The 41,714-nt window shown below is 51.7% G+C and carries 39 protein-coding genes, 1 other RNA gene and 1 pseudogene (1 of these 41 cut by a window edge); 15 read left to right on the top strand and 26 right to left on the bottom strand.

Translation table 11 applies throughout. From position 1 onward, the window contains the following. The first annotated feature begins 113 nt into the window (after positions 1 to 113). Positions 114 to 425, top strand: coding sequence for a tyrosine-type recombinase/integrase (locus tag CFK45_RS05940; RefSeq protein WP_096085495.1), 312 nt, complete (start codon positions 114 to 116; stop codon positions 423 to 425). Between the two features lie 46 nt (positions 426 to 471). On the opposite strand, the gene CFK45_RS05935 is transcribed toward CFK45_RS05940, so the two are convergent. From CFK45_RS05935 to CFK45_RS05910, 6 genes are all read right to left on the bottom strand, one after another. Continuing rightward, the gene (locus tag CFK45_RS05935; protein ID WP_096085494.1) at positions 472 to 1,617 is read right to left on the bottom strand and encodes a DNA cytosine methyltransferase; all 1,146 of its coding nucleotides are present in this window, start codon (positions 1,615 to 1,617) and stop codon (positions 472 to 474) included. Further along, positions 1,607 to 2,305: an MAE_28990/MAE_18760 family HEPN-like nuclease gene (locus CFK45_RS05930; protein WP_096085493.1), complete on the bottom strand. Its 699-nt coding sequence runs from the start codon at positions 2,303 to 2,305 to the stop codon at positions 1,607 to 1,609. The genes CFK45_RS05935 and CFK45_RS05930 overlap by 11 nt, the downstream gene beginning before the upstream one ends. A 1-nt stretch (position 2,306) precedes the next feature. Continuing rightward, entirely contained in the window at positions 2,307 to 3,359 is a 1,053-nt protein-coding gene (locus CFK45_RS05925; protein ID WP_096085492.1) for a DUF262 domain-containing protein, read from the bottom strand. Positions 3,360 to 3,482: 123 nt separating this feature from the next. Further along, positions 3,483 to 3,837: a transfer-messenger RNA gene (gene ssrA, locus CFK45_RS05920) on the bottom strand. Positions 3,838 to 3,942: 105 nt separating this feature from the next. Further along, complete coding sequence (locus tag CFK45_RS05915; protein ID WP_096085491.1) at positions 3,943 to 4,209, bottom strand: putative antibiotic biosynthesis monooxygenase; 267 nt, start codon at positions 4,207 to 4,209, stop codon at positions 3,943 to 3,945. 23 nt (positions 4,210 to 4,232) lie between these two features. Next, positions 4,233 to 4,931 carry a pirin family protein gene (locus tag CFK45_RS05910; RefSeq protein ID WP_096085523.1) on the bottom strand — a complete coding sequence of 233 codons (699 nt, stop codon included), beginning with the start codon at positions 4,929 to 4,931 and terminating at the stop codon, positions 4,233 to 4,235. A 143-nt stretch (positions 4,932 to 5,074) separates the two neighbouring features. Here CFK45_RS05910 and CFK45_RS05905 point away from each other — a divergent pair, with 143 nt between their 5' ends. The 3 genes and pseudogenes from CFK45_RS05905 to CFK45_RS18680 all read left to right on the top strand — a co-directional run bounded on the left by CFK45_RS05905 (position 5,075) and on the right by CFK45_RS18680 (position 8,137). Then, on the top strand, positions 5,075 to 5,971 hold the full coding sequence (locus tag CFK45_RS05905) for a LysR family transcriptional regulator (protein ID WP_096085522.1): 897 nt from the start codon (positions 5,075 to 5,077) through the stop codon (positions 5,969 to 5,971). Positions 5,972 to 6,121: 150 nt separating this feature from the next. Further along, positions 6,122 to 7,696 (top strand): annotated as a pseudogene (locus tag CFK45_RS05900) (alkyl/aryl-sulfatase); the annotation flags it as partial. Beyond that, a complete protein-coding gene (locus CFK45_RS18680; RefSeq protein WP_275655681.1) occupies positions 7,673 to 8,137 on the top strand; it encodes an alkyl sulfatase C-terminal domain-containing protein in 465 nt (154 codons plus the stop codon). The pseudogene CFK45_RS05900 and the gene CFK45_RS18680, both read left to right, overlap by 24 nt. Before the next feature lie 54 nt (positions 8,138 to 8,191). Here CFK45_RS18680 and CFK45_RS05895 read toward each other — a convergent pair whose 3' ends face one another. From CFK45_RS05895 to CFK45_RS05860, 8 genes are all read right to left on the bottom strand, one after another. Continuing rightward, positions 8,192 to 9,379 (bottom strand): GAF domain-containing sensor histidine kinase, encoded by a 1,188-nt coding sequence (locus tag CFK45_RS05895; RefSeq protein ID WP_096085490.1) that lies wholly within the window; start codon positions 9,377 to 9,379, stop codon positions 8,192 to 8,194. Positions 9,380 to 9,454: 75 nt separating this feature from the next. Beyond that, positions 9,455 to 9,868 (bottom strand): CBS domain-containing protein, encoded by a 414-nt coding sequence (locus CFK45_RS05890; RefSeq protein WP_096085489.1) that lies wholly within the window; start codon positions 9,866 to 9,868, stop codon positions 9,455 to 9,457. Continuing rightward, entirely contained in the window at positions 9,865 to 10,215 is a 351-nt protein-coding gene (locus CFK45_RS05885) for a P-II family nitrogen regulator (RefSeq protein ID WP_096085488.1), read from the bottom strand. The genes CFK45_RS05890 and CFK45_RS05885 overlap by 4 nt, the downstream gene beginning before the upstream one ends. Beyond that, positions 10,205 to 10,996 carry a DUF1538 domain-containing protein gene (locus CFK45_RS05880; protein WP_096085487.1) on the bottom strand — a complete coding sequence of 264 codons (792 nt, stop codon included), beginning with the start codon at positions 10,994 to 10,996 and terminating at the stop codon, positions 10,205 to 10,207. The genes CFK45_RS05885 and CFK45_RS05880 overlap by 11 nt, the downstream gene beginning before the upstream one ends. A gap of 17 nt (positions 10,997 to 11,013) precedes the next feature. Continuing rightward, positions 11,014 to 11,727 (bottom strand): DUF1538 domain-containing protein, encoded by a 714-nt coding sequence (locus tag CFK45_RS05875; RefSeq protein WP_239923576.1) that lies wholly within the window; start codon positions 11,725 to 11,727, stop codon positions 11,014 to 11,016. A 175-nt stretch (positions 11,728 to 11,902) separates the two neighbouring features. Then, the gene (locus CFK45_RS05870; protein WP_096085485.1) at positions 11,903 to 13,045 is read right to left on the bottom strand and encodes a response regulator; all 1,143 of its coding nucleotides are present in this window, start codon (positions 13,043 to 13,045) and stop codon (positions 11,903 to 11,905) included. Beyond that, the gene (locus CFK45_RS05865; RefSeq protein ID WP_096085484.1) at positions 13,038 to 15,392 is read right to left on the bottom strand and encodes a response regulator; all 2,355 of its coding nucleotides are present in this window, start codon (positions 15,390 to 15,392) and stop codon (positions 13,038 to 13,040) included. Before CFK45_RS05865 ends, CFK45_RS05870 begins: the two co-directional genes overlap by 8 nt. 17 nt (positions 15,393 to 15,409) lie before the next feature. Beyond that, positions 15,410 to 15,955 (bottom strand): heme NO-binding domain-containing protein, encoded by a 546-nt coding sequence (locus tag CFK45_RS05860; protein ID WP_158224613.1) that lies wholly within the window; start codon positions 15,953 to 15,955, stop codon positions 15,410 to 15,412. A 129-nt stretch (positions 15,956 to 16,084) separates the two neighbouring features. Here CFK45_RS05860 and CFK45_RS05855 point away from each other — a divergent pair, with 129 nt between their 5' ends. Next, positions 16,085 to 17,191 carry a GGDEF domain-containing protein gene (locus tag CFK45_RS05855; RefSeq protein ID WP_096085482.1) on the top strand — a complete coding sequence of 369 codons (1,107 nt, stop codon included), beginning with the start codon at positions 16,085 to 16,087 and terminating at the stop codon, positions 17,189 to 17,191. Positions 17,192 to 17,223: 32 nt separating this feature from the next. Here CFK45_RS05855 and CFK45_RS05850 read toward each other — a convergent pair whose 3' ends face one another. The 3 genes from CFK45_RS05850 to smpB form a co-directional block, all read right to left on the bottom strand. Next, positions 17,224 to 18,768 (bottom strand): alanine/glycine:cation symporter family protein, encoded by a 1,545-nt coding sequence (locus CFK45_RS05850; protein ID WP_239923574.1) that lies wholly within the window; start codon positions 18,766 to 18,768, stop codon positions 17,224 to 17,226. Between the two features lie 269 nt (positions 18,769 to 19,037). Next, complete coding sequence (gene eno, locus CFK45_RS05845; protein WP_096085481.1) at positions 19,038 to 20,309, bottom strand: phosphopyruvate hydratase; 1,272 nt, start codon at positions 20,307 to 20,309, stop codon at positions 19,038 to 19,040. Between the two features lie 188 nt (positions 20,310 to 20,497). Then, positions 20,498 to 20,977, bottom strand: coding sequence for an SsrA-binding protein SmpB (smpB, locus tag CFK45_RS05840; RefSeq protein WP_096085480.1), 480 nt, complete (start codon positions 20,975 to 20,977; stop codon positions 20,498 to 20,500). A 93-nt stretch (positions 20,978 to 21,070) separates the two neighbouring features. On the opposite strand from smpB, the gene CFK45_RS05835 reads away from it, so the two are divergent. Together CFK45_RS05835 and CFK45_RS05830 are read left to right on the top strand one after the other, a co-directional pair. Then, on the top strand, positions 21,071 to 21,505 hold the full coding sequence (locus CFK45_RS05835) for a type II toxin-antitoxin system RatA family toxin (RefSeq protein WP_096085520.1): 435 nt from the start codon (positions 21,071 to 21,073) through the stop codon (positions 21,503 to 21,505). Positions 21,506 to 21,562: 57 nt separating this feature from the next. Then, positions 21,563 to 21,877: an RnfH family protein gene (locus tag CFK45_RS05830; RefSeq protein ID WP_096085479.1), complete on the top strand. Its 315-nt coding sequence runs from the start codon at positions 21,563 to 21,565 to the stop codon at positions 21,875 to 21,877. 97 nt (positions 21,878 to 21,974) lie between these two features. On the opposite strand, the gene waaA is transcribed toward CFK45_RS05830, so the two are convergent. The 6 genes from waaA to CFK45_RS05800 all read right to left on the bottom strand — a co-directional run bounded on the left by waaA (position 21,975) and on the right by CFK45_RS05800 (position 30,774). After that, the gene (waaA, locus tag CFK45_RS05825) at positions 21,975 to 23,240 is read right to left on the bottom strand and encodes a lipid IV(A) 3-deoxy-D-manno-octulosonic acid transferase (RefSeq protein WP_096085478.1); all 1,266 of its coding nucleotides are present in this window, start codon (positions 23,238 to 23,240) and stop codon (positions 21,975 to 21,977) included. Next, complete coding sequence (gene msbA, locus CFK45_RS05820; RefSeq protein ID WP_096085477.1) at positions 23,240 to 25,021, bottom strand: lipid A export permease/ATP-binding protein MsbA; 1,782 nt, start codon at positions 25,019 to 25,021, stop codon at positions 23,240 to 23,242. The genes waaA and msbA overlap by 1 nt, the downstream gene beginning before the upstream one ends. A 113-nt stretch (positions 25,022 to 25,134) precedes the next feature. Further along, on the bottom strand, positions 25,135 to 26,064 hold the full coding sequence (locus tag CFK45_RS05815) for a branched-chain amino acid transaminase (RefSeq protein ID WP_096085476.1): 930 nt from the start codon (positions 26,062 to 26,064) through the stop codon (positions 25,135 to 25,137). A 66-nt stretch (positions 26,065 to 26,130) separates the two neighbouring features. Further along, positions 26,131 to 28,968, bottom strand: coding sequence for a bifunctional [glutamate--ammonia ligase]-adenylyl-L-tyrosine phosphorylase/[glutamate--ammonia-ligase] adenylyltransferase (gene glnE / locus CFK45_RS05810; protein ID WP_096085475.1), 2,838 nt, complete (start codon positions 28,966 to 28,968; stop codon positions 26,131 to 26,133). 210 nt (positions 28,969 to 29,178) lie between these two features. Further along, the gene (locus CFK45_RS05805; protein WP_096085474.1) at positions 29,179 to 30,141 is read right to left on the bottom strand and encodes a sensor domain-containing diguanylate cyclase; all 963 of its coding nucleotides are present in this window, start codon (positions 30,139 to 30,141) and stop codon (positions 29,179 to 29,181) included. Then, positions 30,142 to 30,774 (bottom strand): histidine kinase, encoded by a 633-nt coding sequence (locus tag CFK45_RS05800; protein ID WP_239923572.1) that lies wholly within the window; start codon positions 30,772 to 30,774, stop codon positions 30,142 to 30,144. It abuts the gene before it with no gap. A gap of 67 nt (positions 30,775 to 30,841) precedes the next feature. Between CFK45_RS05800 and CFK45_RS05795 the strand changes: the two genes are divergently transcribed. From CFK45_RS05795 to CFK45_RS05780, 4 genes are all read left to right on the top strand, one after another. Continuing rightward, complete coding sequence (locus tag CFK45_RS05795) at positions 30,842 to 31,489, top strand: MBL fold metallo-hydrolase (protein WP_096085473.1); 648 nt, start codon at positions 30,842 to 30,844, stop codon at positions 31,487 to 31,489. Between the two features lie 27 nt (positions 31,490 to 31,516). Beyond that, positions 31,517 to 31,885 carry a DUF2750 domain-containing protein gene (locus CFK45_RS05790; RefSeq protein ID WP_096085472.1) on the top strand — a complete coding sequence of 123 codons (369 nt, stop codon included), beginning with the start codon at positions 31,517 to 31,519 and terminating at the stop codon, positions 31,883 to 31,885. Between the two features lie 455 nt (positions 31,886 to 32,340). Further along, complete coding sequence (parC, locus tag CFK45_RS05785; RefSeq protein ID WP_096085471.1) at positions 32,341 to 34,590, top strand: DNA topoisomerase IV subunit A; 2,250 nt, start codon at positions 32,341 to 32,343, stop codon at positions 34,588 to 34,590. 180 nt (positions 34,591 to 34,770) lie between these two features. Continuing rightward, positions 34,771 to 35,016 (top strand): PilZ domain-containing protein, encoded by a 246-nt coding sequence (locus CFK45_RS05780; RefSeq protein ID WP_096085470.1) that lies wholly within the window; start codon positions 34,771 to 34,773, stop codon positions 35,014 to 35,016. Between the two features lie 32 nt (positions 35,017 to 35,048). On the opposite strand, the gene CFK45_RS05775 is transcribed toward CFK45_RS05780, so the two are convergent. After that, positions 35,049 to 35,675: a replication protein P gene (locus CFK45_RS05775; RefSeq protein WP_096085469.1), complete on the bottom strand. Its 627-nt coding sequence runs from the start codon at positions 35,673 to 35,675 to the stop codon at positions 35,049 to 35,051. After that, positions 35,641 to 36,906: a DnaT-like ssDNA-binding domain-containing protein gene (locus tag CFK45_RS05770; RefSeq protein ID WP_239923571.1), complete on the bottom strand. Its 1,266-nt coding sequence runs from the start codon at positions 36,904 to 36,906 to the stop codon at positions 35,641 to 35,643. The genes CFK45_RS05775 and CFK45_RS05770 overlap by 35 nt, the downstream gene beginning before the upstream one ends. Positions 36,907 to 37,053: 147 nt before the next feature. On the opposite strand from CFK45_RS05770, the gene CFK45_RS05765 reads away from it, so the two are divergent. From CFK45_RS05765 to radA, 4 genes are all read left to right on the top strand, one after another. Further along, positions 37,054 to 37,578: an RNA polymerase sigma factor gene (locus CFK45_RS05765; RefSeq protein WP_096085468.1), complete on the top strand. Its 525-nt coding sequence runs from the start codon at positions 37,054 to 37,056 to the stop codon at positions 37,576 to 37,578. After that, positions 37,571 to 39,652 (top strand): vWA domain-containing protein, encoded by a 2,082-nt coding sequence (locus CFK45_RS05760; RefSeq protein WP_096085467.1) that lies wholly within the window; start codon positions 37,571 to 37,573, stop codon positions 39,650 to 39,652. Before CFK45_RS05765 ends, CFK45_RS05760 begins: the two co-directional genes overlap by 8 nt. A gap of 103 nt (positions 39,653 to 39,755) precedes the next feature. After that, complete coding sequence (locus CFK45_RS05755) at positions 39,756 to 40,223, top strand: NADAR family protein (RefSeq protein ID WP_096085517.1); 468 nt, start codon at positions 39,756 to 39,758, stop codon at positions 40,221 to 40,223. A gap of 32 nt (positions 40,224 to 40,255) precedes the next feature. Then, on the top strand, positions 40,256 to 41,620 hold the full coding sequence (radA, locus tag CFK45_RS05750; protein WP_096085466.1) for a DNA repair protein RadA: 1,365 nt from the start codon (positions 40,256 to 40,258) through the stop codon (positions 41,618 to 41,620). A 74-nt stretch (positions 41,621 to 41,694) separates the two neighbouring features. Here radA and CFK45_RS05745 read toward each other — a convergent pair whose 3' ends face one another. Then, positions 41,695 to 41,714, bottom strand: the end of a protein-coding gene (locus tag CFK45_RS05745) for a hypothetical protein (protein ID WP_096085465.1). The gene runs 262 nt beyond the window's last position; 20 of the gene's 282 nt are visible here — the last part of the coding sequence; the start codon falls outside the window, past its right edge — the gene reads right to left on this strand; the stop codon is at positions 41,695 to 41,697.

Raw genomic sequence — 41,714 nt, 5'->3', positions numbered from 1 at the left:
GGGGGAATATCCGGGTCTCTTGTTCATAGGCTAATTCTCTCAAGAAAGTTAGCCTCCGACAAAACCGGTACGATTCAAGCGGTAAGGTTCGCGCGGTACCAGTATCAAAGGATTTGGAGGGTGAGCTTCAAGAACATCTAGAGGAGTTTGGTGAATTCTCCAGTTCTATCAGTGCTTTCAGGAGAGCGTTGAATAAATCTGGTATTCAGTTGCCGAAGGGGCAGGCTGCTCATGTTTTACGTCATACGTTTGCAAGTCACTTTATGATGAATGGAGGAAATATCCTGACATTGCAAAAAGTCCTTGGGAATTCGACGATTAACATGACAATGCGCTATGCCCACCTTTCACCAGATCATTTGGCAGATGCTGTGAGGTTCAACCCTCTAAAGTGTGTACGCCTAACCCCATTACCAAAGCACTAATTTAGAGGGGGTAGTTGGTTCTGACGTTCAGAACATTTAAGTTTCGTTAGATCTCTCCTTGTAGAAATAGTTTTGTTATGCAGTATGTCAATTGAGGTGGGACAGCATTGGCGATCATTTTTCTTAGTTCAGTAACCTTGGTAATGTGATCGAATGAGAAGTAATCGGGAAATCCTTGAATTCGTGCTGCTTCTCTTGGGTTGATTGTCCTTTTTTTTCGCGGATGAATATATCTCCCTTGCCCCATGGATCCAAACCCTGAAGTAATTGTTTGAGCTGGCTTATCCCAGTAGAGTCTTCCGTATATGGAGTTATATGAGTGGGCTTTATTTCTGTGGCATGGAGGTCTTTGCTCGTCGGGCAAGTTGTACAAATTGTTGTCAAACAAATAATTCATTCTTCTGATGTTCTCAGCTGACAAATTGCCCGAGCGAAACTCGATTTTGTTGCTTTGTATATCTTCCAAGTCTTTTATGAAGTCTCCTAGCTGAAGAGTTGGCTTTTCGTTGGATGCTTCAAGGTTTATTGGTGTTCTGGGGGCGTCACTTTTCTTTGCAATAATTACATGACGCCTTCTGGTTTGGGGGACAGATAATGTCTGAAAGTCAATGGTGAGTTCTTTGACAGAGTACCCTAGATTCGATAGGTATGAAGTGGCTTTTTGTGTCACTTTCTCCTGGGAGTGAACGACTGTAGGAACATTTTCAATAATGGCCAGTTTAGGTTCTAGCGACTTAATTGCTCGTAAAGTTGATAAGTAGAGCTTATTTCTAGGGTCATTTCGGCGAGTGGAGTTATTTAGGTCTGAATGGCCTTGGCAGGGAGGTCCCGCCAGCAATATGTCAACTTTACCGATGCTTTTGGATAAGCCTTTTTCAATTTTGGTTAGTTTGATATTAAGGTCTTGGGGGAAATACTCCAAAATGTCAGTGTTTATTGCATTAGGGTTGTAGTTGCTAAAGTTTTTTGTGTAGGTTTCAAGTGCGGCAGCATTAAAGTCAATTGCCAAGTTTATTTTTACTTGGATGTTTTGTTCGTGAGCAGCTTTTACTGCGCCTAAAGTCATGCCTCCGCAGCCCGAGAAGAGGTCAACTAATGTGATCGCAGATTTAGGGTGCGTCACACTCGGCGATTCTGCGCTACGTAACCAATCAATGACGTGTGATTGATTGAGTTGAATTTTATTTGGCATACTGAGTTTTGTCGGCGTATCGATTTATATTTTTCAAAGTACTTTTTAGGTATGTTACGACTTGCTTTTTTATTCTTTGCAAGTCATCTACGGTGTACATGTTTCCGACCTCGGTGAATGTAGAATTGCCGTGTGATAGCGAGTTTCTTTGGTTTTTAACTGTTAAAAGCTCCGCGCCTTCTCTAGCTTTGTAGTGAATAGGGTTGTGAATATTGTGCCTTTCTGCGAGTTTTCTAACTTGTCTGGCGTCTATATTGCCGCTGATCGGAAGCTTTTCTGGGTCAAAGTGTAATGCTTCATTTCTAAGTACCTCGTTGATTATTTTGAATGTTAAATCTCGGTAGGTGACTTGGTTTGACGAGATGGGTTCAACATTAACAAATTGTTGTTTTATCCATTCGTTTTGAATTTTTGTTGTCACATCTTCTAGGGTTTTTTCGCTGCTGTTTATTTCTTCATAAAGGAAAGAAAATGAGGATCGAATACTTGACTCTACGAGGTTGTAAAGCATTAGCATTACTGTGGCGCGCATAACTTTTAGCGCTTCTCTATCAACTTGTCGCTCTCGTCTCCGGAGTTGACCGGTCTTTACAACTCTTGTGCAGTTTTCAGAAAGGAGCGCTATCACCTTTAAATAAGAGTCAATCTCTGAGACTCTTTGATTGAAGTCTTCAACGATGTGATCCATCTTATTTCCCTAGGAGATGATCACGTACAAATTCGACGCGGCCCGTTAGCTTTGGTCGTGAATTGCTCGCGTGAGTGGTGACGTGGCTAAAAAACTCAGGAGATTCAAGCCAAGACATTGGCCCTGGTATTAGGTTGGGATCATTCCTAAGGGCGAGGTTAACTCCTACGGAAATTGCTTCAAATCGTACTCTCGGTGTTGACTTGGCTGAAGGGGTCTTGGCAAAGCCGCTACTGAAGTACCTGGAGACAAATTGAAGCATGGTTTTGAACTCCTGTTCTTTGGCCTTAACGTCGATAGACGATTTGTTGTCCTCAATGTACTTATCTAAAAACTTCTGTACATCGTGTCGGAATTGCTTATACCTATCAGAGTATGCAAAAAACCTTAAGACTAACTCTTCTCTTTCCCTTCTGTTTTCCAGCGCTGAGCTCATTGGGCAAAGCTTTTCGAATTGCTTGTCTTTTGAGCATTTAATGACGAGCTTCATCAAAGGGCTTTCATAGGATCCCCTACGTACCTCGCTCGGTTTGGCCTTAACCGCGCCAGTATTAATTCGGTTAAATATTTCCTGCCTCCGTCCTAAGGATGTTGAGTCCTCAAGCACAATTAGGCGAAGTGCTTTCGTTGCAAATTTTCGCTGTTGGGCAGTGGGTAGGTCAGAATACTTAAATCCATTTAAGGCAGGAAGGAGTTTTAATTCTTTAAGCACTAAATCGTCATTAGTAAATTGCTCAAGAGTTTGTATGCGTTGAGCTCCGTCAACGATTTCTAATCGTCCATCTTCGAGATCAGCGACAAACATCATAGGAATTGGTAGCCCTAGAAGTATTGACTCAATGAAGTTGATTCGATGTTGGTCGAGCCAAATGAACTCTCTTTGATACTCGGGAATGAAAAAAAGTCCTTCATTAAATTGACTAACGATATAGTCGATCGTGAAGTCCCTTAAGTCATACTTTGTTTCTTTTTGCTGTTTCTTGATTTGCTCTTCAGCAAGCTTCTTCAGCTCAGAGGTGATTTCTATTGTTTTTTTTGTTTTAGATCCTGCCATGATCGCTTTTCCTAGGCTCGAAATAGGGAGTTGCTATGTGGACACTAATTGGACAATTCTATGCTTGTGATAATAAAAAAGCGTATAAGTTAATGCAAATTCAATAACTTATACGCTTATATTTGGTGGAGGCGGGGGGATTTGAACCCCCGTCCGTCAGCACTACTTCTTCGGCTCTACATGTTTAGGTCCGTTAATTAATTTAACTCAGTGCAGCCCAACGGGCAGGACGCAAGAAGCGAGTTTGTTTAAGGTTTAGTCCGCCAGCCACAAACATACTCTTGGACGATCCTGTTCTGATTGACAGTTATCTACGCGGTACAGGCACCTTGTAGTTAACCGCTAGCGGGCTTAAGCCGCTAGAGCGTAGTTATCGTCGTTTGCGACTATAACAAGTACAGCTTGTATTAAGGTGATTCGCTGTCATCACCACATGCACCTCGGACCTCGTTACCGGCGTCGAATCCTAATCGCCCCCAGTGGCCGTTCAATACGCTGGGCGTATGTGGCGGGGCGATTGTTTGCCCCGTGGCCAGTCCAGCCGCACAGTATACTTGCTCGCTCCTCGCAGGCCAAGTGGAGCTTAGCGCTCGGCCTGCTTGTTTTTGCTGAGTTTGTCGCCGAGCTTCAAAAGCCAGGGCATGCCCAGGGGCTGAATAATATAAACAATCAGCGGCACGATAATGGCCACGGCGGCAGTGGTTTGCAGCAGCTTGTTATCTGGCAGCAGTGGCTGGATAAACTCGGGAATAAAATAAACCAGCGGCACCAGCGCAACAAAGGTGAACAAAGCGCCGAGATGGCGCTGTTTGCGGTGTTGTTTTCGGTGTTGTTTGCTGAGTTGTTTCATTGTTTTCTTTGCCTTGCTTGGTTTTAGCCTTGCTCTTGCATCAGTGTTACCGAGATCAGTTCACAGTCGCTTAACGCGGTAATGCTGACCTTATTGGCGCGCACCAGGCTGCCGTCTCCGGCCTGTTGGCTCTGGCCGCTTTCGCTGAATTCGGCTTTGCCGGCGGTAATGTAGTGCAGGCTGTCGCCGTCTATGTCGATGCTTTGGCCCTGCTTCAGGCGCACGATGTCGATCAGGGTGTGGCTGTCGAAGCTGTGTTGTTGCTGTTTGTCGCCGCCATAGATACGTGTTTTGCCCTGGTTTTGCGGTTTGTAGTAGTGGTAGCCGGCCGGGCGACCGCTTTCTTCCGGTACAACCCACAGCTGGATCATGCGGTTGCGGCTGCTGTCGGGGTTGATTTCGTTGTGGGCAAAACCTTCTCCGCCGGCGCGCTGGGCTTGCACGTGCCCCTGTTCCAGGCTGGTACCGTGTTCGAGCGAGCCCTCGTGGCTGACGCGGCCTTCGACCATGACCGAAATCACGTCTATCTCTTTGTGTGGGTGCATGCCGGTTTCACCGTGGGGCTGAAAGCGGGCGTCGGCGAGGTAGACAAAGTTGCCGAGGCCTTCAGAGGCCTGTGGGTTCTTGCGCGCGCCAAATACGCGGCTGTCGGTGACGATACGGTGTTCTTTTAAACCTGCAAATCCACCGAGGGGCAGGCTGTCTCTTTGTAAAATTTGCATGGGTGCCTCCATTGTTGTGTGTTGCTGCTTGTTGTTGTGTGGCTGCAGCGAATCGATGACTACATAGTAGGCTCAGGTCTTTGTTTAATAAATCCTGATATGTGGTTAATATAATTCCATTAATAACAACAAAGGCGGTTGCTGTGCTGCAAGATTTAAACGATATGATGGTGTTCTTAGCGGTGGTTGAGAGCGCAAGTTTTACCCGCGCCGCCGACAAGCTCGGCATGCCCAAAGCCAATGTCAGTCGCAAAGTCAGCAAGCTTGAGCGCGAGCTGGGTGTGGTGTTGCTCGAGCGCTCAACCCGCTCGCAGCATTTAACCGAGGCCGGGCGTAAATACCTTGCGCACTGCAAGCGTATACAAGAGGAGCTCAGCCTGGCCGAGGTCTCGCTTGAACAGTTAACACATCAAATAAAAGGCCCGCTAAAAATAGGGGCTTCTGTGGGCGTAGGCCAGCAGCTGCTGAGTCCGGTGCTGCCCGAGTTTTTGGCCGCTTACCCTGAGCTTCAGCTGGAGCTAAAACTGATCAACGAGCGTGTCGATCTGATCGAGGGCGGTTATGACTTGTTGATCCGGGTTGGTCAGCTCGACGATTCTCGCCTGTTGGCCAAGCGTTTGGGCACGATTCAGCGCAGTTTATTTGCAAGCCCTACATGGCTTTCGAGCAACGCCAAACTTGTCAAACTCGAAGAGCTCTGCGGGTGTGATTTTTTATATATGAGTCGTATGAGCGAGGGCCGTGAACTGCGCTTGCATAAAGCCAAGTCGGAACGGCGTTTAAAGATACAGCCTCGTATGCACGTCGATGATTTTTCGGTCATCAAGCACGCGGCTCTAAGTGGCCTTGGCATTGCTGTGTTGCCGGACTATATGGCCACAGAGGCTTTGGCGCGGGGGGAGTTACAGCGGGTATTTGTTGACTGGCGGCTTGAGCCTATTGAACTGTACGCACTCTACCCAAAAAATCGCCTGAAAATCCCCAAAGTGCAGCGTTTTGTTGAGCATATTAGCCAATCTATTGGTTCGCGTTTAGCGTAAAGCTAAGCTGCAACTTAATTGCTGAGCCAGTTCGCTATAGTGAATGTTTGCTTCAGTGAAAATATAGTGAAAGCCCGGCAACTATGTAGCTGTGTTTCTCTGTTTACTGTGGCTCTGTATATCATTTTTTGTTTTTAGGATAAATCGACTATGAAAGTCCCGAACAACGTTTTAGCTTGCCTATTTCTGGCCTCGTCGTTTGCGCTTGCCGATGAGCATGCGCTTAATTTAAGTGATGCCGGTGGTAAGCCGGCAACGGCTGAGACCATCAAAGCCAATGCGGAATTTGCCAAAACACTCAACTTCGCCGATGTCAGGGCTTTTGAAAATGATAAGCTTGGTTTGATTGCCGAGTTTGATGATGAAACCGGGAATATTATTCGCAACAGTTTTTCGTTTATAGACCTTAGCAGTGCCGATAAAGCGCCAGATACCGTAAACCCCTCGCTGTGGCGTCAGGCGGTTTTAAATCAGGGTGCACAGGGGCTCTATGAAGTAATCCCCGGGAAGATTTACCAGATTCGCGGTACAGATTTGGCATCGGTGTCGTTTATTCGCGGCAAAACCGGCTGGATAGTCTACGATGTCTTGACCACAAAAGAAGCCGCCGCCCAGTCTTTAAAGTTCTTTTTTGCCAATGTGCCAGAAGGCAAAGACCTGCCGATTACGGCGATGCTTTATTCTCACTCGCATGCCGATCACTTTGGCGGCGCGCGCGCTGTTCAGGAATTATTTCCGAAGGTTAAAGTATACGGCTCAAAAAATATCACTAAAGAAACCGTGGATGAAAATGTTTTGGCTGGCAACGCCATGTCTCGCCGCGCCGCATATCAATACGGCGCAACGCTCGGCCGCCACGAGCACGGCATTGTTGATGCCGCGTTAGCTAAAGGTATTTCTAGCGGTGAGATTACCTATGTAAAGCCGAATTATGAGCTCAACTGGAAAGGCGATATTGAAAGCTTAAATATCGATGGCCTGAAGATGATTTTTCTCGATGCTTCCGGTACCGAGGCACCGTCTGAGATGATGACTTATATTCCGTCGATGAAAGCACTTTGGACCGGAGAGGTCACTTACCAGGGCATGCACAATGTTTATACCTTGCGCGGCGCCAAGGTTAGGGACTCACTGCTTTGGTCGAAAAAAATCAACGAAATGATTTATCTTTGGGGCGGCGAAGTTGAAACGATGTTTGCATCGCATTCGGCGCCGATTTGGGGCAACAAAGAAATTGTTGAGTACTTGAAAATGCAGCGCGATGCCTACGGTTTTACCCACAACCAAACACTGCGTCTAGCCAATAACGGCTACGTGCTGCAAGACCTAGGCGATGCAATCTACGAGGTAATGCCCGAGAGCATTCAAAAAAGCTGGCATACAAACGGTTACCACGGCACTTACTCACACAATGCTCGCGCCGTATACAACATGTATCTGGGCTATTTTGATATGAACCCCGGCAATTTAAATCCACTGCCAATTAAACAATAGTCTGCAAAGTTTGTTGAATATATGGGCGGCGCGAAGGCTATTTTAAAGCGCGCTAAAAAAGATTTTGCCAAAGGTGAATACCGCTTTGTGGCAACGGCACTGAATAAACTGGTTCAGGCACAGCCAGATAACCTAAATGCGCGGGCTCTGCTTGCGGATACTTACGAGCAGCTCGGCTACCAAGCCGAGGGCGCAGGCTGGCGCAATATCTATTTAACCGGCGCTCAAGAGCTGCGCACCGGCAAAGTTAGCCCCGGGGCCCCTAAGTCGGCCTCTGCCGATGTGATCTCAGAAATGGACCCGGGTATGTTGCTCGATTACATTGCCGTTCAGGTTGATTCGCTTAAAGCGGCCGATACGCCATTTAGTTTTAATGCCATTGTCGGTAAAAATAATTTTTATGTAGAAATGTCCAATGGCAATCTAAGTAATATTCAAACCATAAAACCTGTGGCCAATGCGGAGGCAAGCATTACAGTAAGTGAGGCCGGTTTTACCAAGATCTTACTTGGCCAGGCGCGCCTGCCTGAATTGATTGAAGCGGGTGAGGCGTCGCTTGATGGTGATGCCGAGGTCTTGCAGAAGCTGGCAGCGTCAATGGTGCAGTTTGATCCAGCCTTTGAGATTGTTCCATTCAGTGAAAAGTCGGTCGATGCGGATTTGTATCACTAAGTGATTTATTAAGTACTCGACTATAAAAACGGGCCCGGCGATGTCGGGCTCTGTTTACGCGCACTGAAAACTTACGCAAAAATAATTGCCTTGTTCATTGCTGCGTTCAAGCCAGATTTCCCCACCCTGTTGTTCAATAAACTCTTTGCACAAGTTTAGACCGAGGCCTGTGCCGCCTTCACCAGCGGTGCCCAAAGCACTGTCCACCGGACTATTAAACAACTGCTGTTGTTTCTCTTCGCTGATGTGTTCACCGCTGTTAAATACCTGCAGCACAACTGAGCTGTCTTTTTTGTAGGCGCTGACCTGTATTTGGCCCTGCTCTGGGCAGAATTTAATGGCGTTGTTCAGCAGGTTGCGAATAACGGCTTTGCTGAGGGTTTCATCTACCAGAACGTTGTATTCGCCCACATCGTTTTGAAATTCAATACTTTTTAGCTGCAAAGCTTCGTGCAGCAGGTCGTAACTGTTGTTCAGCAGCGCTTTCAGTGAGTGTTCCTGAACGATAATGCCGGAGCGGCCGACCCGCTGCGTGGCCCACTGCAGCATTTCATCGAGCAGCTGATAAACACGCAAGCTCGAATCCAGGATCATATGGCTGCTCTTAACGATGCGCTCCTGGCTCATTTGCCCTGCGCCTTGATTTAGTTGCTGGGCGAGGCCGAGGATGCCGTTAAACGGCGAGCGTAGGTCGTGGCCGATGGAGCTCAGCATGTTTTGCTGCTGTTTGTTGCTGCGCTTAAGTTCCAGGCTGTGCTTGCGCAGTTCGAGCTGGCTGATCACCTGGTGGGAGAGAATCGTCAGCGCTTTAAGTTGGTTGCTGTCGAGTTTTTTGGGTTCGCGGTCGATAACGCAGAGGGTGCCTATCGGGCTGCCGTCGGGGGCAATTAGCGGGGCGCCTGCGTAAAAACGAATATCGGGCGCGCCGGTAACCAGTGGGTTGTCGAAAAAACGCTGGTCTTCAAGTGCATTGCTAATTTCAAAAACATCGTTCTGCAAAAGCGCGTGAGAGCAAAAGGCGATGCTTTTTGGGGTTTGCTCGGCATCGAGGCCAACCTTGGACTTAAACCACTGGCGCTCTGCGTCAACCAGGCTAATCAACGAAATCGGTGTGCCGCAAATTGCGCTGGCTAGCTCGGTTAACTCGTCAAAGGTTTTTTCTGCGTCGCTGTCCATAACCTCGTAGTAGTCGAGGCGTTTAAGGCGCTGTTTTTCCAGCGGGTGCTCGGGCGCGCTCTGCATGGTGTTCTCCGTGTTCGGCAGGCATGTTGTTAACTATAGGTAATGCCGGCGCTCATGCAGAGCAAACTACGTGTATTAACTGTCGCTGGATTCTAGGTAGTCGAGCCAGCTCAAGACGATATCGTTATAAGAGCATATGCCTATTACGTCTTCGTTTTCTATTACCGGCGCAGAGCTGAGCCCAAAGCGGGTAAATAAGCGCGCGCAGTATTTGATGTCCATATCTGGCCGGACGGCGATCACCGGCTTGGCCATGATCTCGTAGAGGTTGACGCGGTCGGGGTTGCGGTCGAGGGCAATGACCTGTTTGGCGATATCGCTCAGTTGCACCTGGCCGTATTCATCGCCGCTGTCGCGCTTTTCAATAATGACCTTTTTGTAGTTATTTTTTTTCATAATCGCCAGCGCTTCGGCGACGGTCATCAGGCCGTCGACAATGGCAAAACGCTGGTTCATTACATCGCGACAGCGCACTTTTTTATGGCTCATAGTTCCCCCTCAATTTTACTGCTCAACTCTTGAATTTGATGGCTGACCCCGACGGCGTCTTCAACATCAATTTGAATGGCTATGCCGGCGCTTGAATCGCGTTCAAAACCGCCGACCTCGGCGATGGTCTCGAGGATGTGGCGACTTAAGTGCTCTTCAACTAAAAACAAGCAGACATCGCGCTGAGTCTCGAGGCTGAGGCCAAAAAAAGTACTTTTGGGTTTTAAGCCTTCGCCGCGCGCGTGGTTGATAATGGTCGAACCGGTTGCTCCGGCAGAGCGCGCGGCGTCGAGCACATCGTCGGTACGCTCGTCTTCAACAAAGGCGATAATTAGTTTAAAACGCATTGCTGTTGTCCTCCGCTTGAGTGTTTGTGGCTGAGGTAGTTAGGTTGGCCGCTTGTCGCGCGCGTTTAAATTCGGCGAACTGGGCGTAGGCCATTACCGTAATCATTGGAAACAGCGACGCAAAAGCAATCAGGCCAAAACCGTCGATCAGTGCGCTGCGCCCGTCAATATTTTCCGCCAGGCCAAGCCCAAGTGCTGCCACCAGCGGCACGGTAACGGTTGAGGTGGTGACACCGCCGCTGTCGTAGGCCAGCGGAATAATCAACTTCGGTGCTAGCAGAGTTTGAATCACGACAACGATGTAGCCTGCGATAATAAACCAGTGAATGGGATAACCGCTGACAATGCGCCAGGCGCCCAGGGCAATGCCGATGGCCACCCCGATGGCGACGGCGATACGCAGGCCCCAGACACCGATGGCACCGCCACTGACCTGGTTGGCTTTCATCGCCACGGCAATTAAGGACGGCTCGGCAATGGTTGTGCTGGCGCCGATCGCAAAGGCAAATAAATACACCCATAAAAAGCCACCGCTGCTTTCGCCAAGCTCAATCAGTTGGGTGGCCATTAAGCGGCCAATAGGAAATAGTGCACGCTCAAGCCCGAGCAGGAAAAAACTGAGACCGACGATCACCAGAATAAAACCGCCAAGCAAGCGCGGCCAGGCCGGCAGCTTTTTGCGAATAACAAATAGCTGAAAGCCGAGAATAATGGCGGCGATAGGTAGTACATCGCGCACGGTGCTGGCAAAGGTCGTTAAAAAGTCGCTGATAAAAAGCATTGTTATGTGCCCACCGCCTATAAAACCATGCCGTAAATCATCACAAATATCATCGGCGTCAGCGATGCAAAAGCGATCAGGCCAAAACCGTCGAGCATGGGGTTGCGGCCTTTAATGGATGAGGCGAGGCCAACGCCGAGTGCGGTAACCAGCGGCACAGTGATGGTTGAGGTGGTGACACCGCCACTGTCATAGGCGATGCCGATAATTTCTTTGGGCGCAAAAAAAGTCAGGCTGACAACAATGATATAGCCAGCAATGATCAGGTACTGTATTGGCCAGCCTTTTAGTATGCGCCACACACCGATAACTATGGCGAGGCCAACGCTGAAGGCAACTGTCATGCGCAGCCCTGTTGCATAGGCACTTTGGGCCTGTTTGCTCGATTCTATTTCTCCGGCGGCAGCGGCGACTTTGGCAGCTTCGGTCGATACCGCAATCAATGCAGGTTCGGCGACGGTAGTGCCAAAGCCGAGGCAAAAGGCAAAAGCCATTAACCAAAAAGCGCTGCCTTTTTTGGCAAAGGCGTAGGCCATGCTTTCACCGATGGGAAATAGGCCGAGTTCGAGGCCGCGGATAAATAAGCTAAGACCGACGGCAACCATAAACACGCCGCCGAGCAAAGATAATATATCGGGCAGCATGCTGCGCAGCACCACTAGCTGGAAAAAGGCGATGACCGCGATAATTGGAGCCAGGTCGCGCAGGCTGCTGATAAAAGAGTGGAGCATGGCTTTCATACGCCTAATCTAAGAGCACAGGCAGGAGCTTGTCTAGCGCTTACTTAGCTATGTTTGTGTGCGGCTTAGGATAAAATTGATAAGGCGCAAATAGCCGCGGAATCCATTGATGGCCTGACTAGCGTATTGCTTGTTTCTATGTCTGCTTCTGTGTCTGGTTTTGTAGTTAGTTCAGCGCATCCGTTGCCGCCTTTGACAACTGAATAACACAGCGCTTCACACGCTCGTCGAGTTCGAGGCCAAGCTCCATGTGTTCGAGCTGCAGCTGGCCGGTGCGCGATAAAATCGCCAGCAGCTCTCTCTCCTGCGCGTCACTTAAGCCCATGCTGAAAAAACTTTTTTCCATTTCGGCAATCATGTCATCAACCAGGGCCATGCTGCGTTTTTTGTGTTGCTCTTCCTGGGCTTGAATATCCACTAGTGTGCGCTGAGCCTCGGCAATGGCACGCTTGATTTTTTGCAGCTTTTGGCCAGATGTTTCGTTGAGTTTACTAAAGTGTGCAAGTTTGGCACTGCAGCCTTCGAGCAGAGTCATTAAGTGATCTTTGAGAGAGCCGCGCTTGTCGCTGTCTGTCGGCATATTTTTTATTAAGACAACTAGTTGTTTTTGAACAATAAACAAGCGTTCACCCTGTTCAAAAAAGGGCTCTTGGGCACTGCTGAAGCGTTTTAACAGTTCTTTTTCCAAGCTGGTTATTTCACCATTACACGAGCGCATAAGTTGCTCTGCACTGATATGGAAATACAGTACGGCGTTAAGATTAATACTGTTAAAGGCATTGATGGTTGCATCGGCCAGGTTGTCTAAAGTACCGGCCGAAAAGCAGTCGCGAAAGTAGTTGATGGTGGTGCTAAGACCCGCACTTTCTCCGAGCATGGTATAGACAATTTGATTGGCCTCCTGGGCTTGCTGTTGAAGCTGCTTGGTTGACTCGAGCCGATCGACAGCTGCTTTGATTTTATGTAACAGAAGCTCCGTATCGTAGGGTTTGACAATGTAATCCAGTGCACCAAGCTCTAGGCCTTTAATGATTTCGTCAGTGTGATCATTGGCCGATAAAAAAATGATATCGATGTGCTTGAGTTCTGAGTTGTCTTTTAGCTGGCGGCACGCTTCGTAACCGTCGATGTCGGGCATATTAATATCCAGCAGAATTAGGTCTGGTTGCTGCTGCTGGTACTGGGCAAAGGCTTCTTTGGCGCTTAAGGCTGCGTTGACTTGATAGTTGTCTTTAAGTGTGTCGATCAGCAGTTGGATGTCGCTGGGGTTGTCGTCGATAATCGATATGATCAGTTTATTGTTAGCCATGGCTGTAATCTGCGAGTAACTGTTGTAATTGGTGCTCGGCAAGTTCGCCGACTTTTTTGGTGTCGAGGTTTTCGAAAGCCTGTTCCAGGTCTTCGCTAAATGCCTGCAGTGCGCTGCCTTGGCACACTTGTTTCAGTTCTTCGATTGCTGTCATCGTCTGGGCCAGATCAAAAGCGACCGAGCTATGAATGCTTTGCAGTAGTTCGCAAAGTACTTGCTTGTTGGCACTGTTTTCTACCGGGCGTTTTTTTTCATCGTGTTCACTGTTGTTCAGCAGCTTGGCCTGTAGTTGCTTTAGGCGCTGAATTTCTAAACTTAGCTCATTGAGCAGGCTGTACGCTGCGCCGTGATTATTTTCTTTCAAGAACTGTTCGATACTCGCTGCGAGCTGACTTAAGCCCTCGGCGCCTAAGTTGGCACCGGCGCCTTTTAGTTGGTGGGCGAGGCGCTCTGCTTTTTCGTAATCGCCGCTGTCTAACAGCGTTTGCATGCGCTGATCGGCATCGCTATTGTTGTTGATAAATGACAGCAGTAGCTTTTTTAGCCGCTGCCAGTTACCGCGCAGGCGCTTAAGCGCCGCTTCTAAATTAAAGCCCTCGAGCGCGGGCAGCTCGCTGTTATCACCGCGGCTTAAGGTGCTCGCTTTGTTTTCACTCATGGTCTTCACTTTGAGCAGCGCCGCCAACGTTGGCAGGGCAAGCTCGGGCTCTATCGGTTTAGTTAGATGTTCGTTCATGCCGGCATCAAGGCTTTTTTCCCTGTCTTCGGCCATGGCGTGCGCAGTCATAGCGACAATGGGTAGCTGCTGGTGTCGCTCACTGAGTTTGCGAATTTTTTTACATGCGCTTAAACCATCCATTTCCGGCATCTGGATATCCATTAGTACAAGATCGACGTCCAGGTGCTGCAGCATTTCAATGGCATCGATACCACTAAGTGCAAACTCCACTTGAAAGCCGACACTTTCAAACAGTTCTTTGGCCACCTGCAGATTGATGTAGTTGTCGTCAACCACAAGCAGGCGCTTGCCAAAAAAATTGTAGTGCTGCTGGCTTGTGTGTTCGTTGTCGAAGCTTTTACCGGTCAGGCACTGGTAGAGTTCAGCGTGACAGACGGGTTTGCACAGGTGTTTAAGGCCGCGCTTATTGCTCTGTTCATTGTCGTGATAGCGGCTGATATTAATAACATCAACATTGCTCAGTTCGAGTTGTTCGAGTGCCGCAAGGCTGATGTCCAGGTCTTTGAGTTCATCGTGGTCAAGCAAAATCAGATGGGCTTGGTTTTTTAATTCAGGCGCCGGTTGAAATTCACCCAGTGAACTTATCGATATAAAAGCGCGAGCGCCGAGCTTAACAAAGCAGCGCTGATAAAATTGCTTGCGAGCCTTGCTCAGGCTGACAAAAACCACAATGTGATCTTGCAGCTGTTCGCCATAAAGGTCGACGTAGCTGTCGGTATTTGTCGTTACCAGGTCGAGGTCAAACAAAAACGTTGAGCCTTGGCCGGGCTTGGAATACAGCTCTATACGCGAGCCGAACTGGCGAACGATTTTGGCGCTGATACTCAAACCCAGGCCGGTGCCGCCGTACTGGCGGGTTGTCGATGTATCGGCCTGGCCAAAGGCTTTAAAGATGTTTTTCTGTTGGGTTTCATTCAGGCCAATACCGGTATCGGAGACAAAAATGCGCGTGTAGCCCTCTTCGGTGTAGTGGGCGCCGATACATATTTCGCCGTGTTCGGTGAATTTAATGGCGTTGTTTATTAAATTGCCGACGACTTGTTTAATGCGCGTGACATCGCCTTTGACTTGCATAGGCAGGTCTGGGTCTATGGCGGTAATGACATCCAGGCCTTTGATATGGGCGTTTGCAACAAAGCTGTGCACAACATCTTCAATCGCGCGGCCGAGATTAAAATCGATGTCTTCAAGCTGTAGTTCAACACTGTCGAGTTTGGAAAACTCGAGAATGTTATTGATGATAGAAACCAGCAACTCGCCACTTTGCATAGCGGTGGCAATCAGTTTGTTTTGTTTGTTCGGGTCTGTGCAGCCTTTAAGCGCGCGCAGCATGCCGAGTACGCCGTTCATCGGCGTGCGTATTTCATGGCTCATATTCGCCAGAAACAAACTTTTGGCTTTGACGCTGGCGAGGGCTTCATCGCGGGCGACTTCAAGTTCTTTGGTGCGCTCTTGCACCTGGCGCTCGAGGTTTTGCGCAAGTTCATGTTCGTGTTCGTGAATGACAAACAGCTCGCGGCTTTTTTCTTCAAGCAGGGCTTCGGCCTGCAGGCGGGCTTGTTTTTCGCGCTCGAGGCGCCGCTGAAGGCGAGTAATTCTTTCTTCCACCCGGCCGCCCCAAATCCTTAGCTGAGTTTGCTCAGCACAAAATCTTCGCGGCTAAGGCCGTCGACTAAGCTACCACTGCGTTCAATCTTAAGCTGTTCGCCGTAGTGCCGGGCACAGCCCTCGATTAACCCGTGGGCCAGATCTGCAAGCTGGCGGCTGCTTTCGTAGTGCAGAATTAGGCTGCTGTCACTGGCTTGTTCGTAGCTGAACTTCGGCAGTTCGGCGTCTGGGTAAAGCTTGCGCACTTCTACGTGAATGTGATCGTCGATTTTTTTTAGCAAGCTGAAGCAGTCGCCGGCTTCATCAAAAAAACTGCGGAACTTTTTTACAAACGAAGCCGCTAAAAAGTTGCCAAAGGCGTGTACTAGTGCCGGCGCTTGCTGCTGGGTTCGTTTTGACAACTCGGCAACATAGGCGACCAGCTCTTCGTAGTCGTAGCTGGCAACACTGGTGTAGGCGCCGCCGGATTCGGGGGCGACACTGTCGATCAGATCGTCGACCATGTCCACACCCCAGTTTTGTTCGACCATCTCCATAAACTCGGTGAAGACTATGCCTTTCATGTCGGCGCCCATCGTGTAAGTTAGCGTGTTTTTAGTATAGAAGTGATTAACTGTTGTGAGCACATTTGCCAAGTGTATGCACATCAATCATAGTTAGTGCATTACAAAAAAGATGTGGCTAGGACGCCCATGAAAGCTCTGTTAGTTGATGATCACAGCCTGTTCCGTCACGGCCTTGAGATGCTGCTTAAAATGCGCCTGCAGTTTAGCGAGGTGGTGCACGCCCAAAATGCACAAGAAGCGCTCGCGGCGCTTAATCTTCACGGCGATATCGACATTGTTGCTCTCGATCTGCACCTGGGCGATGACAATGGCCTGCAGCTTATGGCCCAGATCAAAAGCAGTTGGCCGACGCTGCCGGTGATCATGATCAGCGGCGAGAGCGATGTGAAACAAATTCTTACCGCGCTCGGTGAAGGCGCAGCCGGTTTTGTGCCCAAAACCTTGAACCCAAGTGAGTTGGCCGGGGCCGTGGCCGAGGTAATTGCCGGTAAAGTTTACGTACCGCCGCTGCCGGCGCAGGCGGAGCACGCACTGGTGCTCGCCGCCGCCAAGAAAGTACAGGCTCAGCGCATGGCCGATCTTGAGGAAGTCGCCCGCGCAGTTGCCAGCGAGCACGACCTTGCTCACCGGGTTGAGGTGGGCGATGAGCAGCTGGTGTCGGCGCTGAGTAATTTGCTCGATGAACTGGCGCAGGAGCGACAGAGCTTAAGCAACCTGGCGTTTACTGATGAGCTGACCGGCATTGCCAACCGCCGCTGTTTTGTTGACCGCGCTGAGGCCGAGCTCAGTCGCTGTCGTCGCAGCGGCGAAGCCTGTGCGCTGCTGTACATGGATGTCGATGAGTTTAAAAACCTCAATGACAGCTGGGGCCACGACGTTGGTGACCTGGCTTTGCAGCATGTGGCTAAGGTACTGCAGAAGCAGCTGCGCGAAGTTGATGTGGCGGCGCGCCTGGGCGGCGATGAATTTACCGCAGTTTTACACAGCCCGGCAGAGCTAGAGGGTTTACAGCTATTGCTCACACGCTTGCACACGGCCCTGACTGAGCCTGTGCAACTGACCGCGGAGTGTTTTTGGCAGCCGCGTATTAGCATCGGGGCGAGCCTGAGTGTCGGCGACGAGCGCCTGACACAGGCATTGCGCCGGGCAGACGCGGCGCTGTACAAAGTCAAAGGGGCGGGCAAAAACAGCTTTAGCATTGCCCCCGCTCGCGGCGCCCGGGCAATGCATTGATGCTGTTGATAATACAGCAAGTGGGCGGGCAGTTAGTCGCTGCCGGCTTGGCCCATGCGCTGTTTGTAGCTTTGCACTTCTTGGCGTATGACCGGTGCGAGTAAATAGAGGCCGGCGATATTAAATAAGCTCATCAAAAATACCATCGAGTCGGAAAAGGTGATGACATTGCCGAGACTCGCCATCGCACCGAGCACAATAAATAAGCAAAATAATACTTTAAAGCTGTATTTGGCTACCTTGCTGTGACCAAATAAAAAGCCCCAGCTGATAGAGCCGTAATACGACCAGCTCAGCATGGTCGAGATTGCAAACAGCACAACGGCTATTGCTAATACGACTTCGAACCACGGGAACACCGACGAGAAAGCCGAAGCGGTTAAAGCCACGCCGCTGAGCTCTGCGCTGCTGTTTAAGCTGCCGGTAATAATAATGACCAAAGCCGTCATGGTGCAGATCACCACGGTATCAATAAACGGCTCAAGCAGGGCAACAAACCCCTCAGTGGCCGGCTCTTTGGTTTTAACGGCACTGTGGGCGATGGCGGCGGAACCAAAACCCGCTTCGTTGGAAAAACCCGCGCGCTGAAAACCCTGAATCATTGCGCCGATAAAACCGCCGACAACGCCCTCGGGCGCAAACGCGCCTTTGATAATCAGGCCAAAGGCATCGGGGATCTGGCTGAAGTTACTCAGCAATATAACCAGCGCGGTGAGCACATAGATGCTAGCCATCAGCGGAACCAACCTGGCGGTAACGCGCGCGATTGAGCGAATGCCGCCAATAATCACAAAGGCCACCAGGATTGCAATCACCAAACCAAATAACCAACCTTTGCCGGCCAGTGGGCTGGCATCGCCACCAGTTGCCTGCAAGGTCATCGCAAAAGCCTGGTTGGACTGAAACATATTGCCGGCACCGATAGCGCCGCCGATGCAACAGATCGCAAAAAAGAACGCCAGTACTTTGCCGACATTCGGCAGGCCGCGCTCGGCAAGGCCCGTGGTTAAGTAGTACTTGGGGCCGCCGCTGACGGAACCGTCGCTGTGGTACATGCGGTATTTAACACCGAGTGTGCACTCGGCGAATTTGGAACTCATACCGAGCAGGCCGGCTAATATCATCCAAAAGGTCGCGCCGGGGCCGCCGAGGCTGATGGCGACGGCAACGCCGGCGATATTGCCGAGGCCGACAGTGCCAGACAGCGCGGTGGTTAAGGCTTGAAAGTGGCTGACTTCACCGGGGCTGTGCGGATCGGCATATTTGCCTCGCACTAAGTCTATGGCGTGTTTAAAGCCCCAAATACTGACAAAACGCAGGTAGAAGGTAAAAAACAGTGCACCAAATATCAGCCAGATAACAATCCAGCGGATCTTAATATCGTCGCCGATCGGTATTTCGTAAAAAACTTTGCTGGCGATCCAGTTACTCACCGGTGCCACGGCTTGGTCGGCGCAGTAGTCGAGGCCCTGGCCTTCGATCTTCATGCACTCGCTAAAGCTTTGTTCGGCGTGCGCGGCGCCACTAAAAAACAAACTTGCGCCGACGATAAGCGCGATACGTATGAAATAAGACATGAATTCCCTATGCTGCAAAAAGTGGCCGAGACGTTGGCTTCTTATGGTTTGGGCTTGCGTTTGTTACGCATAGTGCGTGCCACGGTGCGCGATTGTAGCGTGTTGTTGGGTAAAAATCCTTTGCTAGGGCTTGTTGTACTCAGGGTGTACACCAAGAGAAATATACTGGTGGGAATAGGCGCAGGCAAAGGCAGCCGCTAAGAGTAGATAAGAGCAGCCAGCCCCCCCTTAGCTTCTCGGCTACTTAATGAGGGGGCTGGCTTGGTGAATTACTGCCAATAATACTCGGCGGCATCGTCGAGCTCGCGCTCAATCTCAAGTAGGCGATTGTATTTGACCAGGCGCTCACCGCGGCTCGCGGAGCCGGTTTTCAGGTGGCCGCTGTCCATCGCCACAGCAAAGTCGGCGAGAAAGCAGTCTTCGGTTTCGCCCGAGCGATGGGAGTGAAAAGCGCGCCAGCCGGCGTTACGGCACAGGCGCACGGCGTTTGCCGCTTCGCTGACTGTGCCGATTTGATTGAGTTTGATCAGCGAGCTGTTGGCCGTGTTGTTATCGATGCCGCGCTGAATGTAATTGGTATTGGTGACAAAAATATCGTCGCCAACCACCTCGATCTTATCTCCAAAGCGCTCGGTAAAAGCTTTAAAACCGTTCCAGTCTTTTTCCGCAAGTGGGTCTTCCCAGAGCACGATGGGGTACTTTTGTATCCACTCGCCGCTGAGCTCGATCAGTTCTTCGCTGCTCATCGCGCCCCGGCCCGACCACTTTAAGTCGTAGTTTTTTTCTAAATCTTCACAAAATGAGTTGGCGGCGCTATCTAGGCCGATAGCAATATCTTCACCTGGGCGGTAACCGGCGGTTTCTATTGCCTGAATAATGCTCTCGATGGCCGCTTCATTGCTGCCAAAATTCGGTGCAAAACCGCCCTCGTCGCCGACACTGGTGGCCAGACCTTCGGATTTTAATAGGCTTTTGAGCGCGTGAAAGGTTTCAGCGACGTAGCGCAGGCCTTCGCTAAAGCTCGGAGCGCCTAAGGGTATTGCCATAAACTCCTGAAAGTCGACGCTGTTGTCGGCGTGCTCACCGCCGTTGACAATATTCATGCACGGCACCGGCAGGCGCACAGCGGCACTGCCACCAAGGTAGCGATATAGCGGCTGCTGGCAGGCGCGAGCGGCCGCGCGGGCAATGGCCATCGAGCAGCCGAGAATGGCATTGGCGCCGAGGCGGCCTTTATTCTTGGTGCCGTCGATATCAATCATCAGTTGATCGAGCAGGGCTTGATCAAAGGGGCTGCGGCCTTTCAGTACCGGGCTAATTTCTTCGCGTACGTTGTGCACGGCTTTTTGCACGCCGAGACCGCCGTAGCGAGAGCCGCCGTCGCGCAGCTCCACTGCTTCGTTGGCGCCAGTGCTGGCACCAGAGGGCACCGAGGCCGCGCTGATACTGCCGTCACTGAGCTCGATATAGACCCGCACGGTGGGGTTTCCGCGAGAATCGAGGATTTCCTGGGCATCTAACTTATTGATTGTAATGGGCATAGTGCTCTCCATCGCAGCTGCACAAAAGCCCAACTCTAACAGCGTCGGCGTGACAGTTTTAGAGCAAACAAATAATCGACGCCACTAATTCAGCGGCTGTGTGTAAACGGGTTTATGGGTGTTGCAGGGCGCGCCAGCGCAGAGCTGGCGTGCGGTGAGTTTGGGCCGAAGATGAGAAGGGGAGCTTCTTAGCGGGCGCGGTGTAAGGCGCGCTGCATTTCGCGATTGGTATCGCGCTCTTTCGAGGCTTCGCGTTTATCGTGCTGCTGCTTGCCTTTGGCGATACACACTTCGACTTTAATCATGTGCTTTTTCCAGTACAAGGCCGTGGCGACAACGGTATAGCCTTTTTGATCTGCGTGACTGGCCAGTTTGTCGATTTCGCGGCGGTGCAGCAGCAGTTTGCGATAGCGGGTGGGCTCGCAGACAAAGTGGGTTGAGGCTGTTGGCAGTGGCTGAATCTGGGCGTTGAGTAAAAACGCTTCATTGTTTTTGAAAAACACGTAGGAGTCTGTCAACTGAGCCTTGCCCGCGCGGCAGCTCTTGACTTCCCAGCCCATCAGCTCGATGCCCGCTTCGTATTTTTCAACCAGGTGGTAATCAAAACGCGCTTTTTTGTTCTGCGCGATATTGTTACTCGGTGTTTTACTTTTGCCTTTCTTTGCCATGGCGGCGGATTATACGGACTCGTCGAGCGCTTGTCCCCTGTTGTCTGCAAGCTGAAAGCGCTAGAATGCCCGCTTTTTCTAAGCGAGGCCGCTTTGCCGACTATTGAGCGCAGCGCACTGGTGAGTTTCAGTTGCGAGCAGATGTATGAACTCGTCGCCGATTTTGCGTCCTACCCGCAATATATGCCGGGGGTGGCCAGGGCTGAACTGTTGGCCGAGGGCGAGGGGTGGCTCGAAGCGAGGCTGCACATCAACCGGCTCGGGGTAAAGCAGAGTTTTTCAACCCGCAATACGCTCGAACCGCCTTATCATATGGGCATAACCATGCTCGAAGGGCCGCTTAAATCTATGACTGGGGGCTGGCAATTTCAGCCGCTTGGCGATGCTGCCTGTAAAGTCATTTTTAAACTCGACTTTGATGTTAAACCCGGGCTTGCCGGTTTGGCTTTGCCTAAGCTGATGGAGCTTAGCGCGTCGGAGCAAGTCGATGCGCTGTGCCGGCGGGCAAAGCAGTGTTACGCCAGTTAAGCGCGCTTAAGCTTGAATTAGAGCGAGCAAATTAGGAACAAATTAGGAGAGAGCAGCATGACTGATATTGAACCGATTGCCGTCGAAGTCGCTTACGCAACACCTGAAAAACAAAAGATTGTTGAGCTGATGGTTGAGCCGGGCACCAGCGCCTACGACGCGGTGATTAAATCCCATATCGTCAACGACTTTCCCGAGATTGATATTGAAAATGCCAAGCTCGGCATTTTTGGCAACGCTCTCGGCTCAAAAGGCTTGGCCCCGGCCAGGGACTACGTTTTACAAGAGGGCGATAGGGTTGAGATTTACCGCCCGCTGATTGCCGACCCGAAAGAAGTGCGCCGCAAGCGCGCGGCGGCAAAAAAAGCTTAAATCAGCTTTAACTTTTGACTAAAAGCGCAGGCTACCAAGCACAGGCTATAAAAGTGCTTACTAAAGTCAGTACTTTAAGCGCTGCTTTTAAACTGGCTTACAGCGCACTTAACTGTTTGTCGATCAGCGCAATAAGTTTGTCCAGTGCGCCTCTGTTTTTCTCGGCGACGGCCAGTGCTGCCCGGCCCTGTGCTAATGCAGCGTCCGGTTTTTCTAACAGTTGTTCAAGAGCTTTGCTCAGTTGCTGCTCATCGTCGACGATGAGCAGTGCCTTCGCCTGTTGCAGCTCTTCGGCAATGGTGCGGAAGTTATAAGTACTTGGCCCGCTTACTATGGGCAGCGACCAGGCGGCAGGCTCTATATAGTTGTGGCCGCCATTGTCGATAAATGAGCCGCCGATAAAAGCAAAGTCACTGGCACCTAACATAATCAGCAGTTCCCCCATGGTGTCGCCGAGTAGAATGTCAGCGGCCTGGGTTTGCATATCACTGCGGCGCGCAACACTGTAGCCGCTGGCCAGGCAGAGCTTGTAGACAGCGTCGAAGCGCTCGGGGTGGCGCGGCACTAAAATTAATTTTAGATGTTTGTGTTGTTGGCGCAGCTGCTTAAATGCAGACAGAATAATCTCGTCTTCGCCTTTGTGTGTGCTGGCGGCGATAAGGATCTGTTCGCCCTGTGCTGTGAGTTGTTGTTTTAATTCGGCGGCCGCGCTGCGGGCTGTGTCACTAATGTTTAAGTCAAATTTAATATTGCCGATCACGTGAGCGCGTTCGGGTTTTAGGCCCAGAGAAACAAAACGCCCGGCGTCGCCTTCGTTTTGTATGGCCGCGACATCGATCTTTTTAAGCATGCGGCGGCTGAGGTTGCGCAGCATTTTATAACCCCGCGCGCTGCGCTGACTGAGGCGCGCATTGGCAACCATGATTTTAATGCCGCGCTTGTGGCAGGCGTGAATCAGGTTGGGCCACAGCTCGGTTTCGAGACAGACAAAAATTTTCGCTTGGCTGCGCTCTAAAAAACGCCTGCTTGCGCCGGGTAAGTCGTAGGGCAGGTAGCAGTGTTTGACGCGCTCACCAAAGGCTGCGCGCACTCGCTCTGAGCCTGTTGGTGTCATGGTTGTTACGAGAATTTCATAGCGCTGTTGCTTGACGTAGTGTTCGATGAGCGGCCTTGCCGCGATAAATTCGCCGACACTGACCGTGTGAAACCACAGCACTTCTTTATCACTTTGTATGCGCGGGCAAAAACCAAAGCGCTCGCGCCAGCGTTGCCGGTACGCGGGCAGCTTGCGGCCGCGCAGCCACAGGCGCACAAAAGCAAAAGGTAGCAGCAGATAAAACAGCAGGGTGTAAAAAGCGCGCATTATTGAGAGGCCTTTTCGGAGCTGTCATCCTGGCTGTGATAGAGCTGGGCGTAGTGGCCGTTTTGCTCTAACAACTGCTCGTGGCTGCCCTGTTCTACAATGTGGCCGTGATCGAGTACAACAATTACGTCGGCATCGCGCACGGTACTCAAGCGGTGCGCGATAACGAGTGTGGTGCGGCCCTGTTTGAGGCGTTCGAGGGCTTGCTGAATCAACTTCTCACTCTGGTTGTCGAGTGCGGAAGTGGCTTCATCGAGAATTAAAATTGGCGCATCTTTGTAGAGTGCTCGGGCGATGGCCAGGCGCTGGCGCTGACCGCCGCTGAGCTTGCCGCCGCCTTCACCGACATCGGTTTTAACGCCGTCTTCGAGCTCCTGGACAAAATCCCAGGCATTGGCGTTTTTGAGGGCATCGAGCAGTTTTTCCTGGCCGTGTTCGCTGCTGCCGTAGACAACATTGTCTTCGACACTAGCTTCAAAAATAACCGGGCTCTGGCTGACAAAACTAATATTGCGGCGCAGCTCGGACAACTTGATATCGTTAATATCTTGGCCGTCGATAAGAATGGCGCCGTCTGCGCATCGATATAGGCGCATCAACAGTGAGGCGATGGTGCTTTTGCCGCTGCCACTGTGGCCAACAAGGGCAACGGTTTGCCCGGCGTTGATATCCAGGTTTAAGTTTTTGATAACAGCTTGTGAGCTGTCGTAGCCAAAGTTGAGCTGCTGAAAGGCTATATTTCCGTTGGCGCGATCGAGTTTGATATTGCCGTCGTTTTTCTCCGACTCTTCATCGATAACGGCAAAAATAGTTTCCGCCGCGGCCAGGCCGGTTTGGATAAGAGAAATAATGCCGCTCAGAGCTTTAATCGGGCGGCCGAGGGCTCCGGCGGCGGTCAGGTAGGCTACGGCGGAACCGGCTTCACCCGCCGGCCAAAAAAGTAGCACCAGGTAGAACAGCGTCGCCAGCGCGATGGCGATAACAAAGTGCATAATCGGTGTCTGCAAGGCACTGACACGAGCGTATTTGTTTTTGTAGCGTAGGTTTTCATCGGCGGCATCGTGAAAGCGCCCGGCCTCAAACTTTTCTGCGTTGTAGCTTTTTACAACCTGTATGCCCTGGATGGCTTCATTGGTGACGTGGGTGACTTTGCCGACGCTGGCCTGAATTCTGCGGCTGGTTTTGCGAAAGTAGCGCGCGGCGATAAAGACCAGGCCTGCGAGCACCGGCGCGGCCGCAAAAAATACCAGGGTTAGCTGCCAGTTTTCGGAAAACAGCATATACAGCAAGACAACTAAAAACAGCCCCTCTTCAAACAGGGTCTTCACCGCTTTGGTGACGGAGCTACTAACCTGTTCAATATTGTAAATAACCAGTGAAATTTGTTTGCTGCTGTTGTTTTTATCGTAGTAACTTTGCGGCAGAGTCAGCAGTTTGTCGAACACCTGTTTGCGCAGGTCGTTGACCACATGCAGGCCAACACGGCTGATAAAATACGAACCAAAGTAGGCTCCGATGCCGCGAAACAAACTGAGCACAAGCACTACTGCCGGCAATAAAAATATGCTTTGCACCAGAAATGCGGGCATGTGTTTGACCCACTCGGTGGGTTTGCCTTCTAGTTCATTTAAGAACAGTTCTATGCACTTAATCAGCGCGCCCTGGCTGGCCCCAAATATTAAAAAGCCTACAAAGCTAATAAAAAAGAAACCTTTGTAGTTTGAGGTGTAGGAGAACAGGCGGAAATAGAGTTCGCGAGAATTCACGGCCGGTTTGTTCATCGTTAGTCCATTTGTGGCGCTGGGGTTAGGGGATACAAAAAGGGCATTCTAACTGCTATTAGAATGCCCTTGAAACGGCTCGAGGCGAATGATCGCCGCTCGTTTTACCGGACTCAGCTTTTTACCGGGCTGAGCCAGGCACTGTGCTGATCGAGCTCACCGCGCACGGCTTTAAAGTACAGGTCTTGCAGCTTAGTAGTGATCGGCCCGCGTTTGCCTTCGCCAATCTTGCGGGCGTCGAGTTCGCGGATCGGCAGCACTTCAGCGGCGGTACCGGTAAAGAAAGCCTCATCGGCGACATAGACTTCATCGCGGGTGATGCGCTTCTCGATAATTTCGTAACCGCAGTCTTCAGCCAGCTGGAAGATCGTGGCGCGGGTAATACCGTCGAGGCAGGAAGTCAGCTCGGGCGTGTAGATTTTGCCTTCGCGAACGATAAAGATGTTTTCACCAGAACCTTCGGCAACATAACCTTCGTTGTCGAGCAGCAGCGCTTCTTCACAGCCGCACTGAAGCGCTTCTTTTAACGCCAGCATTGAGTTGATGTAGTGGCCGTTGGCTTTGGCTTTACACATGCTGATATTGACGTGGTGGCGGGTGTAGCTCGACGTGCGAACCTTGATGCCGACATCGCGGGCTTCAGGGCTCATATAGCTAGGCCAGTTCCACGCGGCGACAATAACGTGAGTTTTAAGGTTGTCGGCGCGAAGGCCCATGCCCTCAGAGCCGTAAAAAGCCATCGGCCGCAGGTAAGCTTCGTGCAGGTCGTTTTCACGCACGACCAGCTTTTGTGCCTCGTTGAGTTCTTCGATGCTGTAGGGCATGGCCATATCCATGATATGGGCAGAGCGGAACAGGCGCTTGGTATGTTCTTCAAGTTTAAAAATACTGGTGCCGTGCTTGCCTGCTTCGTAGGCGCGCACGCCTTCAAAAACACCCATGCCGTAGTGCAGGGTGTGGGTCAGTACATGCACGCGGGCATCGCGCCAGTCAACTAACTCGCCATCAAACCATATAACGCCGTCGCGGTCGGCAAAAGACATAAATTGCTCCAATAATTACTACGCGGCGGCTCGGGCGCCGACCCGCGTTCTGATTCGCTTAAATAATCAGGCCTCGCCGAGCAGGCGCTGCCAAATTGCTGTTACGGAGTTGCGCTCGTTTATCAGAGCATCGGCACTGACCTTGTTCGATTTCTCTTCGATAGTCTGGCGATGCATGACGACTCGCAGCGCTTTGTACGCTGCACTGAGCTCTTCGACCTCTTGAGTCGACAGATTGTCGGCTTGAGCAAGCGCTTCCAGAATGCGGATGTTGTCCGTCCAGGTCGCGAGCGAAGGGTTGGCGTGCGACCAAGCAAGAACCAGATATTGAACCATAAATTCGATGTCGACGATACCGCCAGCATCCTGTTTGAGGTGAAAAACATCGGCTTCGGAGGCCTTGCTGCCGAGGTGCTTGCGCATCTTCTCGCGCATTTCGACGATGTCTTTGCGCAGTTGCGTTAAATCGCGTTTGCGACAGAGTATTTGCCGGCGCAGCGCGTCGAACCTTTCGGCGAGTTTACGACTGCCGGCAATAGCCCGTGCGCGCACCAGCGCCTGGTGCTCCCAGGTCCAGGCTTCGCTGCTCTGATAGCGCTCGAAGGCGCTAAAACTTGCGACCAGCGGGCCGCTTTCCCCCGAGGGCCTGAGCCGCATGTCGATTTCGTAGAGTCGGCCGCTGTGCGTGCGGGTATCAATCAGGTGGATCAGCTTTTGACCTAAGCGCATATAAAACGTGGCGTTGTCGATAGAGCGCGGGCCGCCGGTTTCTCCGTGGATATTGGCATCGTGCATAAAGACCAGGTCGAGATCGGAGCCGTGATTGAGCTCGATGCCGCCGAGCTTACCGTAGGCGATGACAGCGAAGTCCGGGCCATTTGTGCTGTTGTTGTCGGGATAACCGTGGCGTTTAATCATGGCCTGCCACGCGAGCCCGAGGCAGTGGTCGACCAGCGCTTCTGCGAGCCAGGTTAAGTAATCACTCACTTTCATTAGTGGTAGGATGCCGTTTACCTCGCAGGCGGCAATGCGCAAGCTGTGGCTGAGCTTGAAATACCGCAACGCCTCCATCTGGGCCTCAAGGTCGTTCTCGTCGATGCGCAGCATGGTGCGGCGCAGCTCGTCTGATAGTTCGTCGCGCTTGGGTAAATGATAGAGGCTGTGGGTATCGAGCAGCTCGTCGAGCAGGGCCGGGTGTTTGCTCAGTTGTTCAACAATTTGTGCGCTGGCTTCGCTAAGTTGCAGCAACAATTTCAGGGCCGATGGATTTTCCATCAGTAAGACCAGGTAGGCACTGCGGCGAATAACGGCGCGAACCAAGGGCAATATGCGCAATAACATTGTTTGGCTGTCGGCAAAGCTATTCAGCTCGCTGAGCAAAATGGGCATAAATGCATCCAGGCGCTCGCGGCTATCTGGGCTGAGGCTGACAACGGCCGGGTTTAAACTAAACTCCTGCAGCGCCTCGCAGCTCAAGCCGCCATCGAGACTGCAAAGCCCGTCACAGGCTTTGTGCCACAGCTCGACTGCCCAGTCGCTGGCGTGCACTGCGCGGTGTTCCTGATCACCGTCGGCGATGAGCACTTCAAATTCCTCACTGACTAGCTGGCGCTGTTGCTGCAGCGCTTGTTCAAAGCTCTGCCAGTCGCTAAAGGCCATCCAGCTCAACAGGGCCTTGCGGGCTTCATCGCTATCTGGAAGCTGTTGGCTCTGCTCGTCGTTCCAGGCCTGGATGCCGTGCTCACACTGACGCAAAAAAATATAGGCCTGAAGCAGGGCCTGGGCTTTGCCTCTTGGAAGCAGGTGTAGCTTTTCAAGTTCGGGCAGGATTTTGTTTATTTCGCTGCTTTGTAATTGAGTGTCGCGCCCGCCGCGTATCAGCTGAAACACCTGGGCGATAAATTCAATTTCGCGAATACCACCTGCGCCGAGCTTGACGTCGTGTTCCAGGCGGCGGCGCCTGACTTCCTGGCGGATTTTTTGTTTTAGATCGCGCAGTGCTTCGATAACGCTGTAGTCGATGTATTTGCGGTAGGAAAAGCTGCGCAGGGTGCTCATTAACTCTTCGCTGCGAGCCCCGTCGCCTCCGGCGGCCACTACGCGCGCTTTGATCATCGCATAGCGCTCCCACTCCCGGCCCTGACTTTGGTAGTAGGTGTCGAGCGCAGCAAAGCTCGATACTAGAGCGCCGCTTTGCCCCCACGGGCGAAGGCGCATATCGACGCGGAACACACGGCCTTCGGCACTGACCTGATCGAGGCTCTGAATGATGCGTTTTCCGAGGCGGGTAAAAAATTCTTGGTTGTCGAGCTTTTGTTTGCCGTCGCACTGGCCTTTATCGGGGTAGGCAAAAATAAGGTCAATATCCGAACTTAAATTTAATTCCCAGGCGCCGAGCTTGCCCATGCCGAGCACATAGAGATGCTGTTGTTCTGCCCGGCTGTTGCGCGGCACGCCGTGATTACTGACAAGCGCTTGATAGTGCCGTTCGAGGCAGCTTTGACAGGCGAGCTCGGCCATCCAGCTGAGTTCTTTAGTGCTGTCAAACAATTCACAGCGCTTGTTGGCTTCGCGCCAGATAAGGCGCAGCATCATCAGCTGGCGCCAACGACGCAGGCTGTTGTCAAAATCTTCCTCGCCGACAAATGTTTGCATTAACGCGGCGTAGTCGGGGCGTTCCAACTTGTGCCCAAGTGCGCAGTGTTGCAGTAGTTGAAGTAAAAACTCCGGGCGCCTTTCGAGCTGCCTTTCGGCAAATTGACTGACGCGCAGTGTTGCTTGCAGCTCGCTACTTATTTGTTTGTTTAGTCGTTGTTCCAGCTGCTGTTGCTGCTCAATGTCGAGTTTTATAGTCGCTGCTTGGCGGAGTTTCTCTGGCAGTGATGAAAGATTGGCGCTGGCCATGCAGATGTCCTTGGCAGATGTTCCTTGGCGGCGGGGGCTGAGTATAGCTTGCAAGTGCAGCGGGGTCTTGATCTGAAGCTGGGCAAGTTGAGCTTTGTTGGCTACCTGGGCCGGTACTTGGCGGCTAGCGTGTGAGCAATGTACTTTTACTGGTTTCTAAGCAAACTCGTGAAAAATAATAAGTCGGCCTTAGCGCAGGCTATCGCCAGCCTAGCTGGGGAAGTGAATAAAGGCTTTATTGCGGCCGTTTTCTTTGGCTTGGTACAGGCCTTTGTCGGCGCAGTCGATCCACTGGGTGCTGTCTTTAAGTTTTTTGTGGTACGCGCAAACGCCGAGGCTGACGGTGTAGCTAATCTCTGTACCTTCGTAGACGGCGGCGGTGTTTTCGATGGTTTTGCGAATGCGGTTGGCGAGTTTCAGGGCCCCGTCTGCATCGGTATCGGGCAGAATAATGGCAAATTCCTCGCCGCCATAACGCCCCGCGGTATCCACTGTGCGGATGCATTTCTGGGCAATAGCGGCAGTTTGGCGTATGACCTCATCGCCAGCTGGGTGGCCGTGGCCGTCGTTAATTGATTTGAAGTGATCAATGTCGAACATGACCAGTGAACTGGCGTGGTTGTAGCGAGTGCAGCGCTCGAGCTCTTTGAGTAGTTCGCTTTCCCAGGCTTTGCGATTGAGCAGGCCGGTCAAACCGTCGGTGCGGCTCAGGCGTTTGAGCTCGGCGTTGGCGGCTTCGTTTTGCAGCCTGTTTACTGCGGCCTCAGTAACGTCGTAGATAATGATGCACAGGTGATCGACCTTGCCGCCAGTATCTTTGAGCGGAATCATGGTTGTATTTTGGTACATCGTATCGGCGATGCTGGTGATGGGCCTGTAGCTCGGGAAGCGAAATAGCCAGGGGCGCTGCTCCCAGGTGGTAAAGGCGCTGTTGTGCAGGGTGAATACCGATTCGGTCTTTCGCTTGAACCAGGCTTCGGGCAGTTCGGGGAAACATTGAAATAAGTTTTTGCCAAGGATTTCGTCTGGCTCTTTGGCGCTGTGGTTTTGCATAAAGGCATTCCACAGCTGTACTTCGTAGTTGCGATCAATAATAACCAAACCTACGTCGATGAACTGCAGTACGTCCATCAACCAGTGGAAATCAGAAAGTAGGGCGGCTTTTTTGCTCATTTAGTTCAACAGGTAATCCAGCTTTTTAAATAGTAGCTCAAGACTGCCCTCTGTCATGACAATGAGCAGGTCGCAGTTGATGTTAAAGCCTTCAATGGAGTAGCTGATCTCGGTGACCAGGGCGTGGTTCCAGCGGGCTTTGTCGAGCTGAAACAGCTCGCGTACGCTCAGGTGTTGGCCGAGCACCATCGGTGGGCCAAAACTGAATTCCATATCAATTTGCTCAGCGATACCGTTTAGGCAGGCGCCAAACAGCACATTGGTGGTATCCATGAGCAGCTCGCGCTCGGCTTGTTGATCAACATCGCCCTCGTAGCGCAAGATATTAGCCAGGTCCTGGAAGCTTGTATCATTAAACAGCAGCATTGCCTCACCGCTGATACCGCCGCCGATAAAACCCTGGCATACACCGCTGACACTCTCGTTGGCGTCGATAGAGTGCAGGGCCATGACGATATCTGACGGGGTCATGATCTCAATATGCGGGATGCTTAGCTCGACAAAAGCACCGAGCAGGCGCGCGAGTTTGTCGCCGGCTTGGCCCATGGCGACGTTGCTGATTTCCTGCAAGCAGTCCCGATAATCTTCGTTGATCTGGAAAATGGCTGAGTCCGCCTCTAGCTGGTTTTGCAAGTGTACTAACTATTCTAGTCGTCAGCCGTTAAAATGCCTGTTTTTACTGCATAGCTGAGGAGCTTGCGTGTCTCTTAAATTTTGTACGGTGCCCGTCACCCACTATCAACAGAACTGTTCTATCATCTGGTGTGAACTGAGCAAGCAGGCGGCCCTGGTCGATCCTGGCGGTGATGCAAATAAATTGCTGGGTAAAATTGATGAGCTCGGCCTGAGCCTGAACAAGATTTTGTTGACCCACGGTCATATGGATCACGTTGGCGCCACCAGTGAAATTCGCAAGAGCACGGCCGTGCCGGTTATCGGCCCCCATAAAGACGACGACTTTTGGCTGCAGTCGCTGGCTCAGCAAGCATCGATGATGGGCTTTGAAGCGCAGGCGCCGCTAGAGCCCGATACCTGGCTAAACGACGGCGACACAGTCGAGCTCGGCGAGCTGAGTTTGCAAGTAATTCACTGCCCCGGGCACACGCCCGGACACGTTGTTTTTTATGAGGCAGACAGCCAACAGGCTTTTGTTGGCGATGTGCTGTTTGCCGGGTCCATCGGCCGCACAGATTTCCCCAAAGGCAATATGACGCAGCTGCTGGATTCGATTCGCAACAAACTATTAGTTCTCGGTGATGAGGTTAATTTTGTTCCAGGTCACGGGCCGAACTCTAGCTTTGGCCGCGAACGAGTAAGCAACCCATTTCTTGCCGAACAACCCTATTAAGACAGCCGAAAAAGCCAGGAGGTGACCATGTCAGAGCCATTGGGTGACGACTTTGAAGAAAACTACGATCGCTTTATTGCTGAAGCGCTCGATACCGGTTGTGTTTGGGGGCTGGAGGGGGACGATGGTTTTGCGCTCTGCCCATCGGTGGAAAACGACGAGATAGACGTGATGCCGCTCTGGTCTCAGCCCGAGTTTGCCAAGCAGCACTGTCGAGACGAGTGGCAGGCCTACCAGCCGGTGCCAATCGCAGTTGAGGAGCTGCTCGACGACTGGCTGCCGGGCATGCACGCGGATGTGTTATTGGTTGGCGTGAATTGGAATGAGGCGATGGAGGGGCTGGAGTTAGAACCGCTGGACCTGCTCGAAGACATCGATAGAGAAGCGGCAGCTTAGAAAACTTTAATCTAAGCTTTGCCGGGCAATTTGCTAGCCTTGAATTAAGAGCTTAAGGCAAATCTCAAAGGGTTTTGCCAGAGCCTTCCGGGAATCGAATCGCTTTCGCCCAGTTATGTGGTATCTGTCTATCTGCCGCTGCGGGTGCCGTTAGTGTTTCCTTGCACTCCCTCCGCAAGATGTGCACGTGTGTGCGATCATTCCCGCGAGGCTCTGGCAAAACCCTTTTGTTTTGCGCTCTCGGCCGGTCTTAAAGCAGCCTTTTTTGCCAGATTACGCCTGGCTTGAATATCCCTCCGCCCCTCGCTGTTTTGCTTAAATTTTTATCTTTACTGTTGTGTTTATGTCCGCTGCTGCCGGCTTTGAGTCTTTAAGACCGGTTCGCAAATTGAAGCGAATCGTGGCTTCTGATATAACGCAACGCGACTTTTCATGCTCATGCACAGCGATCAACTATGTCTGACCCTGCGATTTTTGCCGACGAACAGATTTCTTTAAAGCAGTACACCGAAAAAGCCTATCTCGACTATTCGATGTACGTCATTCTCGACCGGGCCCTGCCTCACGTGGGCGACGGCTTAAAGCCGGTGCAGCGGCGCATTGTTTACGCAATGAGTGAGCTCGGCCTTAAGGCTTCGGCAAAATATAAGAAGTCGGCGCGCACCGTCGGGGATGTGATAGGTAAATACCACCCGCACGGGGACAGTGCTTCTTATGAAGCGATGGTGTTGATGGCGCAGCCGTTTAGCTATCGTTACCCCCTTGTCGACGGTCAGGGCAACTGGGGCTCGCAAGACGATCCAAAAAGTTTTGCCGCGATGCGTTATACCGAGGCGCGCCTGAGTAAATTTACCGAGGTGTATCTGAGCGAACTCGGCCAGGGCACTGTCGACTGGATGCCCAACTTTGATGGCACGCTCGACGAGCCCAAGGTGTTGCCTGCCCGCGCTCCGGCCGTGTTATTAAACGGCGTCACCGGTATTGCGGTGGGGATGGCCACCGATATCCCGCCTCACAATTTGCGCGAAGTCATCAACGCCACTGTGCACTTGCTCGAAAACCCCAATGCAGGTGTTGCCGAGCTTTGTGAATACATTCAGGGTCCGGATATGCCGACGGAGGCGGAAATCATTACGCCTAAGCCCGATATTCAAAAGATCTATGAAAGTGGCCGCGGCAGCCTCAAAATGCGGGCGCTGTGGCACAAAGATGACGGCGATATTGTCATTACCGCGCTGCCACATCAGGTCAGCGGTGCCAAAGTGCTTGAGCAGATCTCCGCGCAGATGCAGGCAAAAAAATTGCCGATGGTTACCGACCTTCGCGATGAGAGCGATCACGAAAATCCAACGCGCCTGGTGATTGTGCCCAAGAGCAATCGCATCGATGTCGATGCTCTGATGGCGCACCTGTTTGCGACAACCGACCTTGAACACAACTACCGGGTCAACTTAAACCTGATTGGTATAGACGGGCGACCCCAGGTCAAGAGCCTCGATAAAATACTCAGCGAATGGTTGAGCTTTCGCATGGTCACCGTGCGCCGGCGTTTGCAGCACCGCCTCGATTGGGTCAATCGCCGCCTGCACCTGTTGGACGGTTTGTTGATTGCGTTTTTGAATCTCGATGAAGTGATTCACATTATCCGCACCGAAGATCAGCCAAAGCAGGTATTGATGCAGCGCTTTGAGCTCAGTGAAGATCAAGCCAATTATATTCTCGATACCCGCTTGCGCCAGCTGGCCCGCCTTGAAGAAATGAAAATTCGCGGCGAACAAGAGCAGCTGAGCACGGAAAAAGACAAGCTCGAACAAATTCTCGGCTCCGCCCGCCGCCTCAAGACTCTAATTCGCAAAGAGTTGCTAGAAGTTGCAAAAGACTATGGCGACGAGCGCCGCTCACCCCTGGTTGAGCGCGATGAGGCTCAGGCCTTCAGTGAAACCGACTTGCTAAGCTCCGACCCGATCACCGTTGTGCTCAGCGACAAGGGTTGGATACGCGCCGCCAAAGGCCACGACATCGATCCCGAGAGCCTGAATTACAAAAGTGGTGACAGCTATAAATTTGCCGCGCGCGGTAAAAGCAATCAAAACGCGATTTTGCTCGATAACTTTGGTCGGGCCTATAGTTTGCCGGCGCACAGCTTGCCCTCGGCGCGCGGCCAGGGTGAACCGGCTACCGGCCGTTTGAACCCGCCGAGCGGTTCAAGTTTTCAGGGCCTGTTGATTGGTGATGATAAGCAGCGCGTGCTGCTGGCCTCGGACGCCGGATATGGCTTTATTACTACGCTGGCTGAAATGCACAGTAAAAATAAAGCCGGTAAAGCGTGCTTAAGCCTGCCCAAAGAGGCGCGGGTTATGCCACCGCGCTGCTTTGACAGTGTCGAAGACAGCTGGTTGGCGGCCATTACCAACGAGGGGCGTTTACTGGTTTTCCCCGTTAACGAGATGCCGGAGCTCGGCCGTGGCAAGGGCAATAAAATCATCGGTATTCCAAGTGCGCGTGCAGCCGCCCGCGAAGAGCTGTTGATTGCGCTGGAAATTATTAAACCGGAACAGGAGCTCAAGGTATTTAGTGGCAAGCGCCACCTGGGCTTAAAGTTCAAAGACCTCGAGCACTACTTCGGCGAACGCGGACGCCGCGGCAATAAACTGCCGCGCGGTTTTCAAAACGTCAGCGCTGCGCAAATCGTTTCACGCACTTAAGCCGGGTTAAGTGGCCGCTGTTGAGCGGTGGCTCAGCGCGAATGCCATCTGCTTCACATTTTGCGCCATCGTTTGTCGGTGGCGTTTACTTCGCTGTGCGCCTGGGGCTAAGATCAGTTCAATACAGGAAGATAGACAAACAACCGCGCTCATTGTGGTGACAGAAAAAAAGAGGTCGTAATGTCTGGTTTTAGACGTTTCGGCAGGAAGCCCTTCGTCGGAGCCGTAAAGCTCCAGCACGATGCATTCGGCGAGATGTATGCCGAGACTCAGGATGTTAGTGAAAGTGGATTATTTGTACGCGACGCCAATTTGCGGGAGCAGTTAAATGTTGGCGATTTATTAAACGCTACCTTAGAAAATATTCAGCACGAAATGAAAGTGGTGCGCCTGACTCGCGAAGGCGCGGGTTTAGCTTTTGTATGAATTAGCTTGGCTCGCTGCCTAGAGCCGTATTTTTATTCCCCCGCGCCGCCTGCTTCATCGCCGTCAAACAGCGCCTGCATTTTCTCCATATACTGCCTGCTGGTTTCATCGGATGCCGGTTTGTATTCAATTTGTTGTTTTATCTCAGGCTTTGGCAAAATTAGTTGTTCACCTGCCTGCACCCGCTCGCGCAGCGCCAGGTAGCGCTCTTTAAATACCGGTAGTGCAACATTTTCAGCATTGCTCTGTAAAAAGTGCCAACCGACATCGCGCCCGGCAAAATAAACCGCCGGGTGGCTCCAGTTCTGTTCAAGCTTGGGTGAAGCCGCGTTGCAGGCTTCGGCATAGGCGCTGTGCACATCGGGCAGGGCGCGATTGCTCAAGCGCTCACAGTGGTTAAGCATGGTTTTTAAGGTGGGTAAAAACTCAGAGCTTTTGACGATGGCCATCGACGCTTCAAGCACGGTTTGTGCAGGAAAGCTGCGCAGCGTTTCCAGCCACAGGCGCTTAACAGCAATTACATCTGCTTCCTGGGCGTAGGCCTTAAAAAACTGGTTGTGATAATTGCGCTTGAACAGAGCAAAGCTCTGGTTCAGGGCGTCGACCAAGGCGTTTTGTTGGCTGTTAGTTTGCCCAGCTTCTGTCGGTGAGTTCTTCATCTAAACCTATATCTCGGGTTGATCGACTTGGGTGAGGCGAGTTTGCGGTTGAGGCCTCGTGGCGCTGCGCCCACATGCGTTTTATATGTTGCAGGTATTTTGTATTCCACGAGCCGCAGAGCTGACCCCGGTCGCGCCAATATATGACAAACTCGGGAATTAGGCTCTGCGCAAAACTCAAGTCAATATTGGCCAGGCGCAGCACATCAAACACATCTTTGGATGGTTGCCAATTTTCGCTCATCGGTCTCGGGTCGGTATTGTGCTCGATTGCCGCTGTGTATTTGGCCCACTGTATACGCACGTGCTGGACAAACTTGGTATTCCAGGTTGTGTGGCTTTCGCCCCGCTCGCGCCAGTACAAAATAAATTCTGGAATGGCATCCTCAACAAAGGCGCGCTTAATCCCGGCTTTTTCAACAAGGATTTCAAGTGCGTCGGCGCTCGGCTGCCAGTTGGCCATTATCGGCGCCTGCTGTTGTTCGCGAAAACGCTCGCTTTCGAAATCGCGCCACTGGCGCAGGCAGTGTTGCATAAATTTGCTGCCCCAGCTGTGGTGCCTGTCGCCGCGCTCGCGCCAGTAGGTTACAAACTCGGGGACTTGGCGCAGAGCAAAATCCTGCGAGATATTGTGCTGGGCTAACTGCCCCAGTGTGGCTTCATCTGGCTGCCAATTGGGGGCGATAAAATTCTTGCTTAAAAAATGAGCGCCAGCTTGTTGCCCCGGCGCAGCTGTGTAAGCCGGCGGGTTTTGCCGGGCGGCGGCCGGTGCTGGGCTGTTAAAATCACGCGGGCTTGCCGGGCTTAAGGCGGCACCGGCTTGAGCGTTGACCACCGGTATCGAGCTGACACGATTGGCACCGCGAGGTTGTTCAGCCAGTTGTTGCTGTACTTTTTCGTTAAAGGCGAAGCGCAGCAGGCCCGAACTCTCAATCGGTGCTGAACTGACAATCAACACGCCTTTTTCTCGCAAGTTTGTGACGATGCGCTGGAGATCGCGCTGATTCCAAAATGGAAATAACTCGAGTAACTGATCGAGTTGCAGTTGGTACCAGTAAAAGTCGCCGCTGCTGTGACCGCGCTCGTAGTTAACTCGTTCGGCCAGGGCCGCGAGCATACAGGCTTGCTCAAGGCCCAGAGTCGCGGCCAGAGAAGGGTAAATAAGCAGGGGTTTTTCAGGAATCAGAGAGCTTGGCATGCGGGTCATTCTACCAGTTTGCTCGGTCTGCAAAGAACTATTTTCCAAGGAAAGTTAGTATCGCAGCGTCTTATCGCTGTACCTTTCACTACAGCCGTTAACTCAAAACGATGCGTGAAGCCTGTGGCACAATGTTCGATTAGCCGCGCATTTAGATAGCGGGCACGACTTAACTTATATATGCAACAAATAGACGAACAGTTAATACGGGATAGCCAGCGCGGCGACGCGGCGGCGTTTGCTCGTCTGTTAAACCTTGTTTACGAGCTTATCTATGGTTTTGCCTTGAAGTTACTGGGCAAAGTTGAAGACGCTGAAGATTTAACTCAGCAGGCCTGTATCAAGTTGGCCAAGGTGATCCGTCAGTTTCGCTTTGAGGCCGCATTTACAACATGGCTGTACCGGCTGGTCTACAACCTAAGTCTTGATTGGCGGCGAAGCCAGAAGCGCCATCAGGCTGAGCCTTTGGGCGAATATGAGCCGCCAAAAACAAGTGGCCAGGGTGAGGCCCAGTTGGAGCTCGAGCGAGTGCTGGCGCTGGTGAGCACGATGGGCAAGGGCATGAAAGAAACCTTGATTCTGGTCTACGCAGAGGGCTGCACCCACAAACAAGCCGCTGATATTTTGGCTGTTAAAGAGAGCACCGTGAGCTGGCGCCTGCATGAAATACGTAAACGGCTCAAAGAGGAGGCAGACTATGAATGATGAACAGTTAAAAGAGTTGTTTGCCAGAGCAAAGCAGGAGCGAGCGGAGCAAGCGGAGCAAGCGAAGCCCGAGGCCAAGCAGCGCGCGATTGATGCCGCGATGGCTGAGTTTTCGGCCGCAGGCTGCGCCGATAAAAAAGATTCAAAACCGAGCCAAGCATTATTTGCTTGGCTGCGTCTTAGTAGGGCAAAGAGCTCAACAGAGGACAGCTTTATGAATCGTTATTTTTTACCCGGCATTGTCGGCGGCGCCGCCACGGTTTTTTCTTTATTGTTTATTGTCGTGCTTGTTGATTTTGATGTGAGCCAGCGGCCCCTTAGCAATGATGGCGAGGCCCTTGTCGCCGATATTAACTCGCCCGAAGCTGAGCCTAGGCTTGAGGAAGAGCTGATTGTAACGGGCTTTCGCGCAGAGCCGTCGAAGCAGACTTATGCCGAGTCTGCAGCAGCGGCTCCTGCATTGGCTGAAGCGGCTCCGGCAGTGGCTCAAGTGCCTGGGCACGAGGCGCCTGGCGTCGACTCGATAGCTTCTAAGCCGGTGTCTAAGTCAATGTCCAGGTCGATGTTGTTGTCTAAACAACAAATTGCCCCGGCGGCGCCAGCGGCAAACTACGCTCAAGCGTCGTCTGATCTGTTACCACCAGCGCGGCAACAGGCGTTCCGGGATCAATTTGAGCACGCCGAACTTAGCGGCATTAAATTGGTAAAAAATGAGCCGGTGTCGACGTTTAGCATCGATGTTGATACGGCTTCATACAGTTATGTCAGGCGCACTTTAAATGAAGGGCATCTGCCGCCGGCTGACAGTGTGCGCATCGAAGAGATGCTGAATTACTTTGACTACAACTACCCCGCGCCAACGAATGCTAAGCAGCCGTTCAAAGCCAGCACCTGGCTGAGTGCTAGCCCGTGGAACAAAGGTAAAAAGTTGCTGCATATTGGTATTAAAGCTTATGAGCTCGAAGGGCAGGCCCAGCCTAAAAGCAAGCTGGTATTTTTACTTGATGTCAGTGGTTCGATGAATAGTCCGGACAAACTGCCGCTGGTTAAACAGAGCATGAATCTGCTGCTCAGTAAGTTACACGACGACGACTCAGTTGCAATAGTGGTGTATGCCGGGGCAGCGGGCACGGTGCTGGAGCCAACCAAAGTCAAAGACAAACAAAAGATACTCAGCGCTTTAAACCGCCTGGAAGCTGGCGGCTCTACCGCTGGTGCAGAAGGGATAGAGCTCGCCTATCAACTGGCTGAAGCTCAGTTTGATAAAGATGCGGTAAATCGTATTATTCTCGCTACCGACGGTGACTTTAATGTCGGCATTCGCGATCGCGAAACCCTGAAAAATTTTGTCGAACGCAAGCGCGCTAAGGGCATATTTTTAAGTGTGCTCGGTTTTGGCCGCGGCAACTACAACGATCATTTAATGCAAGAGCTGGCGCAAAATGGCAATGGTGTTGCGGCTTATATTGATACGCTCAGTGAAGCGCAGAAAGTTCTTGTTGAAGAGGCCCACGCGAGCTTGTTCCCGGTGGCCAACGACGTAAAAATTCAGCTCGAGTTTAACCCCGCCCAGGTCAGTGAATATCGCCTTGTCGGTTATGAGACCCGCGCTTTGCGCAATGAAGACTTTAACAACGATAAAGTTGATGCCGGCGATATCGGTGCGGGCCACAAAGTGACAGCAATTTACGAGCTGACGCCTGCGGACTCGGCCGCGCAAAGCCACGAGCCTTTGCGTTATGCGAAACCAAGCAAAGCTGCTGCACCCGCTGATGGCGAGTGGGCCTTTGTCAAAATTCGCTATAAACTGCCCGGAGAGACGCAATCGAAGCTGATAGAGCAGCCGGTAACTAAAGCTCAGCAGCAAGTGCCCGCGGAGCTTAAGCAAGAATTTGAATTTGCCACGGCGGTGGCGGGTTTTGCTCAGCTATTAAAAGACGAGCGCTATGTGCACAGCTGGGGTTTTGACGAAGCGCTAGAGCTGGCCAAAGCGAATCGAGGTGAGGACGACTTTGGTTATCGCTCGGAGTTTGTGCAGTTAATTCGCAAAGCCCAGGTGGCGAAGGCGATGTGAGTTTTGTAAATTGCCCTTTGCTGAGCCGGGCCACAGCAGTACGGATGCTGCTGTAAAGCGCACAGTTTGTGTACTCTTATTAAATAATTACCTAGGTTTTAATGTGTTTGAACCCGATTTAACAAAAGAAAACGCCATTAAATTCAGCCGCTTTGATGAAGATAATGCCCTTTCAACCTGCTCGCGCCACCCGATAGTACTTGAAGATAAAAACTGGCTTACGGCCGAACACTACTACAGTGCCAGTATTGTTATGTCATCGTACTTGCGGGCCAATATAGAAAAGGCCGAAAGTGGCTTGAAAGCTGCCAAAATGGCTGATCCCTGGTATCGATTTAAAATAAAAAACTTCAAAAAACTAAGAGCGGTGTTAATGACCAGGGCGCTGTACACCAAGGTACAGATGTACGATGAGGTAAAAGACGCGCTGATGGCCACCGGTGATCAATTAATTATTGAAACCTCGCTGTACGATTATTACTGGGGCATAGGTCGTGATGCGCGGGGCGTCAACCAGCTCGGTTTAATCTGGATGGATATTCGCAAAAAATTAACTGAGCAGGCCGCTTAGTTCGCCCATTAAAACAACAATACGATTAAGTTATGGCAAAAAATAAAAGCGCTTTTGTCTGCAATGACTGTGGCGCGGACTATTCCAAGTGGCAGGGCCAGTGCAGCGAGTGCGGGCAATGGAACACCGTGGTTGAAGTGAGACTCGGCGCAGCCAAAAAAAACAACGCAAGCTTTAAGGGCTATGCCGGTGGTGGGCAGAGCAAAGTTGCCAAGTTAAATGAGATTAAACTCGATGAGCTTCCGCGCTTTTCTTCTGGCATGGATGAGTTTGACCGTGTACTCGGCGGCGGTTTTGTTCCTGGCTCGGTGGTGTTAATTGGTGGTCATCCGGGCGCGGGTAAAAGTACCTTGCTGTTGCAGACCTTGTGCGCTCTGGCCGAAACGCAGGCGGCTCTGTATGTAACCGGCGAAGAAAGTCCCCAGCAGGTAGCGCTACGAGCACAGCGTTTGAAATTGCCCATGGACAAGCTCGATTTGCTCTCGGCAACCAATGTTGAAGAAATTATTTATCAGGCCGAGCAGCTACAGCCCAAGCTGTTAGTTGTTGACTCGATTCAGGTGATGCACCTTGAGGGTATCAGCTCGGCGCCGGGTTCTGTGTCTCAGGTGCGAGAGAGCGCCGCGGCGCTCACGCGTTACGCCAAACAAAGTGGTGCGGTGCTGATTTTAGTTGGCCACGTTACCAAAGACGGCACCTTAGCGGGGCCAAAAGTACTCGAACATATTATCGACTGTTCAATTATGATTGAAGGCAGTCACGACAGCCGTTTTCGCACCTTGCGTGGTCACAAGAACCGCTTTGGCGCGGTTAATGAACTCGGCGTATTTGCGATGGGCGAGCTCGGTTTAAAAGAAGTCAGCAACCCTTCTGCTATTTTTTTGCAGCGCAGTGAACAAGTCAGCTCGGGCTCCATTGTGATGGTGGTGTGGGAGGGTACAAGGCCGCTGCTGGTCGAAATTCAGAGTTTGGTCGACGACTCCAGTTTTGGCAATCCGCGCAGGGTTGCCGTTGGCCTTGAGCAAAATCGTTTAAATATGCTGCTGGCCGTGCTGCACAAACACGGCGGTTTAATGCTTGGCGATCAGGATGTCTTTGTCAATGCTGTTGGCGGAGTCAAAATTGTCGAAACCAGTGCCGATTTGGCGCTGATTTTAGCGCTGGTCAGCAGCTTTCGGGACAGAGCCCTGCCGCGCGACTTGGTTGTTTTTGGAGAACTGGGTTTGGCCGGAGAGATTCGCCCCGTGCCGAGTGGCCTTGAACGCTTAAAAGAGGCGGCTAAACACGGCTTTACCGAGGCAATTATTCCGGCGGCAAACGCACCGCGTGAACCGGTGGCGGGGCTGAAAATTAAAGCGGTGAAAAGCTTAAGCGAGGCACTGGCGGCGATAGAGTAGTACCGGCTGAACCGGTACTACTGATGCTGTCTAATCGCTGTTTTTAAACAGGTACTGCGCTTAAGTTGCGATGCTTAGATAGCGCTCAGCTTAA

The sequence above is a fragment of the Agaribacterium haliotis genome (assembly GCF_002312815.1).
GTDB lineage: Bacteria > Pseudomonadota > Gammaproteobacteria > Pseudomonadales > Cellvibrionaceae > Agaribacterium > Agaribacterium haliotis.
This window is presented reverse-complemented; position numbering and strand designations above follow the sequence as displayed.

Bases quoted from the DNA above. Each gene is read 5' to 3' on its own strand.
- radA (WP_096085466.1), top strand. From the start codon at position 40,256: ATGGCAAAAAATAAAAGCGCTTTTGTCTGCAATGACTGTGGCGCGGAC.
- CFK45_RS05870 (WP_096085485.1), bottom strand. From the start codon at position 13,045: ATGGCTAACAATAAACTGATCATATCGATTATCGACGACAACCCCAGC.
- CFK45_RS05805 (WP_096085474.1), bottom strand. From the start codon at position 30,141: ATGAGCAAAAAAGCCGCCCTACTTTCTGATTTCCACTGGTTGATGGAC.
- CFK45_RS05930 (WP_096085493.1), bottom strand. From the start codon at position 2,305: ATGGATCACATCGTTGAAGACTTCAATCAAAGAGTCTCAGAGATTGAC.
- CFK45_RS05875 (WP_239923576.1), bottom strand. From the start codon at position 11,727: ATGCTCCACTCTTTTATCAGCAGCCTGCGCGACCTGGCTCCAATTATC.
- CFK45_RS05935 (WP_096085494.1), bottom strand. From the start codon at position 1,617: ATGCCAAATAAAATTCAACTCAATCAATCACACGTCATTGATTGGTTA.
- glnE (WP_096085475.1), bottom strand. From the start codon at position 28,968: ATGGCCAGCGCCAATCTTTCATCACTGCCAGAGAAACTCCGCCAAGCA.
- parC (WP_096085471.1), top strand. From the start codon at position 32,341: ATGTCTGACCCTGCGATTTTTGCCGACGAACAGATTTCTTTAAAGCAG.
- CFK45_RS05915 (WP_096085491.1), bottom strand. From the start codon at position 4,209: ATGAAACAACTCAGCAAACAACACCGAAAACAACACCGCAAACAGCGC.
- CFK45_RS05910 (WP_096085523.1), bottom strand. From the start codon at position 4,931: ATGCAAATTTTACAAAGAGACAGCCTGCCCCTCGGTGGATTTGCAGGT.
- CFK45_RS05890 (WP_096085489.1), bottom strand. From the start codon at position 9,868: ATGAGCCATAAAAAAGTGCGCTGTCGCGATGTAATGAACCAGCGTTTT.
- eno (WP_096085481.1), bottom strand. From the start codon at position 20,309: ATGCCCATTACAATCAATAAGTTAGATGCCCAGGAAATCCTCGATTCT.
- CFK45_RS05830 (WP_096085479.1), top strand. From the start codon at position 21,563: ATGACTGATATTGAACCGATTGCCGTCGAAGTCGCTTACGCAACACCT.
- CFK45_RS05850 (WP_239923574.1), bottom strand. From the start codon at position 18,768: ATGTCTTATTTCATACGTATCGCGCTTATCGTCGGCGCAAGTTTGTTT.
- CFK45_RS05925 (WP_096085492.1), bottom strand. From the start codon at position 3,359: ATGGCAGGATCTAAAACAAAAAAAACAATAGAAATCACCTCTGAGCTG.
- smpB (WP_096085480.1), bottom strand. From the start codon at position 20,977: ATGGCAAAGAAAGGCAAAAGTAAAACACCGAGTAACAATATCGCGCAG.
- CFK45_RS05880 (WP_096085487.1), bottom strand. From the start codon at position 10,996: ATGCTTTTTATCAGCGACTTTTTAACGACCTTTGCCAGCACCGTGCGC.
- waaA (WP_096085478.1), bottom strand. From the start codon at position 23,240: ATGCGCGCTTTTTACACCCTGCTGTTTTATCTGCTGCTACCTTTTGCT.
- CFK45_RS05860 (WP_158224613.1), bottom strand. From the start codon at position 15,955: ATGAAAGGCATAGTCTTCACCGAGTTTATGGAGATGGTCGAACAAAAC.
- CFK45_RS05775 (WP_096085469.1), bottom strand. From the start codon at position 35,675: ATGAAGAACTCACCGACAGAAGCTGGGCAAACTAACAGCCAACAAAAC.
- CFK45_RS05790 (WP_096085472.1), top strand. From the start codon at position 31,517: ATGTCAGAGCCATTGGGTGACGACTTTGAAGAAAACTACGATCGCTTT.
- CFK45_RS05895 (WP_096085490.1), bottom strand. From the start codon at position 9,379: ATGCAGAGCGCGCCCGAGCACCCGCTGGAAAAACAGCGCCTTAAACGC.
- CFK45_RS05765 (WP_096085468.1), top strand. From the start codon at position 37,054: ATGCAACAAATAGACGAACAGTTAATACGGGATAGCCAGCGCGGCGAC.
- CFK45_RS05855 (WP_096085482.1), top strand. From the start codon at position 16,085: ATGAAAGCTCTGTTAGTTGATGATCACAGCCTGTTCCGTCACGGCCTT.
- CFK45_RS05780 (WP_096085470.1), top strand. From the start codon at position 34,771: ATGTCTGGTTTTAGACGTTTCGGCAGGAAGCCCTTCGTCGGAGCCGTA.
- CFK45_RS05815 (WP_096085476.1), bottom strand. From the start codon at position 26,064: ATGTCTTTTGCCGACCGCGACGGCGTTATATGGTTTGATGGCGAGTTA.
- msbA (WP_096085477.1), bottom strand. From the start codon at position 25,021: ATGAACAAACCGGCCGTGAATTCTCGCGAACTCTATTTCCGCCTGTTC.
- CFK45_RS05885 (WP_096085488.1), bottom strand. From the start codon at position 10,215: ATGCGTTTTAAACTAATTATCGCCTTTGTTGAAGACGAGCGTACCGAC.
- CFK45_RS05760 (WP_096085467.1), top strand. From the start codon at position 37,571: ATGAATGATGAACAGTTAAAAGAGTTGTTTGCCAGAGCAAAGCAGGAG.